Source organism: Gordonia metallireducens, from assembly GCF_021245825.1.
Classification (GTDB): Bacteria; Actinomycetota; Actinomycetes; order Mycobacteriales; family Mycobacteriaceae; genus Gordonia; species Gordonia namibiensis.
On sequence record NZ_JAJQJP010000034.1, the window covers coordinates 1 to 57,671 of the forward strand.

At 67.8% G+C, this 57,671-nt stretch carries 52 protein-coding genes, 1 tRNA gene and 1 riboswitch (1 of these 54 running past the window's edge); of the genes, 20 read left to right on the top strand and 33 right to left on the bottom strand.

What is annotated here, in order from left to right; all coding sequences use genetic code 11:
* From LQD00_RS13535 to LQD00_RS13545, 3 genes are all read left to right on the top strand, one after another.
* On the top strand, window positions 1-1,521 hold a 1,521-nt coding region (locus tag LQD00_RS13535; protein ID WP_232717714.1), incomplete at its 5' end, for an FAD-binding oxidoreductase.
* Between the two features lie 16 nt (window positions 1,522-1,537).
* Window positions 1,538-3,718 carry a phosphate acetyltransferase gene (gene pta / locus LQD00_RS13540; protein WP_232717715.1) on the top strand — a complete coding sequence of 727 codons (2,181 nt, stop codon included), beginning with the start codon at window positions 1,538-1,540 and terminating at the stop codon, window positions 3,716-3,718.
* Window positions 3,715-4,935 carry an acetate kinase gene (locus LQD00_RS13545; protein ID WP_232717716.1) on the top strand — a complete coding sequence of 407 codons (1,221 nt, stop codon included), beginning with the start codon at window positions 3,715-3,717 and terminating at the stop codon, window positions 4,933-4,935. The genes pta and LQD00_RS13545 overlap by 4 nt, the downstream gene beginning before the upstream one ends.
* A 142-nt stretch (window positions 4,936-5,077) precedes the next feature.
* On the opposite strand, the gene LQD00_RS13550 is transcribed toward LQD00_RS13545, so the two are convergent.
* The 4 genes from LQD00_RS13550 to def form a co-directional block, all read right to left on the bottom strand.
* Entirely contained in the window at window positions 5,078-7,774 is a 2,697-nt protein-coding gene (locus LQD00_RS13550) for a serine/threonine-protein kinase (RefSeq protein ID WP_232717717.1), read from the bottom strand.
* Window positions 7,774-8,790 carry a glutamate ABC transporter substrate-binding protein gene (locus LQD00_RS13555; RefSeq protein WP_232717718.1) on the bottom strand — a complete coding sequence of 339 codons (1,017 nt, stop codon included), beginning with the start codon at window positions 8,788-8,790 and terminating at the stop codon, window positions 7,774-7,776. Before LQD00_RS13555 ends, LQD00_RS13550 begins: the two co-directional genes overlap by 1 nt.
* On the bottom strand, window positions 8,787-10,232 hold the full coding sequence (locus LQD00_RS13560; RefSeq protein WP_232717719.1) for a hypothetical protein: 1,446 nt from the start codon (window positions 10,230-10,232) through the stop codon (window positions 8,787-8,789). Before LQD00_RS13560 ends, LQD00_RS13555 begins: the two co-directional genes overlap by 4 nt.
* A gap of 237 nt (window positions 10,233-10,469) precedes the next feature.
* The gene (def, locus tag LQD00_RS13565; protein ID WP_232717720.1) at window positions 10,470-11,036 is read right to left on the bottom strand and encodes a peptide deformylase; all 567 of its coding nucleotides are present in this window, start codon (window positions 11,034-11,036) and stop codon (window positions 10,470-10,472) included.
* A 145-nt stretch (window positions 11,037-11,181) separates the two neighbouring features.
* Here def and LQD00_RS13570 point away from each other — a divergent pair, with 145 nt between their 5' ends.
* A complete protein-coding gene (locus tag LQD00_RS13570; RefSeq protein ID WP_232717721.1) occupies window positions 11,182-11,664 on the top strand; it encodes an NUDIX hydrolase in 483 nt (160 codons plus the stop codon).
* On the opposite strand, the gene LQD00_RS13575 is transcribed toward LQD00_RS13570, so the two are convergent.
* Together LQD00_RS13575 and thiE are read right to left on the bottom strand one after the other, a co-directional pair.
* Window positions 11,661-12,029, bottom strand: a complete 369-nt coding sequence (locus LQD00_RS13575) for a hypothetical protein (RefSeq protein WP_232717722.1) — start codon at window positions 12,027-12,029, stop codon at window positions 11,661-11,663. The two genes, LQD00_RS13570 and LQD00_RS13575, sit on opposite strands and share 4 nt — an antisense overlap.
* A gap of 452 nt (window positions 12,030-12,481) precedes the next feature.
* Window positions 12,482-13,168 carry a thiamine phosphate synthase gene (thiE, locus tag LQD00_RS13580; protein WP_232717723.1) on the bottom strand — a complete coding sequence of 229 codons (687 nt, stop codon included), beginning with the start codon at window positions 13,166-13,168 and terminating at the stop codon, window positions 12,482-12,484.
* Between the two features lie 47 nt (window positions 13,169-13,215).
* A riboswitch (TPP riboswitch) is annotated at window positions 13,216-13,325 on the top strand.
* Here thiE and thiO point away from each other — a divergent pair.
* The 5 genes from thiO to LQD00_RS13605 all read left to right on the top strand — a co-directional run bounded on the left by thiO (window position 13,319) and on the right by LQD00_RS13605 (window position 17,564).
* Complete coding sequence (thiO, locus tag LQD00_RS13585; protein WP_232717724.1) at window positions 13,319-14,383, top strand: glycine oxidase ThiO; 1,065 nt, start codon at window positions 13,319-13,321, stop codon at window positions 14,381-14,383. It overlaps the preceding riboswitch by 7 nt.
* Window positions 14,380-14,580, top strand: coding sequence for a sulfur carrier protein ThiS (gene thiS, locus LQD00_RS13590; RefSeq protein WP_232717725.1), 201 nt, complete (start codon window positions 14,380-14,382; stop codon window positions 14,578-14,580). The genes thiO and thiS overlap by 4 nt, the downstream gene beginning before the upstream one ends.
* On the top strand, window positions 14,573-15,388 hold the full coding sequence (gene thiG / locus LQD00_RS13595) for a thiazole synthase (RefSeq protein ID WP_308195973.1): 816 nt from the start codon (window positions 14,573-14,575) through the stop codon (window positions 15,386-15,388). The genes thiS and thiG overlap by 8 nt, the downstream gene beginning before the upstream one ends.
* 425 nt (window positions 15,389-15,813) lie before the next feature.
* The gene (locus LQD00_RS13600; protein ID WP_232717726.1) at window positions 15,814-16,806 is read left to right on the top strand and encodes an ABC transporter ATP-binding protein; all 993 of its coding nucleotides are present in this window, start codon (window positions 15,814-15,816) and stop codon (window positions 16,804-16,806) included.
* Entirely contained in the window at window positions 16,806-17,564 is a 759-nt protein-coding gene (locus LQD00_RS13605) for an ABC transporter permease (protein ID WP_232717727.1), read from the top strand. The genes LQD00_RS13600 and LQD00_RS13605 overlap by 1 nt, the downstream gene beginning before the upstream one ends.
* Window positions 17,565-17,597: 33 nt before the next feature.
* Here LQD00_RS13605 and LQD00_RS13610 read toward each other — a convergent pair whose 3' ends face one another.
* The 4 genes from LQD00_RS13610 to LQD00_RS13625 form a co-directional block, all read right to left on the bottom strand.
* Window positions 17,598-18,266: a phosphoribosyltransferase gene (locus LQD00_RS13610; protein ID WP_232717728.1), complete on the bottom strand. Its 669-nt coding sequence runs from the start codon at window positions 18,264-18,266 to the stop codon at window positions 17,598-17,600.
* 10 nt (window positions 18,267-18,276) lie between these two features.
* Window positions 18,277-18,738 (bottom strand): nuclear transport factor 2 family protein, encoded by a 462-nt coding sequence (locus tag LQD00_RS13615; RefSeq protein WP_232717729.1) that lies wholly within the window; start codon window positions 18,736-18,738, stop codon window positions 18,277-18,279.
* Entirely contained in the window at window positions 18,735-19,601 is an 867-nt protein-coding gene (locus LQD00_RS13620) for an SCO6745 family protein (RefSeq protein ID WP_232717730.1), read from the bottom strand. Before LQD00_RS13620 ends, LQD00_RS13615 begins: the two co-directional genes overlap by 4 nt.
* Window positions 19,602-19,663: 62 nt before the next feature.
* Window positions 19,664-20,809, bottom strand: a complete 1,146-nt coding sequence (locus LQD00_RS13625; RefSeq protein WP_232717731.1) for a DMT family transporter — start codon at window positions 20,807-20,809, stop codon at window positions 19,664-19,666.
* Between the two features lie 232 nt (window positions 20,810-21,041).
* Here LQD00_RS13625 and LQD00_RS13630 point away from each other — a divergent pair, with 232 nt between their 5' ends.
* The 4 genes from LQD00_RS13630 (at window position 21,042) to LQD00_RS13645 (ending at window position 25,588) form a co-directional block, all read left to right on the top strand.
* On the top strand, window positions 21,042-22,226 hold the full coding sequence (locus tag LQD00_RS13630) for an ATP-grasp domain-containing protein (protein WP_232717732.1): 1,185 nt from the start codon (window positions 21,042-21,044) through the stop codon (window positions 22,224-22,226).
* Between the two features lie 155 nt (window positions 22,227-22,381).
* A complete protein-coding gene (locus tag LQD00_RS13635; RefSeq protein ID WP_232717733.1) occupies window positions 22,382-22,570 on the top strand; it encodes a hypothetical protein in 189 nt (62 codons plus the stop codon).
* A 111-nt stretch (window positions 22,571-22,681) separates the two neighbouring features.
* The gene (locus LQD00_RS13640; protein ID WP_232717734.1) at window positions 22,682-24,262 is read left to right on the top strand and encodes an MFS transporter; all 1,581 of its coding nucleotides are present in this window, start codon (window positions 22,682-22,684) and stop codon (window positions 24,260-24,262) included.
* 63 nt (window positions 24,263-24,325) lie between these two features.
* Window positions 24,326-25,588, top strand: coding sequence for an oxygenase MpaB family protein (locus tag LQD00_RS13645; RefSeq protein WP_232717735.1), 1,263 nt, complete (start codon window positions 24,326-24,328; stop codon window positions 25,586-25,588).
* Here the strand turns inward: LQD00_RS13645 and LQD00_RS13650 are convergent.
* The 13 genes from LQD00_RS13650 to LQD00_RS13710 all read right to left on the bottom strand — a co-directional run bounded on the left by LQD00_RS13650 (window position 25,540) and on the right by LQD00_RS13710 (window position 40,023).
* The gene (locus tag LQD00_RS13650) at window positions 25,540-26,187 is read right to left on the bottom strand and encodes a pyridine nucleotide-disulfide oxidoreductase (protein WP_232717736.1); all 648 of its coding nucleotides are present in this window, start codon (window positions 26,185-26,187) and stop codon (window positions 25,540-25,542) included. The two genes, LQD00_RS13645 and LQD00_RS13650, sit on opposite strands and share 49 nt — an antisense overlap.
* A gap of 203 nt (window positions 26,188-26,390) precedes the next feature.
* Window positions 26,391-27,125: a TetR/AcrR family transcriptional regulator gene (locus LQD00_RS13655; RefSeq protein ID WP_232717737.1), complete on the bottom strand. Its 735-nt coding sequence runs from the start codon at window positions 27,123-27,125 to the stop codon at window positions 26,391-26,393.
* A 44-nt stretch (window positions 27,126-27,169) separates the two neighbouring features.
* Window positions 27,170-27,916: an ABC transporter ATP-binding protein gene (locus LQD00_RS13660; protein ID WP_232717738.1), complete on the bottom strand. Its 747-nt coding sequence runs from the start codon at window positions 27,914-27,916 to the stop codon at window positions 27,170-27,172.
* The gene (locus LQD00_RS13665; protein WP_232717739.1) at window positions 27,913-28,782 is read right to left on the bottom strand and encodes an ABC transporter ATP-binding protein; all 870 of its coding nucleotides are present in this window, start codon (window positions 28,780-28,782) and stop codon (window positions 27,913-27,915) included. The genes LQD00_RS13660 and LQD00_RS13665 overlap by 4 nt, the downstream gene beginning before the upstream one ends.
* Window positions 28,775-30,784, bottom strand: a complete 2,010-nt coding sequence (locus LQD00_RS13670) for an ABC transporter permease (protein ID WP_232717740.1) — start codon at window positions 30,782-30,784, stop codon at window positions 28,775-28,777. Before LQD00_RS13670 ends, LQD00_RS13665 begins: the two co-directional genes overlap by 8 nt.
* Window positions 30,785-30,896: 112 nt before the next feature.
* On the bottom strand, window positions 30,897-32,165 hold the full coding sequence (locus LQD00_RS13675; protein ID WP_232717741.1) for an ABC transporter substrate-binding protein: 1,269 nt from the start codon (window positions 32,163-32,165) through the stop codon (window positions 30,897-30,899).
* A gap of 339 nt (window positions 32,166-32,504) precedes the next feature.
* Window positions 32,505-33,686 (bottom strand): phosphatase PAP2 family protein, encoded by a 1,182-nt coding sequence (locus tag LQD00_RS13680; protein ID WP_406567028.1) that lies wholly within the window; start codon window positions 33,684-33,686, stop codon window positions 32,505-32,507.
* Between the two features lie 176 nt (window positions 33,687-33,862).
* The gene (locus tag LQD00_RS13685; protein WP_232717742.1) at window positions 33,863-34,630 is read right to left on the bottom strand and encodes an enoyl-CoA hydratase/isomerase family protein; all 768 of its coding nucleotides are present in this window, start codon (window positions 34,628-34,630) and stop codon (window positions 33,863-33,865) included.
* Complete coding sequence (locus LQD00_RS13690) at window positions 34,627-35,844, bottom strand: LLM class flavin-dependent oxidoreductase (protein ID WP_232717743.1); 1,218 nt, start codon at window positions 35,842-35,844, stop codon at window positions 34,627-34,629. The genes LQD00_RS13685 and LQD00_RS13690 overlap by 4 nt, the downstream gene beginning before the upstream one ends.
* Window positions 35,841-37,223 (bottom strand): MFS transporter, encoded by a 1,383-nt coding sequence (locus tag LQD00_RS13695; RefSeq protein ID WP_232717744.1) that lies wholly within the window; start codon window positions 37,221-37,223, stop codon window positions 35,841-35,843. Before LQD00_RS13695 ends, LQD00_RS13690 begins: the two co-directional genes overlap by 4 nt.
* Window positions 37,220-38,167 (bottom strand): dihydrodipicolinate synthase family protein, encoded by a 948-nt coding sequence (locus LQD00_RS13700; protein ID WP_232717745.1) that lies wholly within the window; start codon window positions 38,165-38,167, stop codon window positions 37,220-37,222. The genes LQD00_RS13695 and LQD00_RS13700 overlap by 4 nt, the downstream gene beginning before the upstream one ends.
* Window positions 38,167-38,622: a GlcG/HbpS family heme-binding protein gene (locus tag LQD00_RS13705; protein ID WP_232717746.1), complete on the bottom strand. Its 456-nt coding sequence runs from the start codon at window positions 38,620-38,622 to the stop codon at window positions 38,167-38,169. Before LQD00_RS13705 ends, LQD00_RS13700 begins: the two co-directional genes overlap by 1 nt.
* 60 nt (window positions 38,623-38,682) lie before the next feature.
* Entirely contained in the window at window positions 38,683-40,023 is a 1,341-nt protein-coding gene (locus LQD00_RS13710) for an LLM class flavin-dependent oxidoreductase (RefSeq protein ID WP_232717747.1), read from the bottom strand.
* Window positions 40,024-40,305: 282 nt separating this feature from the next.
* Between LQD00_RS13710 and LQD00_RS13715 the strand changes: the two genes are divergently transcribed.
* Window positions 40,306-41,022 (top strand): GntR family transcriptional regulator, encoded by a 717-nt coding sequence (locus LQD00_RS13715; RefSeq protein ID WP_232717748.1) that lies wholly within the window; start codon window positions 40,306-40,308, stop codon window positions 41,020-41,022.
* Window positions 41,023-41,046: 24 nt separating this feature from the next.
* On the opposite strand, the gene LQD00_RS13720 is transcribed toward LQD00_RS13715, so the two are convergent.
* From LQD00_RS13720 to LQD00_RS13735, 4 genes are all read right to left on the bottom strand, one after another.
* On the bottom strand, window positions 41,047-42,330 hold the full coding sequence (locus tag LQD00_RS13720; RefSeq protein WP_232717749.1) for a hypothetical protein: 1,284 nt from the start codon (window positions 42,328-42,330) through the stop codon (window positions 41,047-41,049).
* A gap of 236 nt (window positions 42,331-42,566) precedes the next feature.
* Complete coding sequence (locus LQD00_RS13725; protein ID WP_232717750.1) at window positions 42,567-43,202, bottom strand: TetR family transcriptional regulator; 636 nt, start codon at window positions 43,200-43,202, stop codon at window positions 42,567-42,569.
* Between the two features lie 2 nt (window positions 43,203-43,204).
* The gene (locus LQD00_RS13730; RefSeq protein ID WP_232717751.1) at window positions 43,205-45,421 is read right to left on the bottom strand and encodes an MMPL family transporter; all 2,217 of its coding nucleotides are present in this window, start codon (window positions 45,419-45,421) and stop codon (window positions 43,205-43,207) included.
* Between the two features lie 291 nt (window positions 45,422-45,712).
* The gene (locus tag LQD00_RS13735; RefSeq protein WP_232717752.1) at window positions 45,713-47,632 is read right to left on the bottom strand and encodes a Vgb family protein; all 1,920 of its coding nucleotides are present in this window, start codon (window positions 47,630-47,632) and stop codon (window positions 45,713-45,715) included.
* A 294-nt stretch (window positions 47,633-47,926) separates the two neighbouring features.
* Between LQD00_RS13735 and LQD00_RS13740 the strand changes: the two genes are divergently transcribed.
* Window positions 47,927-48,373, top strand: a complete 447-nt coding sequence (locus LQD00_RS13740) for a hypothetical protein (protein ID WP_232717753.1) — start codon at window positions 47,927-47,929, stop codon at window positions 48,371-48,373.
* A gap of 26 nt (window positions 48,374-48,399) precedes the next feature.
* On the opposite strand, the gene LQD00_RS13745 is transcribed toward LQD00_RS13740, so the two are convergent.
* Window positions 48,400-48,786, bottom strand: coding sequence for a DUF5997 family protein (locus tag LQD00_RS13745; protein WP_006868883.1), 387 nt, complete (start codon window positions 48,784-48,786; stop codon window positions 48,400-48,402).
* A 41-nt stretch (window positions 48,787-48,827) separates the two neighbouring features.
* Between LQD00_RS13745 and LQD00_RS13750 the strand changes: the two genes are divergently transcribed.
* Both LQD00_RS13750 and LQD00_RS13755 read left to right on the top strand, forming a co-directional pair.
* On the top strand, window positions 48,828-49,607 hold the full coding sequence (locus LQD00_RS13750) for a LysR family transcriptional regulator substrate-binding protein (RefSeq protein ID WP_232717754.1): 780 nt from the start codon (window positions 48,828-48,830) through the stop codon (window positions 49,605-49,607).
* 233 nt (window positions 49,608-49,840) lie between these two features.
* Window positions 49,841-50,959 (top strand): serine hydrolase domain-containing protein, encoded by a 1,119-nt coding sequence (locus LQD00_RS13755; RefSeq protein WP_232717755.1) that lies wholly within the window; start codon window positions 49,841-49,843, stop codon window positions 50,957-50,959.
* A 9-nt stretch (window positions 50,960-50,968) separates the two neighbouring features.
* On the opposite strand, the gene LQD00_RS13760 is transcribed toward LQD00_RS13755, so the two are convergent.
* The 5 genes from LQD00_RS13760 to LQD00_RS13775 all read right to left on the bottom strand — a co-directional run bounded on the left by LQD00_RS13760 (window position 50,969) and on the right by LQD00_RS13775 (window position 55,079).
* Window positions 50,969-51,727, bottom strand: a complete 759-nt coding sequence (locus LQD00_RS13760; protein ID WP_269784993.1) for an NADPH-dependent F420 reductase — start codon at window positions 51,725-51,727, stop codon at window positions 50,969-50,971.
* Window positions 51,728-51,758: 31 nt separating this feature from the next.
* A complete protein-coding gene (locus tag LQD00_RS13765; protein ID WP_232717757.1) occupies window positions 51,759-52,880 on the bottom strand; it encodes a hypothetical protein in 1,122 nt (373 codons plus the stop codon).
* A gap of 90 nt (window positions 52,881-52,970) precedes the next feature.
* On the bottom strand, window positions 52,971-54,446 hold the full coding sequence (locus LQD00_RS13770; RefSeq protein WP_232717758.1) for a sodium:solute symporter family protein: 1,476 nt from the start codon (window positions 54,444-54,446) through the stop codon (window positions 52,971-52,973).
* The gene (locus LQD00_RS22755; RefSeq protein WP_255220633.1) at window positions 54,443-54,574 is read right to left on the bottom strand and encodes a hypothetical protein; all 132 of its coding nucleotides are present in this window, start codon (window positions 54,572-54,574) and stop codon (window positions 54,443-54,445) included. Before LQD00_RS22755 ends, LQD00_RS13770 begins: the two co-directional genes overlap by 4 nt.
* Before the next feature lie 431 nt (window positions 54,575-55,005).
* Window positions 55,006-55,079 (bottom strand) — tRNA-Gly (locus LQD00_RS13775).
* A 156-nt stretch (window positions 55,080-55,235) separates the two neighbouring features.
* On the opposite strand from LQD00_RS13775, the gene LQD00_RS13780 reads away from it, so the two are divergent.
* From LQD00_RS13780 to LQD00_RS13790, 3 genes are all read left to right on the top strand, one after another.
* On the top strand, window positions 55,236-56,735 hold the full coding sequence (locus LQD00_RS13780) for an HNH endonuclease signature motif containing protein (protein WP_232717759.1): 1,500 nt from the start codon (window positions 55,236-55,238) through the stop codon (window positions 56,733-56,735).
* A 20-nt stretch (window positions 56,736-56,755) separates the two neighbouring features.
* Entirely contained in the window at window positions 56,756-57,328 is a 573-nt protein-coding gene (gene dcd / locus LQD00_RS13785; RefSeq protein ID WP_232717760.1) for a dCTP deaminase, read from the top strand.
* A gap of 143 nt (window positions 57,329-57,471) precedes the next feature.
* Window positions 57,472-57,671, top strand: the 5' end (the start) of a protein-coding gene (locus tag LQD00_RS13790; protein WP_232717761.1) for a UDP-glucose dehydrogenase family protein. It continues 1,237 nt past the right edge of the window; only the first 200 of its 1,437 coding nucleotides appear in the window; it begins with the start codon at window positions 57,472-57,474; its stop codon lies off the right edge, out of view.

Below are 57,671 nucleotides of genomic sequence, written 5' to 3' on the forward strand. Positions count from 1 at the left end.
ACCGAGCTCCCCGCCGCCGCGGCCGCGTTGGCCGGCGACGCCACCGAGGATCGGGGTGTCGCGCCCGAGGCGGTCACCCCGCCCGCACCCACCGTGCCGTCGGCGGTGCGCGCCGACCTCGAGGCCCTCGTCGGCGCCGAACACGTCGTCGGCTCCGACACCGCGCGCATTCAGCACACCCGGGGCTATTCGACGCCCGACCTGTTGCGGTTGCGCGCCGGCGATGCCTCCGATGCCCCGGACGTGGTGATCTATCCCGGCGATCACGACGAGGTCGTGCGAATCCTGCAGATCTGCGCCGAGGCGAAGGTCGCGGTCGTGCCGTTCACCGGCGGGACCTCGGTCGTGGGCGGTCTCGCCCCCGAGCGCGCCGGGTTCGCCGGTGTCGTCAGCCTCGATCTCCGTCGTCTCGATCGTCTTGTCGAGATCGACGAGATCTCCCGCATCGCCACCCTCCAGGCCGGCCTTCGGGGGAGTGCCGCCGAAGCGCTTCTGCGCGAGCAGGGCTGGACGCTCGGCCACTTCCCGCAGTCCTACGAGGGTGCCGGGATCGGCGGTTACGCGGCGACCCGGTCGGCGGGCCAGTCGTCGGCGGGCTACGGGCGCTTCGACGAGATGGTCGAAGGACTCGTGCTCGCCACCCCGCGCGGCACCATCGAGGTCGGAACGGCACCCCGGTCCGCTGCCGGGCCCGACCTCCGTCAGCTGATCCTCGGCTCTGAGGGCGCCTTCGGCGTCATCACCAGCGTCCGCCTACGTGTTCATCCCGCCCCGACGACCCGACTCTTCGACGGCTGGCGGTTCGACTCCTTCGCCGACGGTGCGACCGCGCTCCGTCGACTCGCGCAGGACGGCCCGCTGCCCACCGTGATCCGCCTGTCCGACGAGGTCGAGACCGCGATCAACCTCGCCGATCCCGCACAGCTCGGCGGTGAGTCGACGGGGTGCCTCGTCGTCACCGGTTATGAGGGGGAGGAGCGCGAGGTGTCCCGTCGGCGTGACGCCGCGTCGGAGGTCCTCGTCGACGCGGGTGGAACGTCACTCGGGACCGAACCCGGAGAATCCTGGCGCACAGGACGTTTCGCCGGACCCTACCTGCGTGACCCGCTACTCGACGCCGGTGTGCTGGTGGAGACGCTGGAGACGGTCACCTACTGGTCGAAGCTGCACGAGCTGCGGGCCTCGGTCACCGCGGCGATCACCGACACCCTGACCGCGTCGGGCACACCGCCGCTGGTCATGTGCCACATCAGCCACGTCTACTCCTCTGGCGCCTCCCTGTACTTCACCGTGGCCGCACCGTTCGGCACCGACCCGATCGCCGAGTGGGCGGCGGCGAAAACCGCGGCCAACGAGGCGATCCGGGCCGCCGGCGCGAGCATCACCCACCATCACGCCATCGGCCGTGACCATCGCGACGCGTACCACGACGAGATCGGCCCACTGGCGCTCGAGGCCCTGCGTGCGGTGAAGGCGACCGTCGATCCCGACGGCATCTGCAATCCCGGCATCCTGATCTGAATCCCGAGGCGCCACTATGCTGGGGCGCATGGCCACCGACGCTGCCGTTACCGACCCCGCCGCTGGAGATCGAACCGCCGGGGAGGGAGGTGGTGCGGACGAGTCGACGATCAGCATCTACCTCGCGTCGGCCGAAGGGGAGACCGGGAAATCGGTCGTGGCGCTGGGCCTGTTGGCGCTGCTCGCGGCGACCGGCGGACGGGTCGGCGTCTTCCGCCCGATCATCCGTGCCGACGGCGACAAGCGGGACCCGCTGCTCGACCTCCTGATCGACTACGACTCGGTGGACGTGCCCTACGAGGACTGCCTGGGCGTGACCTACGAGCAGGTTCACGAGGACCCTGACGCCGCCATCGGCGAGATCGTCGCCCGATTCCATGCGCTGGCAACGCACTGCGACCGCGTGGTGATCGTCGGTTCGGACTACACCGACGTCGGCACCCCGTCGGAGCTGAGCTTCAACGCGCGCATCGCCGCCAACCTGTCGGCCCCGATGGTGATCGCGCTGAAGGCCAACGACCGGTCTCCCGACGAGATCGCCGATCTCGCCGCGGGGTTGGTGTCCGAGGTCGGCGCCGCCCACGCCACCCCGATCGCGATCGTGGCGAACCGGTGCGACCCGGACCGACGCGACGAGATCCGGACGACATTGCGCCGCATCGGCGTACCGAGTCTGTGCCTCCCCGAGGAGCCGATCCTGTTCGCTCCCACCATGGCCGAACTCAAGGAGGCGCTCGGCGCCACCATGTACAGCGGCGACGAGGAGTTGCTCGACCACGAGGCGTTGCGGGTGATGGTGGGCGGCATGACCGTCGAACACATCCTGGAACGCCTCACCGACGGCACGGTCGTGATCACCCCCGCCGACCGTTCCGACGTCCTCCTCGCGCTCGTGAATGCCAATACGGCGCACGGCTTCCCGCGACTGTCGGGCATCATCCTCAACGGCGGGCTCAAACCGCACCCGATGATCGAGGCGTTGGTGAGCGGACTCAAACCGACGCTGCCGATCATCAGCTGCCCACACGGCACCTACGACACCGCACGAACCGCGGCCCACACCCGTGGCCGGCTCAACGCCGGATCGGCTCGCAAGATCGAGGCGGCACTGTCGCTGATGGAGACCTACGTCGATCCCGAGGTCGTCATGCGCAACCTCAATGTCGACGTCCCGTCGGTCGTCACCCCGCAGATGTTCGAGTACCGCCTCATCTCCCGGGCACGTGCGCAGCGCAAACACATCGTGCTCCCCGAGGGCGGCGACGATCGCATCCTGCGGGCGGCGAGCAGACTCCTCCGCCGCGGCGTCGCCGATCTGACACTGCTCGGCGACCCGGACGCCGTGCAGGCGAGGGCGATCGAACTCGGCCTCGACCTCGCAGAGGCCACCGTCATCGACCCGGCCACCTCGGAGTATCTGGACGAGTTCGCCCGGATCTACACCGATCTGCGCAAGCACAAGGGCATGGATCTCGAACGCGCACAAGAGAAGATGCTCGACGTCTCCTACTTCGGCACCATGATGGTGCACACCGGGCGCGCCGACGGGATGGTGTCGGGTGCGGCCCACACGACCGCCCACACCATCCGGCCGGCCTTCGAGATCATCAAGACCAAGCCGGGGGTCTCCACGGTGTCGAGTGTGTTCTTCATGTGCCTGGCCGACACAGTTCTCGCCTATGGTGACTGCGCGATCGTGCCCGACCCCACCGACGAACAACTCGCCGACATCGCCATCTCGTCGGCCGAGACGTCGGCGGCCTTCGGCATCGAGCCGCGGGTGGCGATGCTGTCGTACTCCACCGGCACCTCCGGATCGGGCGCTGACGTCGAGAAGGTCAAGACCGCAACCGAACTCGTCCGGGAGCGCGCACCCGAGCTCCTCGTCGAAGGGCCCATCCAGTACGACGCGGCGGTCGAACCGTCGGTCGCGGCGACCAAGATGCCCGACTCCCAGGTCGCCGGCCGGGCAACCGTGCTGATCTTCCCCGATCTCAACACCGGCAACAACACCTACAAGGCCGTGCAGCGCAGCGCCGGTGCCGTCGCGATCGGGCCGGTCCTGCAGGGCCTCAACAAGCCGATCAACGACCTGAGCCGGGGCGCACTGGTGTCCGACATTGTCAACACGGTGGCCATCACCGCGATCCAGGCGCAGCAGGTCGATACCGACACCACCGCCGGAGACGTCCGTTGAGCGCCGACACCGCCGGGGCCGTCCTCGTCTTCAACGCCGGCTCCTCGTCGCTGAAATATCAACTTGTACAGCCTGATACCGGAGTGGTGATCGCGGACGGGATCGCCGAACGCATCGGCGACGCCGGGTCGTCGATGACGCACGAGCAGAACGGGGAGACGGTCACCGAGTCGGTGCCGCTGCCCGACCATCTCACGGCGGTCCGGCGAGCCGAACAGTTCTTCGCCGACAACGGCACCGACCTCGTACACGCCGGACTCGCGGCGGTCGGGCACCGGGTCGTGCACGGAGGCAGGTCCTTCTACGAGCCGACCCTCGTCGACGACTGGGTGATCTCGGAGATCAAGCGGATCTCCACCCTCGCGCCGCTGCACAATCCGGCCAACCTGGTGGGTATCGAGGCGGCCCGGACCCTGCTCCCCGATGTGCCTTCGGTCGCGGTGTTCGACACTGCCTTCTTCCACGGCTTGCCGTCGGCGGCCGCGACGTACGCCATCGACCGCGAGGTGGCGACCGAACATGCCATCCGACGGTACGGATTCCACGGCACCAGCCACGAATACGTGTCGGGCCGCGTTGCCGAATTCCTCGGGAAGGACCCCGCCGACCTCGACCAGATCGTGCTGCATCTCGGCAACGGCGCGTCGGCGTCGGCAATCTCGGGCGGACAACCCGTCGACACCAGTATGGGCATGACCCCGTTGGAGGGGCTGGTGATGGGAACCCGCAGCGGCGACATCGATCCCGGCCTGGTGCTGCACCTCCACCGCGTGGCCAAGCTGTCCGTCGACGAGATCGACACGCTGCTGAACCAGAAGTCGGGGCTGCGAGGTCTGTGCGGCGAGAACGACTTCCGTTCCATCACCGAACTGGTCGATGCCGGAGACAAGGACGCCCGCCGCGCCTACGACGTCTACATCCACCGGCTGCGGCACTACCTCGGCGCGTACACCTTCGGCCTCGACAAGCTCGACGCGATCACCTTCACCGCGGGCGTCGGCGAGAACTCGGCGCGTGTCCGGGCGGACGCGCTCGAAGGGCTGGAACGATTCGGGATCGTCCTCGACCCCGACCGCAACGCCGCAGCCGACCGGTCGGCGCGTCGGATCTCCGCCGACGACAGCGCCGTCGACGTGCTGGTGGTCCCGACCAACGAGGAACTCGCCATCGCCCGGCAGTCGGCGGCGCTCGTGGCGGAGAGTTCGTCGGCCGAGTAGTCGGTTTCGATACGGCTCGTCGCAAGCTCCTCGCCTACTCAACCAGCGATGACTCCGTTGGCCGAGTAGTTGGTTTCGATACGGCTCGTCGCAAGCTCCTCGCCTATTCGACCAGCGATGACTCCGCGGCCGAGTATCGAGGTCAGAACAGCGTGTTCGGCCGGACGTAGTTCGCGAGATCGACCAGCATGAACCGGTGTTCGCGGTTGTTGCGGGTCTGACGGGCGAGCTGGCGGAGGGATCTCTCGGTGCCGGTGCGGATTCCGTACTCGGTGAAGGGGAACCCCAGGAGGGTCGAGGGCTCCTTGTCCGAATCCTCTTCCTCGGGGTTGTCGTGAATCCAGCCGAGCGCGGTACCGAGCACGATCAGCAGCATCCGCGACTTACGGGGTTCGGTGTCGGGGATCTGCTCGAGTCGTCGCGCGGCCTCGACGATCTGGTTGCGGGTGACCTGCGAGGTGGGCCGGCCGTGTACCAGGGCGATGATCGCCGTTGCCCGGGCGGTGTTGAAATGCCTACTGGTGGCGGGCACTTCGTCGAGGGGGCGGATCGCGCCGTCGTAGTCCCCGGCCGCCACGGCGAGGCGGGCCAGTCCGAAGGCGGCGGTCACGATGCTGTGATCGGTGAGCCACAGATCGTGATAGTGGTGTTGCGCAACGTCGTAGAGCCGGGAGATCTTCTCGGCCGACTTCCCCGACCCGTTCTCGTCGGCGAGCCACCGCCCGATCAGTTCGGCGGTACCGGCGACGGCGAGTTTCGGAGCGACCTCGCCCGGCATCGCACCCAGCACCTCGTCGAAGCGTTCGTAGGCCAGTTCGGGTTCGTCGTTCATCAGTGCGCAGATGCCCATATACCACTCCACCCGCCACGAATCACCGTGGTGCTCACGGACATCGCGGAGCAGTGCGAGGGCGGTGTCGACGTCGTCGAGCTGCAGGTGGGCACGTGCCTCGGCGAGGTCGATCTCCAGCGACGGGTGGGCGTTCTTCACCGGTCGGCCGCCGAACAGCGACGCGAACCCTTCGGCGCGTGCGGTGTTGATCGAGTCGAGCGTCTGTCGCGGGTCGGACAGGGCCGCCGACGTCAGCAGACTCGCGGCGGGGTCCAGCGGATTCACCAGGGGCAGCGGGAGTGCGGTGGCGATGTCGACCGGATCGTAGAAGGCGGCCTGGTCGGGATCGAAGAAGCCATCGACCGGGGCGAGCATCAGATCGGTGCCGAACGTCGAGCGCTGCGGGGTGAACACGGTGGACAACGAGGGCCGGGGGACACCGGTGTGCACGGCGACCGTCTCGCGCAGCACGTTGAGCACCTGGGTGCTCATCTCCTCCGCCGAGGCGAACCGGTCGGCCGGATCGGGGGCCGTGGCACGTTGCAGCAGAAGGTAGAACGACGGGTTGTCGCGGAAGACGACGGTCTCGTCGGGGGTCGGGAGACCATCGACGTAGCGCCCGTTGCGCATCTCCATCGGCACGGTCAGCACCGCGAGGGTGCGCCCGACGCTGTAGATGTCGGTGGCGACCTGCGGTCCGGTCTTCACGATCTCCGGGGCCTGGAAACCCGGTGTGCCGTAGAGGTGTCCGTAGCCGTTGATCGGTGACACCGCCCCGAGGTCGATCAGCTTGACCTCGTCGCTGCCGACCATGATGTTCTCGGGTTTGACGTCGTTGTAGACCAGGCCCACCGAGTGGAGATAGCCGACGGCCAGCAACACCTCGAGGATGTAGGCGAGACCCTGTTCGACGGACAGCAGCGACTTCTCCGGGTCACCCGAGGTGATCTGCTTGAGCGTCTGACCGCCGATGTACTCCATGACGATGTAGCCGAAACGCTCACCGTCGTCGCTGATGTGCTCGACGAAGTTGTAGATCTTGACGATGCCGGGATGGTTCACCGACGCCAGGAACTGCCGCTCGGCCACCGCGACGCGCTGGGCCTCCGAATCCGAGGAGTTCAGAAGGCCTTTGAGAACCACGGGCCGGTCACTGACGTTGCGGTCGATGGCCAGGTAGATCCATCCGAGTCCGCCGTGGGCGATGGCGCCGGCGATCTCGTACTGGTCGGCGACCAGCGTCCCCTGGGCGAGGCCCGGCACGAACGAGTACCGAGCACCGCAGTTGGCGCAGTCGCCGGTGGGCGGGCCCTCGCCTTCGCCCTCGAGTCGTCCGACGGGTTTGCCGCAGCGCCAGCAGAACCGCTTGCTCTCGGCGATCACCGGATCGTCGATGACCGCATCCTCGGGTTCGATGTCGGTGATCTTCGGCATCTCGACCAGGCCGCTGCCGAGACGGCGCTCGTGGACCGGCGGGCGTCGCCGTGGGACGAGTCGCCGGCCGAGCGGGCCCGAATCCGGTTCCGGCGTCGCGCGCGTGCGGACGACCCGGTCGGTCCGGCCGTCGAAGCGATCCGGCGGCGCGATACCGACGGTGAACGCCGGTGTGGCCGCCTGTGTCCCGACATCGGGGTCGGCCACGGCGCGGGGCCTGGTGGTGTCGTCGTCGGCGGTGTCGTCGGCTCCTGCCATCAGGGAATCGAGATCCGCTTTCTGCGTGCCGACCTCGACGACCTGGTCGGTGGTGCCCTCCTCGGGGGAACGGACATCGGTCGTATGATCGTCGGTCGTGCTCTCGGCCGGGTTCTCGGCGTCGGGAGCATGGGCGTCGGTGGTGTGGGAGCCGGTGGTGTGCCGGTCGGTGTCGGTCTCGTCCTCGCCCATCAGGTCGGCGAGTGAGACGCGCTGGGTACCGACCTCCTCCGGGGTCTCGGGGGTGGGTGTCGCCTGACCCTCGGGGCCGTGAGGGTCTGCCTGGGATGGTTCGCCGGCGTAGTCCATGGGCATCAGTCCCGGTAGTACGGCTGCGGGGCGCCGAATCCACTGTCGAGGATGGTGAGCCAGCGGTCGCGGATCTGCTGCCAGCGGCCGGTCGCGCGGATGCGTTCGAGAACCCCGTTCACGAAGCGGATCATGTCGTCCTCGCCCTTCGGGATGCCCACGCCGTAGAACTCCTCACCGAGGCTCGGGCCGACCACCCGGACCCACGGGTCCTGTGCGGCGAGCCCGGCGAGGATGGCGTCGTCGCTGGTGACCGCGTCGACCTGGCCCTGCTGCATGAGCACGAGGCAGTCGGCCCAGGTGGTGGTGCTGACGATCCGCACCCGCGGCTGGATGGACTGCATCCGGCCGATCGAAGTGGTGCCGCGTGCGGCGCACACCCGCTTGTCGGCGAGCTGGGGGGGTCCGACGATGTTCGAGTTGCGGAACGACAGGATGCGTTGTGACGCCACGTAATACGGGGCCGAGAACGAGATGTCGCGGAGTCGGTCGCAGGTGATGCTCATCGTCTTGATGACGACGTCGACCGTCTTGTCGCGCAACGCGTCGATGCGCTGTGCGGAACTGAGCACCTGGAACTCGACGCGGTTCGGGTCGCCGAAGATCGCCGCCGCGATCTCGCGGGCGATGTCGACGTCGAAGCCCTGGATGTCGCCGGAGATGGGGTCGCGGAAGCTGAACAGGTTGGAACCGATGTCGAGTCCGACGATGAGCCGGCCGCGTTCGAAGATGCCGGCCATCGTCGAGTTCGGCGGCATGCGACCGGGAGTGGGCATCTCGGCGGGTGGCCGCAGGGTGAGGGTCGCGTTGCACGCCTCCGAGCTCGGCGGCGGTTCGATCGGTACGTCGGTCTGCACGCCGGGCAACACCAGCGGTCCGGCGGTCGCGGTCGGAGGCGGTGCCTCCGGGGCGGGGAACCGGACGCAGCCCGTGGCAACCAGGCCCACGAGCAGGAGGACCGCGACGATCAGCGGCCGCCGCGAGCGGGCGGGGCCGGGAAGGCGGAGTCGGGGGAGGGTCATCGGTACTCCCGTATTCGGGGGGTGAGCCCGCCGACGATCGCGACCGCGGCGACGGCCGACAGCAGCAGAATGCCGGTCCCGGTGAAGCCGAGCACGCGCTGGGCGGTGTTGATGTCGTCGCGGAACGACGTCCGCGCGGTGGTGATCGCGTCGACCAGGGCGGTGTCGACGGCCGTGTACGCGCGCGCCGAACTGTTGAGCCCGTCGCCGACCGTCAGCTGGCGGGCGCGGTCGAAGTCACCGGTCTGGATGTACCGGCGGACGGCGTCGTCGGTGCGTTTCCAGTCGGCCAGCGCCGTACTCACCGCGTCGAGTTGCTGATCCGACACCGATCCGGTCTCGTCGGAGCCGCGGACGTCGTCGACGATGCCGGCGATCTTGGCGGTCGTCGCGGCGAAGGTGCGTTCCAGCCCGCCCTGATCGCCGCGGCGGATGAGCGACAGGGTCTCGGCCGATCTCGCCTGCTGGGTCAGGATGCGCGCGGCGGTCAGCTCGCGCAGCGGGTCGGCGCCGTCGGTGCGGGCGTTGCTGGTGGCGGCGACCGACATCAGTCCCGCCGCCAGCAGCCATACCGTCCCCAGAGTCAGCGCGAAGATCGCGGCGACCATCCCGAGATTGAAACGACGCCGCGTCTTACGCGCGAGATACCGGGACGTCAACACCATGGCGGTGAGCAGCAGCAACAGCGGGATGTAGACCGTCCACGGCGGCCGGGTCAGCGAATGCTGCGGGTCGGCGATCGCCATCGACCGTCGTTCGTAGAGACGTTGGGCGGCCGGCAGGATCTTGTCCTGCATGAGCGACGACGCCTGGCCCAGGAAAGCCGAACCGACCGGATTGCCCAGCCGGTTGTTGGTGCGGGCCGTCTCGATGAGACCGCTGTAGACCGGGATCGACGTCGACAGGGTGTCGAGGTCCGCCGACAGGGCCCGCTCGGTCGCGTTCTCGGTCATCCCCGGTCCGGGTTCGCTCGAGGTCCCGGTCGCGAGGATCAACGACGACGAGGCGGTCGCGAGGGCGTCGGAGTAGCGTTCCCGCAGTTCCGGCGTCTCCAGACCGCCCGAGATGAACGCGGCGTTCGCGGATGCGTCGGCGATCGACAGCGAGCTGTACAGGACCTGCGCGGCCTCGGCGAGCGGCTCGGTCCGGTCGATCAGACGCTGCAGTGTCTGGGTGCGGTCCTCGAGCACGATCGAGGCGTACCAACCGGTCGTCAGGCAGCCGAGGACGAGGATGACGCAGATGATGATCAGCTTGCCCGGGGTGGTACCCGAGTAATGACGGAGAGTCTGGAACGGTGACTGCGCACGCTCGCGTGCGGTGGCGACGAGCTCTCGACGATCGGCGAGGACCTGGCGGATCGGCGGCGACGACTGGGCGGGACGGATCGTGCGACCGCCACGGGTGAGTGCCGTCCGCACGGAGGACGCATCGCCGGTCACCTAGCTGATCCCCTTCTCGAACGCTGGATCGTCTCCGGTGCGGCCGCTCGGTCGCCGGTCCCCGTGCCGACTCCCGCGACCTGAAAGAAGAAATGACTCATCAGTGTCATCGCTCACCGGGTCGTGCGTGTTTCAGCCTATGCCATCGAGGAGGGTTCCTCCGGGCATCGCGGTCGCCACGCCGACGGGTCCATCCTGAGTGGACGACACGTGTCGCCGCGGCGAAAGGGCTCAGGGTCAGCGGGCGGGCCAGTCGATGCCGTACCGCTCGGCGACCTCGTTGTGGTCGCGGTACAACCGCTTGCGCTCGCGGGTGGGCAACCGGTCGCCGAAGACGATCCCGTTCGTGTGGTCGGTCTCGTGCTGGAGACAGCGGCCCAGGGTGCCGCCCGCGGTGATCTCGATCGGTTCCCCGAATTGGTCCAACCCGCGGCAGGTGGCGGTGTCGGGACGAGCGACGTCGGTGTACGCGCCGGGCAACGACAGGCATCCCTCCCCGTAGGTGACGAGCCGTCGGTCGAGCCCTTCGGGCATTTCGAGAGACGGGTTGACGACGACGCCGGTGCGTCGGGCCCCGGTCTCGTCGGTGCAGTCGTAGACGAAGACCGCGAGGTCGACGTCGATCTGTTGTGCGGCGAGTCCGGCTCCGCGGGCCGCCGTGTTCGTTGCGAACATGTCCGCGAGGAGTTCTTGGAGGTCCGGCCCGAAATCGGTCACCTGTCGCGCCGGGTGGTGCAGGACGTGCCGGCCCCAGCGGACGATCGACCGGGCGGTGCCGAGGCGGAGGAGTTCAGAGACGGGCATGCCGTCCATGTTCCGTCGATGCGTGTCCCGAGGCAATGCCGGTGTACGTCTCACTGATTCGGCGCATCGCCCTGGCAGGTCGCGCGTGTCTCACTTACGGTGGAGGAAACCCGGCGACCGGCTCGCCGGGCTGCAAGGAGGCGTGGTGCGCGGAGACGGCGACGGCTGGGTGATCGATCCCGACGGTTCACGGTACTGGGGTGTCCACGGCGCGGCGGGTCTGCTGCTCCGGGCGCCGCTGGCCGACGGCACGACAGGCGTTCTGCTCCAGCATCGCGCCGCGTGGTCCCACCAGGGCGGAACCTGGGCCCTGCCCGGCGGTGCGCGGGACTCCCACGAGGGCGCCATCGACACCGCGATGCGCGAAGCCGAGGAAGAAGCCGGCATCGACAGCGCGGACCTGCGGGTCGTCGCCGCCGTCGTCACCCACGAGTCACCGGGCGGCTGGACCTACACGACGGTCATCGCCGAGACCGACGAGCCGGTGCGCACGGTCGCCAACTTCGAGTCGACGGAACTGCGGTGGGTCGAAGAACAGCACGTCGATCAGCTCCCGCTGCATCCGGCGTTCGGCCAGGCCTGGCCCACGCTGCGCGAGCGGATCGCCGCACTCGACCCGCAGGGCTAGGAGCCGAGCAGCCGGTTGGCTGCGCAGATCAGCGCGGCGATGTTCGCCTCGTCGCCGGTGCTGCCCTCGCCGAAGGCCCACGCCTGCCGGCCGTTGTTCTCACACAGTAGGAACGTCGCGATCGCTCCGTCGACCTCGCGCTGGTGCAGCCGCAGGATCTGAACGGGCGCACCGAGGTCGTACAGGATCGACGTCATCGCGCCGAGCGGTCCGGCGGCGACAGCGCTGCACGACATGATGCGGTCGGCGATCGCGATGGTCGCGCGGCATTCGACGAGGTCCTGCGGCGCCGGTGCGACCGACCACGAGCCGAGGCGGATGGCACCGCCGCATGCGTACTCGTCGGTGAAGTGTTGCCAGCTCATCCCGGTGGCCTCCTCGCGCATACCTGCAGGCAGCGGGCGGCCGAAGTGCTCGGTGACGGGATCCCCCGACGGCGCGGTCGCATGCCCGTGTCGTGAGAAGGATGGGTGAGGCAGATGAAGAAGATGCATCTCGAAAACCGATTTCGATCGAAGAACGGATGACCGACTGGAGCGCGCAACCGACCCGCAGCGGGGGGTCGGTCCGAATCAGACCCCGCTGCGGCGGGTTACGAGCACGCGCTTGATGCACATCATGATCCGTCCAGGCTAGACCGCGGTGTCGGGATCAGGCAAACGGATTTCGCCCCGGCAGGCTGCTCTGAAAGCCGCCCCTGAAAACCACCCCTGGGAACCGCCCTCGAGATGCGCCCTCCAGCGGGCCGCCGACGACGATATGTCCGCGGCCCGGCTGCAGAGGGCGGATGACGGGGGCGCTTTTCAGCAGGTCGGCGCTACAACCGCCCGAGGAGGTCCGCAGCCGCGGCGGCGGGATCGGCGGCGGCGGTGATCGCCCGCACGACGACGATCCGGCGGGCACCCGCGGCAGTCACCTCGGGCACCCGGGGGGCGTCGATCCCGCCGATGGCGAACCACGGCTTGCCGGGGGACGCCTCGGCCGTCGTCGACACCAGGTCGAGGCCCGCGGCGCTACGACCCGGCTTGGTGGGGGTGGTCCAGCACGGACCGACGCAGAAGTAGTCGACGTCGGGGTCAGCGGCGGCAGCGGCGGCCTGCTCGGGGTCGTGGGTCGACGCGCCGATGATCGTGTCGGGTCCGACGATCCGGCGCGCCACCTGCGGCGGGAGGTCACCCTGTCCGACGTGGAGGACGGCGGCACCCGAGAGCGCGGCGATGTCCGCACGGTCGTTGACCGCGAGCAGCGCACCGTGGGCGTCGACGACGTCCCGCAGCGCGGCGAGGATCTCGAGTTCCTCACGGGCCTCGAGCGTGCCGTACTTCTTCTCGCCCGCCGACCCCTTGTCGCGCAGCTGCACGATGCCGACGCCACCGGCGAGAGCGGCGCCGACGAACTCGAGCAGGTCACCGCGCTCACGTCGCCCGTCTGTGCACAGGTAGAGCCGGGCGGATTCCAGTCGGCGGCGCGATTCGGTGGCACGTGGGTCGGGGGTGATCGTCACGGCGACCAGGCTAGCCCCGCGCGGGCCGGCCGGGCGTAGGGTGGACCGCGAGAACACACGGGAGCCCGGGCAGGCGGGCTGAGAGTGCGGACCCCTCCGCAGACCGTCGAACCTGATCCGGGTCATTCCGGCGAAGGAAGGTGATCTGACTTGAGCGACACCCCAGCACGATTCGACCGTGCGCTCACCGTCGTCGGCGGTGGCGTCATCGGTCTGACCTGTGCACTCGCCGCCGCCGATGCGGGCTGGCGAGTCCAGGTCATCGACGCCGGTCACGACGAGCGGGCCTCGTGGGTGGCGGGCGGCATGCTCGGTTCGCTCGGCGAGGGTCATCCGGGTGAGGAGGCCGCGCTCGCGCTGTCGGTCGAATCGGTGCGGCGCTGGCCGACGCTGGTGAAGCGCCTCGACGACCCCGCGATCGTGACAGCCACCGACTCCCTGTTCGTCGCCGGTTCGGCGGCCGACGCCGAGTACCTGCGCCACCTCGCCGATTTCGTCTGGGCCAACCAGCCGCGCACCGACGCCACGCTCAGCACGGTGACGGGTCGTGAGATCCGTTCGCTGGAGCCGTCGTTGAGTTCGCGACTCATCGGCGGGTACCGGGCGGTCGGGGAGTGGTCCATCGACAACCGGCGACTGCTGGGGACCCTGCACAGCGTCGGGGCCGCGGCCGGGGTGCGGTTCACGGAGGTGCGGGTGGAAAGCCTCGCCGACGCACGCGAACTCGCCGGTCCACGAGATCAGATACTCCTCGCCGCCGGACTCGGCACCGCGGCATTGCTTCCCGATGTGCACCTCCACGCGGCGAAGGGCGAGATCCTCCGATTGCGCCGGACGCGATGGTCGGTCCCGCCGCCCGGACACGTGGTCCGTGCCCGACTCCACGGCCGGGCGGTGTACCTGGTCCCGCGTGAGGACGGGATTGTGGTCGGCGCAACGCAATACGAGGCCGGGGACTTTCATGATCGCGTCCCGCAGGCCGGCGGCGTGACCGATCTGCTCGCCGACGCGATCGAGGTCATGCCGGGGCTGCGTACCTATGAGCTGACCGAGGGGGGAGCCGGATTACGTCCGTGCACCGCCGACGGCCTACCCATTGTGGAGCGGATCGACGACCACACGGTGGTCGCGGCCGGTCACGGCCGCAACGGCATCGTTCTCGCACCGGGCACGGCGGACAAGGTGCTCGGGATTCTGGAAGGAGCATCAGCGTGACCATCACCGTGAACGGAGAGGATCTCGACGTCGGCGTCGACGAGTCGGTGACGGATGTCGTGAGCCGCCTCGGGTTGCCGGACCGCGGGATCGCGGTCGCCGTCGACGGCGCGGTGGTACCGCGCGGACGCTGGTCGTCGCACACGATGACCTCGGGTGCGGTCGTGGAGATCGTGACGGCGGTGCAAGGTGGTTGAGCCCGCCATCATCGACGGCGCAGTCGTTTCCGAGGCCGACCCGCTCCGGATCGCCGGGCGCGAGTTCTCCTCCCGCCTCATCACCGGAACCGGTGGCGCGACGAATCTCGCGTCTCTCGAGCGTGCACTCGTCGCCTCGGGTACCGAACTCACGACCGTCGCCGTGCGTCGCGTCGACGCCGCGTCCGGAACGGGTGTCTTCGACCTGTTGCGCCGCCTCGACATCGCGGTGCTGCCCAACACCGCCGGATGCCACACCACCGCCGAGGCGGTGCTCACCGCACAGTTGGCACGCGAGGCGTTCGAGACGAACTGGGTCAAACTCGAGGTGGTGGCCGACGAACGCACCCTGATGCCGGATGCCGTCGAACTCGTCGACGCCGCAGCCGCATTGGTGGCCGACGGATTCGTGGTGCTCGCCTACACCAACGACGACCCGGTCCTCGCCGCACGGCTCGCCGACCTCGGAGTCGCCGCGGTGATGCCGCTCGGCTCACCGATCGGGACCGGACTCGGAATCCTCAACCCGCACAACATCGAGATGATCGTCGACCACTGTTCCACGGCCTTCGACGATCCGCTCCCGGTGATCCTCGACGCCGGTATCGGCACCGCCAGCGACGCTGCCCGCGCGATGGAACTCGGCTGCGACGGAGTGCTTCTCGCGACCGCCGTCACCCGTGCGGAGAATCCGGAGCGGATGGCGTCGGCGATGCGGCATGCGGTGATCGCCGGGAGGCTCGCCGCACGGGCGGGTCGTATCCCGAAACGGTTCTGGGCGCAGGCGTCGTCGCCGGGTCGCGCCTGAGCCGCCCCTGTTGCCCGATCCGAAAGAACGCAACGCACCCAGGTCCGATGCCTGAGGTGCGAGGAGCGTAAGCCGCCGGGCTGAGTAGCGACGAAGGAGCGTATCGAAGTCGACGAGCCACGAAGGCCTGGTGAGACACCGTCACCCACCTGACTACCGGTCGACTTCAACCCGACCGGCAGACTTCGATCGACGTCTGCCGGTCGAGTTGAGGTTCGGCAGTCGGGATCTGGGCGCTTCTCAGGGCGCGGACCCTTTAAGACCCTCACGACCGCCGGTTCACCGGTCGCGGGTACTTCAGGTGTGAGGAGCGGAAGCCGCCGGGCTGAGTAGCGACGAAGGAGCGTATCGAAGTCGACGAGCCTCGAAGGCCTGGTGTGTCGCAACCACCCGGCGGAGCACCGCCCGGCCGCTATGGTCGAGTCGTGTTGCGGGTAACGAATCTGACGAAGGATTTCGGGAGTCAGCGCGCGGTCGACGACCTCACCTTCGAGGTGGGGCCGGGGCGGGTCACCGGCTTCCTGGGACCCAATGGCGCCGGTAAGTCGACGACGATGCGCATGATGCTCGGACTCGACCGCCCGACCTCGGGGACCGCGACGATCAACGGCGTGCCGTACCGCGAGCTCGACCATCCGCTGCGCCAGGTCGGCGCACTGCTCGATGCACACTGGGTCCACCCCAACCGCAGTGCGCGTTCGCATCTGCGGTGGCTGGCGGCGAGCAACCGGATTCCGAGGTCCCGGGTGGACGAGGTGCTCGAGATCGTCGGGTTGGCGTCGGTGGCCCGGAAGCGCGCCGGAGGGTTCTCGCTCGGTATGTCGCAGCGGCTCGGGCTCGCGGGTGCGCTGCTCGGCGATCCGCACACCCTGTTGTTCGACGAACCGGTCAACGGCCTCGATCCCGAGGGGATCGTGTGGATTCGGGGTTTCATGCGGCAGTTGGCCGCCGAGGGACGCACCGTACTCGTCTCCAGTCACCTGTTGACCGAGATGTCGCTCACCGCAGACCATCTCGTCGTCATCGGGCGCGGGCGTCTGATCGCCGACTGTTCGGTCGGTGAGTTCACCGGCCGGGCCCGACAGTCGGTGCGGGTGCGCGGGCCCGAACTCGAGAAGCTGCACACCGCACTGGAAGAGGCCGGCCTCGCACCGGCGCCCGGCGCACCCGATGCCGCGGGACGGCCGGTGATGCGGGTGCCCGACACCACGACCGACCGCGTCGGGGACATCGCCGCCGCGGCAGGCGTGACGCTGCACGAGCTCGCCGCCGAATCGGCCTCGCTGGAGGAGGTGTTCATGTCGATGACCGCACACGCCGTCGACTATCACGGGGGTGACGGCTTCCGGTCCGTGGAACCCGGGCCCGGCGGCCAGGGCGGTCACGGCGGTCGGGGCGCCCCGGGAGGGAGTCGGTGATGATCGGCCAGGCACTCGCGGCGGTCGACGCCGAACGCATCAAGCTGTCCAGCACCCGGGCCCCGTACTGGTGTCTGGCGATGGTGGTCGTGTTCGGCCTCGGTGTCGCGGTACTTCTCGGTTGGCTGTTGTCCGGCGGTTATGCCGACTCGACGTCGGTCGACACCCGCACCATCGACTACCTGGTGGGCGTCAACCAGTTCGGGGTCGCGGTTTTCGCGATCGTGGCGGTTCTCGGCGTCACCACCGAGTACCGGTTCGGCACCATCCGGCCCACCTTCGCCGCGGTACCCCGGCGGCCGCTCGTGATCCTCGCGAAGACAGTCGTGTTCGGCGGGCTCACCCTCGTGGTGGCCGCGATCGTGGGTCTGCTCGGGGTTGTCCTGGGGCAGGCGCTCACGGGTAACGGCATCGCGCTCGGTGGCCCGGACACGGTACGGCAACTGTGGGGCACTCCGGTTTTCGCGATGCTGTGCGCACTGATCGGGCTGTCGGTGGGTGCTCTCGTACGGCACTCCGCGGGCGCGGTGGCGATCGTGCTGGGATGGATGTTCGCGTTCGAACGCATCCTCTCGGTGCTCCCGCGCATCGGGGAGAACATCACGCCCTTCCTGCCGTTCCTCAACGGGTGGAACTTCCTGTCCGGCGGCGACAGCGCCTTCCACTGGAACGCGTACGGCTCGTTGGCGTACTTCGCGGCGGTCACCGTGGTCCTCCTGACGACCGCGATATTCGTGACCAGCGCGCGGGATGCGTGACACGCGAAGCAATAACCCTCTCGTGCAGCGTGTTCAACGCCCGCGATCAGGATTCAGACACTCGATGACCTCGTCGTCGTCGACCTGACCGAAGTCGTCGTAGGAGAGTCCGACCGCCTCGAACGGCTCCGGCATGGTCAGCACGATGACCTCGTCGACGCCCCGATCGATGAGCCGGCCCACCGAATCAGACGGTGCCGTGGGCACGGCCACGATCAATCGTGCCGCACCGGCCGCATCCATCGCGTCGACGGCCACCGCCATCGTCGAACCGGTGGCGAGACCGTCGTCGACCAGGACCACGACGCGGTCCTCGACATCGACCGGTGGCCGTCCGCCGCGGTAGAGCTCCTCCCGGTCGTGCAGGATGCGACGTTCCCGGTCGGCGACCGCGTCGAACTCGGCTCGCGAGACACCCAGCCGACGGGGCACGTCGTCGTTGACCACGAGATGGCCGGCGGTGAGAGCGCCCATCGCGAACTCCTCGTGCCCCGGTGCGCCGATCTTGCGCACGACGAGGGCATCGAGGTCGCCGCCTGTCGCTTTGGCCACCTCGCGGGCCACGGGGACCCCGCCGCGCGCCAGGCCGATGATCACCGGCCTGGCGCCGCGGGTGTCCTCCCGGGTCCGCAGGACCTCGGCGACCCGGGCGCCGAGAGCACGTCCGGCCGCGACTCGGTCGGAGAAGACGCGGCCGGACATGGTGGTGTCCTCAGATGTGCACGGCGGGACCGACCTCGAGCTTGAAGCTCGGCAGATCGGCCAGTCCGACGGTGGCCTCGTAGGTGCGGTCGTAACCGGTGGAGCTGATGCGCCAACCATTTTCGGTCCGCCGGTAGGTGTCCTCGTAGAAAGCGGCCCCGATAAGCATGAACGAGAACTCGGCGACGATCACACGGTCCTGCAGATACCAACGGCCGCGGGCGGTGTCGCCGGAGACCTCGATCTCGGGGTGGTTCACGCGGTGCTCAGTGATGACGGCGGGACCGACGTTGGCCTCCATGTATCCGACGAGCTCGTCCCGGTTGCCGAAAGACAGGCTCGCGCCGTAGTTTCCGGTCACGTCCTCGGTGAGTGTCGACGCGAACGTCGTCCAGTCCTTGGTGTCGAGTGCCCTCAGGTACCGGTACTTGAGGTTCTCGATCTCACGGAGGTCTTCGCTGTGGTTGTTCACTTGTTCCTCGTTCCGGGCAGAACGCCGGCATCGAGCACGGCCTTGACGATCGGGCGGGTTCGTTCGAGCAACTCGGAGTTGCCCGCCCACAAGGACTCTCCGGCGGCGTCGGTGGTCGCCTCGATGTCGTCGTAGACTGCGGCGCCCTGCGCCGTGAGTCGATGGCCGTCGTCGACCCGCTCGGCCAGGCCGGCCTCCACCAGTCGGTCGATGCTGTCCTCCCAGTCCTGTTCGGCGTAGCCGCGCGTGAGCAGCACGACGCGCTTGCCCATCACCCGGCGCTTCACCGACGGATCGGGCAGCTGCGCCTCGTGGAAGACCGCGGCGTCGAAGCCGTTGAGTCCGTGCAGGACGAGAGCGGCGATGTGGTTGTCGCCCCGCCACTCCCGGAGGACGGCGATCGCCTGCCACAGTCGCAGGCGAGGTGTGTCCGGCGTCGGCGCCGACGCCCACGCCGCAGCGAGGGGACGACCGCCGAGCGGTAGGTCGGTGGCGAGTCGGGTGTACTCAGCGGCGAGTTCGTCGAGGAGGGCGTCGTCGGCGGAGTCGCCGAGGATCTGCCGCAGGGAATCGTCGAGCATCGCGTGGCGGCGTTCGTGGACCCGGTCGAGGCCGGCGTCGACCGCGGAGTTCCACGACTTGGCGACCAGGTAGGGGTTGAAGTTGTAGAACGCGGCGGAGACGACCGGTGCGGCGCAGGGGCCGAGGGGAGCTCCGCGTGCGCCCACGTAGAAGGCGTGACCGTCGAGACCGGTGTCCTCTTGTGCGGAGCGGAGTCCCGGGTTGAAGTACGCAAGGATGTGGAACGGCTCGAGGGTCTCGTAGGCGAGGCGGGAGAGCGACTCTGTCGCTGTGGTCGTCATCACCCCACCTTCTCCACCGGCGGAACGGGTGTCAACCACTTCGCGACGATGGACGCCCGCGATCAGCTGTGGCGCGAGTCCCGGCTACCGACGGATCGATGGTCCGACTCGGGAGCTTCGGGACGCGGCCCGGACTCGTCGGCGCGAGCGCCGGGATCGTCCGGGTCGCTGCGGAACTCCGCTTCGAACTCGTCGCGGTCGAACTCCTCGGGGTCGAACTCCTCGGAACCCAGTTCTTCGGAAACCGACTCATCGGACTCGGAGCCCTCCGGCTCCTCACGCCCGCGACGCCAGCCTCCCTTCATCGGCGGTGCCTCGCCGAGATGATCGGGGTCGACCGAGCCGTACCAGGCCACCAGCACGGCGCCGATGACGGCGCCGACGAAGCCGAGGATGGCGAGCCAGCCGAGGCCGGGCTTGGCCGTGTCCTCGAGGAACACGACGCCGACCAGGCTCGGTCCGGCGGTCTCGCCGACCACCAGTACGGCGGTGACGCCGTTGACGGCACCGAGCTGGAGCGCAACGGTCTGGATGTAGAAGCCGACCGCGCCGGCCGCGGCGATGGTCCACGCCGCCGGGTCGGTCAGCAGGGCGACCGGATCGAACGGGTCGACCCCGTCGAGGATGCGGACCGCGATGGCGATGATGCCGAACAGCAGACCAGCGGCGGCGCCACCGACGATGGCGCCGGCGGCCGAACCCAGGTTGTAGACGGCGACGAGCGCGAAGGCGCACAGCGCGACGGTGGCGAGGAACAGACCCCAGTGGAAACCGACCTCTTCACCGCCGCCGGTGTGGTGCGACGAGGAGACACCGAGCAGGCACAGCGACATCACGACGAGCCAGATGGCGACCCATTCGCGGGTGTGCAGGGCGATGTTGAGGATGATCGTGCCGAGGAGGGCGGTGACGACGAGGTTCGCCGACACGATGGTCTGCGACAGGAAGAGCGGCAGGAAACGCGCGGCGAGTGCGCCGCCGGCGAAACCGAAGACGACCATCGTGGTGCCGAGGATGAAGGCGGGATCGACGAAGGTCGACATCGTCGAGGAGATGGTGGGTGCACCGTTCTCGTTGGTGATGCCCTTGCCCTCTTCGGCGGCGGCCGCGGCGACACGACGCGCGCCGAGCGCACGCAGTACCGTCGACATCCCGTAGGCGACAGCGGCAAGGCATGCCGCGATGACGCCGACCACGAACAGTTGCATGCCTCCTCCAACTCGGTCCGTCGACCCCGGTTCTCGAGGCCATCCGGGCCGTCGCCCGATCCGACTGCCTGCCACCACAGGCCCGACCGGCACAAAGGTGCGGTCGTGCGGAAACTAACAGGACGAACCGACAGACCGGTACCGAATATTCCCGCAGTGTCCGATTCCATTCAACAGGCGGAGGAGCCGACGTGGCGCGTCAGGGTCCGGGGCACCCCCTAGACTCGGTCGGGTGGACAGCGCCGGACGAGCTCATGTACTGATCACCTTCGGTCGGTCGTTCCTCTCACTGGAACTCGCACGACTCATGGCCGCGGGTGGTCATCGCGTGACGACCGTCGACTCGGTACCCGTCGCCATCAGCAGATTCTCCAACGCCGTGGGCGAATTCCACCGTGTTCCGCCGCCGAAGTTCGAGCCGCTCGAATACTGCCGTGCCCTCGCGCGGATCGTCGAGGAGAACGACGTCGACATGGTGATCCCGGTGCACGAGGAAACCGACATCATCGCGATGCTCGCCGAATTGTTCCCGCCGACGTGTCGGCTCTTCCTCTCCGATTTCGACATCGAGAACCGGCTGCACCACAAGTACGAATTCCAAGAACTTCTCGTCGAACTCGGAATCCCCACCCGCAAGTTCGCGCGGGTCGCCGGACCCGAGGACGCGGGTTCGCTCGACTTCGACAAGCCCTTCGCACTCAAGCGGTGTTACTCGCGCGGTTCGCAGAAGGTGCACAAGGTGCAGCCGGGGGATCCGCTCACCTGGCTCGAACACGACGAGCAGAACCCGTGGGTCGCGCAGGAGTGGGTGTCGGGCGACAAATACTGCACCTACTCGGTGTGCCACGAGGGCCGGATCTACGCGCACGCCACCTATCCGGTCGACTACGCCATCGACGGCAGCTCATGCCTGAACTTCCGGTCCGTCGACCATCCGCGTATCCAGGCGTGGGTCGCCGACATCGTCAAGCGCGTCAACTTCACCGGGCAGATCGGCTTCGACTTCATCGAGGACGGGCCGGACAAGGATCTGTTCTGCATCGAGTGCAATCCACGTGCGACGAGCGGCATCATGATGTTCTCCCCGGAGGACGGCGTGGATCGTGCCTTCCTCGGCACCTCGGACCCCGATGCCGAGATCATCACGCCCGCACCCGGTGTCGACAAGATGATCGGGCTCGGCATGATGCTCTACGGATGGCGCGCGCCGTCCCGCAAGGGTCGGTCGTTCCGACAGTTCGCGCGCGACTTCCGCGGCGCGTCGGACGTGATCACCCGGTCCGGAGACCAGAAGCCGGCGGTCCTGCTCCCGCTCGCCTACGCGGGCATCCTCCGCAGCTGCGTGAAGTACCGGGTCGGGCTCGCCGAGGGCTTCATGCACGACCACGAGTGGGACGGTCTGCGGATCAGCCTCTGAATCCGGTCATCGACGGCGGTTCCGCTCGATGTCCTCCAGATGTGCGACACGATCTCTTGACCTGGCGGCGTAGACTCGAAACCTAGCACCACCTGCGGCGATGGGTCACGTGAGCGGGGTTCGGTGTGGGGGAAACGTGCTCGAGGGGGCTCGCTATGTACACATCCAAGATCACTCGTCGTCTGACCGTCGGGATCACCACTGTCGCCGCGGCAGGGGCACTCGCATTCGCCGGTGCGCCGATGGCCGCAGCGGCGCCGGTGGAGGCGCAACCCGTCGTGGGCTCCGTGGCGCTCTGCTTCGGTGTCCCGTTGGGTTCGCTGTCGTTCAACATCTGCATCTGACGGCACGACGATCGCGTCCCGGGGGCCGATGGTCCCCGGGGCGTGGCAATTCCGTGCCGCTGACGTGCGGAAGTCCTGCTCGGGCAGTGATTCCGGACGTACGATTCACCGATGACGTCGACGACGCCCGAGGTTGACACCGGTACGGCACCGGCACGCGCGCGTGCCATCCTCGTCGCACTGATCCTCGTTGCGGGCGTGGCCAACATCAATCTCGCGGTGGCCAACGTCGCGTTGCCGGACATCGGCAAGGATCTCGACGCCAGTTCGACGCAACTCAACCTCATTGCGGTCGGGTATTCGCTGGGTCTCGCCGCGTCGGTGTTGTACTTCGGTGCGCTCGGAGATCGCCACGGCCGCAAGCGAATGCTCGTGTTCGGCATGGCGCTGTCGATTCCGTCGTCGCTGGTGGCCGGTTTCGCGCCGAACGTCGAGGTCCTGTTCGGTGCCCGTCTGGTCGGCGGTATCGCGGCCGGGTTGGCCTTCCCGACGACCCTCGCGGTGATCACCGCGCTGTGGTCGGGGCCGAAGCGCACCCGGGCGATCGCCGCCTGGTCGGCGTTCGGCGGCGCGATCTCCGCTCTCGGCCCGGTGATGTCGGGTGGTCTGCTGGAGGTGTTCGACTGGCATTCGGTGTTCCTGGTGACCCTGCCGCTGGCGGTCCTCGCGCTGGCGGCGGCGTGGTGGCTGGTGCCCGACGACACCGGTGACGAGGCAGCGGTCGTCGACAACCTCGGCGGCATCGTCTCGATCGTGATGGTCGGGGCGCTGGTCCTCGCGATCAACTTCGCGCCCAACAGCGATCAACGACTGCAGGTCTACATCCTCGCCGCGATCGCGGTCGTCGCCGGCGCCGGATTCGTGTGGCGCCAACTCCGCGTGCGTGTTCCGCTCTTCGATCTCCGCATCGCGTCCCGTCGGACCTTCTGGGTCGCGGCGCTCGGCGGACTCATCGTCTTCGGCACGCTCATGGGCGCGATGTTCATCGGCCAGCAGTACATGCAGAACGTGCTCGGTTACTCGACACTCGCCGCGGGTGCGACGATCCTGCCGGCCGCCGGAGCGATGGTCGTCGTCGCGCCGCGGTCAGCCGAACTGGTGCACAGCATGGGATCTCGGTTCACCCTGCTGTCCGGGTACGCCTTCATCGTGCTCGGGCTGGTGTTCGCCATGCTCACCTGGGACGAGCACGCCCACTTCTGGCACGTCGGGCTCGTCTACGTCCTCGTCGGCATCGGCGTGGGCCTGGCCGGCACTCCGGCGTCGCAGTCGCTCACCGGGTCGGTGCCCGTCCAACGCGCGGGCATGGCGTCGAGCATGTCGGACCTGCAACGCGACCTCGGCGGAGCGGTCCTGCAGTCGACGCTCGGCGCGATCCTGACGGCCGGTTACGCCAACCAGTTGCGGGAGACGATCGCGAACTCCCCGCAGGCGAGTCAGGTCACCGAACAGACCGAGGCGGCGCTGACCAAGTCCTTCTCCAGCGCAGAGATCCTCGCCGAGCGTTATCCGCAGTACGCCGATCAGATCATCGGCGCCGCCCGGGACGCCTTCGTGCACGGGGACAACCGCGCCTACGGCGCCGCCGCGGCGATTGTGCTGGTGGGCGCGGCCATCGTGTTCTTCTTCTACCCGGATCACGACGACGAGCGCGCGGCCATGGCCGAGTACGCGAAACAGCACAGCCTCTGAGGTGTTCCCGGCCGGTGCGGGAAATCGTAGGGAAAGTGAGCACGCCCGTGTTCTCATTGAGTCATGGAGCGGATACCGACTGATCTGGTGAATCCCGATCTGGCCGTGCAGCGATATGGGAAGGCCGGACGGGTCTGGCTCGACCAGATGTGGCTCGCCGACCCGCTCGCCGACGCGGTGGCGGCGGACTCGCATCCGGGCGGGTCGACGACCTCGGTGCTCCGACAGGCGCTCACCTCCGGGATCTCCTCGCTCGACGAGTCCACCGAGTCGATGCGGGCCCTGTTCGCCTTTCTCGACGACGAGCCGGCCTGGGTCGACCACGATCGGATGGCCCGGGCCGCGGATGCGCTCATCGTGAACACCGCACCGCTCGGCATCGTCCTGGGCGCGGCCTCACTGGTGCGCGGTGCGGGAAACACGATCGCCGCCAAACCCCTTGCGATCACCGGACGCTATGTGTCACAACCGGCGTTGCGGTCGGTGGAGGTCGGGGAGTGGCTGAGTCAGGTGATCACCCCGGGCGGGATGCGCCGCGACGGAGGCGGTTTCGCCTACACCGTGCGGGTCCGCATGATTCATGCGCACGTACGCCAGATGCTGTGGAAGCGCGGGGACTGGGACGAGAAATCCTGGGGTGTACCGATTCCGCAGCCGTACATGGCCTTCACGATCGCCGAGTTCGGCCATATCGCGATCGACGCGATGCACACCCTCGGAGTCCGGTTCACCGACCGCGAGCTCGACGACATCTACCATCTCTGGCGTTACGTCGGCCATGTCGTCGGCATGAGTCCCGAGCTCAATCCGCGGTGCGCGGCCGATCATGTCCGCATCGAGGAGCTGTACCGCCTGACGTCACCGGGACCGGGGCCCGACGATCACGACTTCGTGGTCGCGCTCACCGAGGACTACCTCGTCCCCGAGCTCGCCAACGTACTGCCCGGCCCGCGAATCCTGCGAGACCGGTTGGCCACCAACCTCATGTACGGGTTGCAGCGGGTGTTCATCGGCGACCACGACGCCGATGCCCTGGGCATCCCGGACGGGAAGGCCAAACACGTTCTCGGTCGGGTCGGCCCGGTTCTCGCGCTCGCCGGATCGGCGCAGCGAGTCGGTGGCGCTCGGCGCGCTCGTCGTCGGGTCGAGAAGGCCTACCGCGTGCGCGAGGCCGAGATGGCCCGGATGCGCGACGACTACCAGGTCACCCACGGCCTGGTCGATGCGGCCGCCGACTCCGCATCGTCGGGCCAGCCCCCGGCCGACGGTTCGACCGCTCAGCCGCCGAATGCGCCTGCCGCGGTGACGTCCTCGGTCAGGCAGTAACCGATCGAGGCGGGCTGCGCGAAGGTCCACTTCGTCTGATCATCCGGGCAGCTGATCGACCCGTCACCGCGGCTGACCGTCTTGGCGATGACCGTGTTCTCGACCGGGGAGGCGCCACATTCGACCTCGCGGTAGTCCGCGAGCTTCCCGCCGTTGATCGGGATCTGGTAGCAGGTGTCGGTCGCGAAATTCGGTGTCATGCACAGTTTCTGGTCGCCACCGGCAAAGGTGAGGGTCGAGGTGTAGTCGGCGGTGCATTCCGAGTCGGACGCCACCTTGTCGGCGGCGAAGAAGGTGAGGCCCTCGGTGCCCTCGCAGTCCTCCTTGGTGGCCTTCACCTTGCCCTCGCCGGCCTCCTCGCCGATCTGCAGGCACTCGCCGACGTCGATGTCGGAGGCTTCCTCGACGGTCTGGGAGCCGATGCTGAAGCTGCAGGCCGCGAGGGCGCTGAAGCCCAGACAGGCGACGATGACGGTGGCACGCCGGCCGATCTGCCACAGCGGGCGTCGGGGGCCGGGAATCGGACCGATCTGCGCGTGGTTCATCTGCGCGTTCTCGAGGTGGACGGTGTCGGGCTGGGTGTTCTGCGGGCGGGACATACGGTTTCCTCTCCTGGGCGGTCATCGTCCGGGATGCCGGAGGCGGTCGACCGCGGGGGTTCGTGTGACAGGAGAAAGAATCGCCCGGTCCGCTTGCGGGGAACTTGGGGTCGACTTGTCCGGGTCTTGGACCGTCTTGGACCGTCTTGGACCGGATTGGACCGTCACGGCCGGAGCCGCCGGGCAGAGTCTTCGTCGGCGTGTCAGCGCTGTTCGAGCGACGCGTCGAGTGCCTGGAGCTGTTCCGGCCGGACGTCGCGGAGCACGGCCATGGTGGCGGTGACGGCGAGGTCACAGGCCTCGTCGATGCCGGCGCCGTCGACGATGAGCGCACGATGCGCGACGTCGAGGCTCATGCCGAGCAGCAGCGACGCGAGGGTGTCCGCGCTGGCGGCGATCCCGGCGCCGCTCTCGGCGTAGTTCTTCCGCAGTCGTGCGGAGATCCTCGGTTCGAGTGCGGCGTACAGGCGCCGGTTGCCTTGGCCCTCGCTGTGCCCCATGAGGACCCGCAGGCCTGCGGGGTGGTTCCGGGCGTAGTCGAACAGGGATTGCACCGAGTAGCGGGCTCGCGCCCCGTACGGCATGTCCTCGCTCTCGTCGTAGACGCGGAACATGAACGAGGTGAAGGTGTCGAGCTCGCGGCTGATCACGCGGGCGACGAGCTCGTCGCGCGACCCGAAATGCGCGTAGAGCGTCACCCGGGTGGTGCCACCCCGTTCGGCGATCGCGGTCATCGTCGCGCTATCGGCGCCGACCTCGGCGATCACCTCGCAGGCCGCATCGAGCAGTTGATCGTCGGTCGGGCGATTCCGGGTGCTGCGCGCCCGGCGTTCGTGCCCGGCATGTCCTCCGGCGGACCGTCCGGTCCCCGGGACAGATCGGCCGTCAGCGTTCGGATCGGCGGCGTCCGGATCGTCAGCGTTCGGATCGGTGACCACGGCGTCCCCGGATTCGTCGGTGGTGGCGTTCGTCGTGTCCGGTCTCAGGAGGCCTGTTCCTCTATGGTGCGACCGAAGTACGCGGCCTCCACCTTGTCCCGTCGGCTACGAAGTTCGGTGGCACTCGCCGACAGGGCCACCCGGCCGTGATGGAGGACGATCGCCGAGTCCGCGATCCCGAGGGCGAGGTCGATGTGCTGCTCGACGAGGACCACGGCCATCTGGTGTTCGTCGGCGAACGAGCGGAGCCGCGGGAGCAGATCCTGCACGGCGACCGGAGACAGGCCGAGACTCATCTCGTCGATGAGCAGAACCCGCGGACGCGCGAGCAATGCCTTGGCCAGGGCGAGCATCTGTTGCTCACCGCCGGAGAGGTTGCCGCAATGGCGCGAGCGCATGGTCTTGAGCTTCGGGAAGTACCCGAAGACCGTATCGAGGTCGGTTCCGTTCTTGCGCTTGGCCAATCGCAGGTTGTCCGAGACCGACAGCTTGTGGAAGAGGCCGCGGGTGTCGGGGACCAGGGTCACGCCGCGGCGGGCGTTGCGTTCGATGTGATGGTCGATCGGCTCCCCGAGCGCGGTCACGGAGCCCGACATCAGCGGAAGGGCGCCGACGGTGGCGAGCAGGGTGGTCGTCTTGCCTGCGCCGTTCGGTCCGAGCAGGGCCAGGATCTCCCCGGCGCGGACCGAGGCACTCAGGCCGCGCACGGCCGGCACCCCGCCGTAACCGACGGTGATGTCGTCGAGTTCGAGGACGGGGGTGGCCGAGGAGGCGTCGGACGGCGTGCTCATCGGTTCTCCTCGGACGAGGTCGGTTCGGTTTCGGTTGCCAGATCTGTTGATTCGATGAATGTCCCGGACGCGTCGAGTTCGGCGACCGCATCCGGGTCCACCTCCGGGCTGCCCAGGTACGCGGAGATCACCGCCGGATCGTCCTGGATGGCCGCGGGTGTGCCACTGGCGATGACCTTCCCGAAGTCGAGCACGTAGAGGCGGTCGCAGACGTCGAGGACCAGCGACATGTCATGGTCGATGAGGAGGATGCCGATGCCGGTGGCGGCGATGCGACGCAGTTCGGCACCGAAGTCGCGGCTCTCGTGGGTGTCGAGGCCGGCCGCGGGCTCGTCGAGGAGGACGAGTCGGGTCCCGCCGACCAGGGCCCGGGCCACGCCCACCAGTTTCTGTTGTCCCAGGGTGAGTTCGCCGGGAAGCTGATCGGCGGCGTCGCGCAGACCGACGAGATCGAGTGCGTGGTCGATGGTCTCGGCAGGCGGCCGTGAGCCGTTGATCACGTCCGACAACATCGCGCGCAGGCCGACGGGTTGAACGGCGACGGCAAGGTTCTGGGAGACGGTGAGGTCGGTGAACAACTCGCCGGCCTGCCAGGTGCGTGCCATCCCCGCCCGCCGCCGACGGTGCGGGGAGGACTTCTCCAGGCGTTCACCGGCCAGCGACACGGCGCCCGTGGCCTTGGTGAATCCGGTGACGGCGTCGACGAAGGTGGTCTTGCCCGCACCGTTGGGACCGATCAGGCCGACGATCTCTCCGGCGCCGACCGTGATGTCGACGTCGGAGTTGGCGCTGACACCGCCGTAGCGGACGGAGAGTCCATCGGTTCGGAGCAGGGTGGTCCGTTCCAGGACGGTCGACTCAGACATGGGCACCTGCCTCTGCGCTCTGCGCCGCGCCGGGCGCCTCGGGTTGGGGCTCCGGTTCTCGGCGGTGCCGGAGGGTCCGGATGCGCTCACCGAGTTCCGACGCCGCGCCGGCCACGCCGACGGGGTTCATCACCGCCATCAGCAGGAGGCTGCCTGCGGCGATGAGTTCGTAGTACTCGCCGAAACTCAGTGTCTGGGTGAGGAACACATAGCCGACGCCGAGGGGGCCGATGATGCCCGCGATGACGGCACCGGCGAACGAGGTGATGCCGCCGACGTAGGTCATCGCCAGCAGGGTCAGGCCGATCATGACGGTGAACGAGCCGGCCGAGAGCTGGCCGCGGCTGTAACCGATGAGGCAACCACCGATGCCGGCGAGGAAGGCCGACAGAGCGAAACCGAGGAGTTTGGTTGCGGCGACGTTGATCCCGACCGATGCGGCCGCGCGCTCGTTGGAACGGACCGCCAGGAACGCGCGGCCGGTCGAGCCGCCCATGAACCGCAGGACCACGAGGGTGGCGATCGCGACGACGACGAGAACCATCAGCGCGAACCGCAGGGTGACGAGGTTGGTGCCGTCGCGAACACCGAGGTCGATGCCGAAGAGGGTCGGGTCGGCGATCATGTTGCCCTCGAACGCGGTGATGGCCGGGTTGTTGAACACGAAGCTCTGGATCGCCAGCGCCGCGGCCAGGGTCACCACCGCGAGCTGCGCGCCGCGGATGCGGAGCGCCGGGACGCCGACCAGCACGCCGAGGCCGGTCGCGATCAGCGCGGCGAACAGCATGCTGAACGGGAACGGCACATTCCAGTTGGTGGTCAGCTTCGACAGCGCGAAACCGGCGGCACCGGCAAATGCCATGGACGCCAACGATATCTGACCGAGGTAGCCGGTCAACAGGACCAGCGAGAGCGCGATGAGCGAGAGGATCACCGAGGTGACCACGCCGAACCGCCAGGTACCGGTGGTGAGCAGGATGGCGATGACGACGGCCGCGATGATCGCCACCGTCGGGACGACCCGGATACGGGGTATGCGCACCGCCGGCATGCGGACCTCGCCGAGCGAACCACGCGACGGGATACGTCCGCCGAGAAGGAACAGCGCGACCACCACGATGACGAAGGGCACGGCGTCGCCGAGGCCGGCCTGCGCCCACTCCGGCCACCAGGTCTTGGTGGCGAGCCACGAGATGACCGACTGGAAGGCGCCGAGTACAAGACCTGCCGCGCAGGCGATCCCGAAGGAGGTGAGCCGGCCGACGAGGGCGACGGCGAGCGCCGGGATGACGAAGAAGGTGTAGCTGGTGACGGTCAGGCCGATGGTGAACGAGGCCAGCACGACGATGAGGCCGGTGGCCGCGCCGGTGATGACCCACACGACGGCGGCGAGGCGGTCGGGGGAGTAACCCGACAGGCGGGCGGCCAGTTCGTCCTCGGAACCTGCGCGCGTCGCGACGCCGAGTGTGGTGAGACGGAAGTAGGCCCACAGCAGCAGGGATACCGCGATGGCGACGCCGGCGAGGATCAGGTCGGAGACGTTGACGACGGCACCGGCGATCTCCACGGTGTTCTCGGGCAGGATCGATTGCGCGAAAAGGTTTTCCGTGTCGAACCGCAGCTGGACGAGAGCCTGCAGGAACAGCATGAGCCCGACGGATGCGACAACCTGTGCCAGCACGGGCGCGTGTCGTAGGGGTCGGAAGACGAGAACGTGGGCGAGCAGCGCCCAGACCACCGCACTGACCACGCCGAGGACCAGCGCGAGTTCCATCGACGTGGGGTCGTCCTCACTGCCGAGACTCAGCGTGCCGATGGGCAGGACGAGGCTGCCGTCGGTGCGCAGCGCGGCGACGAGGTAGACCGAGTAGAGGCCGATGGCGCCCTGGGCGAAGTTGATGATGCCGGTGGCGGCGTAGATGCCGACCAGGGACGAGGCGAGTACCGAGTAGATGGCACCCGCGGCTAGCCCGAGGAAGGCGAACTGGAGGAATTGGCCCATGTGGCAACTCATTCGTTCGGCGCGTGCGCATTACACGCGGACGGATCGCGCGGACGGGTGGGTGGTGGGATGGGCCCCGGGGTGGGGCCCATCCCTACCGTGTCGTGCTCGCTTACGCGGCGCCCGGGATGAGCGCGAGCGCTGCCGGGAGCGGGGTGATGAATCCGCCGGTGGCGGGTTCGGTCTTCTTGTCGGCGACGACGTTGAACAGCAGCATCTCGGTGGTGCAGTTCGGGCTCGTCGGCTTACCGCAGTTGAGCTTCGGGCCGATGAAGGACTGGTAGTCCTTGACCGCCTTCAGCGCCCCGAGGATGCTCGGGCCGGTGTACTCGGTGAGCTCGGCATTGCCGACGGTGGTGGCGAAGTCGGCGAGGATCGAGAAGGTGCCGTAGGCGTAGAAGCCGGCGGTGCCGTTCTGGTCGTCGATGAACTTCTGTGCAATCTCCAGGTTGCCCTTGACCTCGGCCGGCGTGGAGTCGAGCGCGGGCGTCTGCCAGAACGGCGAGTACGTCTGCGCGCCGACGGCCTGCTGGCCGAGGGTGTCGATGAAGTCGGTGCAGGCGGCCAGGAAGATGGTGCCCTCGAACTTCACCGAGCGCAGCGACTGGGCGAGCTTGGTGCAGACGTTGTCGTTGGGGGCGGTCATGAGACCGGCCGCGTCGGGGCTACCCTCGGCGAGCTGGCTGGCCAGCTGCGTGAAGTTGGGCCCGGCGGGCGGGTAGTACACCGACTTGACCTCGATGCCGAGCTGCGCGCCGAGCGGCTTCATGAGGCCGTCGAAGACCTGATGTGCCTGCGGCAGATCGGCGTTCGCGAGAGTCAGTGAGCTCTTGCCGTCGGCCTTCAGCTGCTGCATGAAGCCGACGAGGAACGCGGCCGGCGGCGGTCCGAAGTACACGCGGTTGTCCGCCGAGGCGCCGGTGATGGTGCTGAACGGGATCTGGCCGACCAGCGGGATCTTCGCGGCGGTCAGGATCGGCACGGCGGCAGCCGATTCGGCGTTGAAACCGTCGATCGCGGCGACCACGCCGGCCTCGACGAACTGGTTGGCACACGACACCGTCGACTCGGGTGCGGTCTGGTCGATGCCGCAGTCGACGATCTCGATGGGACGGCCGTTGATGCCGCCGATCTGATTGTTGATGTAGTCCAGGGCCGCTTGCTTGCCGGTGGTGACACCGGGCTGGGTGGCCGGGCCCTTGGAGGGATTGAACAATCCGACCTTGATGGCTTCGCCGGAGGCCTTGGTGCCGCTGGAGTCCGCGGCGGAGCCGTCCGATCCGGCGTCGTCGCTGCTACACGACACGACGGAGAATATGCACGCGGCGGCCACGGCGACCGCCGCGAGCCGTCCGGCTCTTCGAGAGTTCGACAAACGCATGTTTCGACTGCCTTTCCCGATGGTCTCCGGGCACGACGAAGCAGCCCGGAAGCAGGCATGACGACATCGCCCCGGCGGGGCTTGAAGGTGAGTGAGTTCGTTAACCCAGTCGTCGGACTGGGTCCGAGAGTCGGCACCGTCCGCCCTGTTCACGGCGGTGAGTCCACTTCCGGTGTGATGTGGACCACCCGAAAATTAGCGACATTCTTACGCAGGTGTCAAGCTGTTCGGGCAAACTGGACACACTCTGATCCGGTTCGGCGCGACGAGATGTCTGCGTGGTGAGTTCGCAACGCGCAGTGGGACAAACGATTCAGTAAAGGAAAGAGGGACGCGTCGTCAGTGAACGGTGACGTGGCCGTCGGCGTCGACGGTCACCCGGGCTGTGTAAGCCCGGACGAGGTCGAGCCGCTGCCAGGAGGCGCGGCCCGGGCGCTGATCGTCGAGCGGGTAGCCGGCGGGATGTGCTGTCGCGACGAGGATCTGGCGACGCTGCGCATCGGACAGTGACGGGAAGGCGGGGGCGATCATGTCGACGGCCTGCTGCGGGACCACCATTCGATGTGTGGGAGAGGAGACCCGGTCGAAGCCGTAGGTGAGGCGCTCGGTGTAGATGCGCTTCGCCTCGTCGTCGGTGAGATACGGGGTGTCCTGCTCGATGCAGGCGGACAACGGGGCGCCGCAACGCCATTCGAGCTCACGACGGATCTCGGCGGCGGAAGCGCGGAGCAACCGGTTGAACTCCGGGTCGTTCCACCGGTCGGCGGCCGCCGCCTGACCGACCATCGCTCCGCCGATCACGTCGAGCGGGTAGTGCACGCCGAGCACCACGCGGTGATAACCGCCTTCGGAAGCGCGCGTGAGGAACTGAGGGGCGAACTCGGGGAGCATCAGGGCGAGAAGGGTTCCGCGCCAGAAGAACATGCCCGCGTGCCCGGACGGGAACGACGGGTTCATTCCGAGTGCGTCGTACTCGTTCGCGCCGGCGCGGGTGTACTTCCGGATTCGCTTGGGGGCGACGACGAACGGGCGGTCGTTGTCGAAGACGTACTTCTCGACCAGCGTCGTGTTGGCGATGCCGCCACCGCGGGCCAGGTAGTCGCTGAAGATCGACGTCGTCTTGGGCAGTCGGCCGGCGGCCAGGGCGTCGCGGAAGTGGCGGCCGAGTTTCTGTCCGAACGCGTCGGACATCGTCACGAGCGGATCGTCGTGGGCGTCGGTGAGTGCGCGTCGCTGCAGGGCGGGGTCATCGGCCGCGGCCTGGTTGATGGCCACGACCTTGTCGAGGTTCTGCGCCATGATCTCGGGGTGGTTCCGGCGTAGTGCACTGAACGTCTCGATGGGCTGCAGATAGATGCCGCCGGGGAACGAGGAGATGTCCGACGGGTAGAGCCGCGCGAGGTCGCCGATCGGGAACGGCGACGGAGCGGGCTTCGCGGGGGCGGCCTGCGTCGGGGCCACCAGTGCGGCGGTTGCTGCGACGGCGGCAGCGGTCGCGATGACGGGCGCGAACAGCCGCACGAGGGTCCGCCGGCGCGGGTGGGGTGCGGAGGTCGTGCGGGGCCGGGCGACGCTGTCCGAGGTCACCTCACGATCGTAGATGTTGTTTCGCCGGACGAACGGGGAGGGACGCGGCGGCGCCCCTCCCCGACTCTCGATGAGCGGCGAGGGGCGCCCGGTCCGACCATCGGGCTCGACTACCGGGCGGCGGGATTCTCCGGGACGTCCGGGAACTCGGGCCGGCCGGCCGACAGCCAGGCATCGAGCTCGGCGACGGCCGCGGCCTGCGGATCGGCGATGCTCCCGGCCCGCAGGCGGGCCGAGTAACTCTTCATCAGCCGGAGTGCGCCGGGTTCACCGGCCACCAGGGAGTCGCAGAGACCGCGGGCCTCGGTGTCCAGGTCGGCCTCCGGCACGACGCGGCTGACGAGACCGATTGCCAGGGCCTCCGAGGCCGAGACGTCCCGCCCCGTGTAGATGAGGTCCGCGGTGGCGCGAGGTCCGATGAGAGGTGGCAGGTACTCGGCGACGACCAGCGGGGCGAGACCGTGGCGCACCTCGTCGAACCCGAGGGTGGCCGTGTCGGCGGCGATGGACAGATCGGACTGCACCGAGATCCCGCTGCCGAACCCGAGGGCGCGGCCACGGATCACGGAGACGCTGACGCCGGGGAACCCGCGCAACAACGCGTTGGCCTCGAGGATCAGGCCCAGCGACTTCGCCTTGGTGACACCGGGAACCTTCTCCTGCTGATCGCGTCCGACGGTGAAGTCGTCACCCTCGGCCCGGATGACCAGCAGCAGCGACCGATTGCTGTGAGCAGCACGCAGCCCTTCGATGAACTGCTGCATCGCACCGTAGGTGAGCGCGTTGGCACGCTCCGGGTTGGCGAGTGTGACTGTCGTGACCGGGCCGTCGTGTTCGGCCCGGACCAGCACCGGTTCGGTGGACGAGACGGCGGTCATCGCGCGGCCACCGCCTCTCGCGGGTTGCTGACGATCGGGTCGGGGATACGCAGGCCTCGGGCCTCGAGGATCGGGAGCACGGCTTCGGCGAAGAAGTCGAGTTCCGGACCGTAGTCGTAGAAGCCCAGCTGCGCACCGTCGATGCCGGCCTCGTGCAACCCCTCGAGCTGGTCCGCCACATCGGTGGGACTGCCGATGATCTGGACGTGTCCACCCAGGACGCGATCGGACGGCACGTGTTTGGGCCATCCCTGCGCGTCACCCGCGCGGTGCCGCGCGTCGTAGTTGACGATCGACGCGGTGTCGGCGCGAGCCGTGATCGCATCGCGGTAGGCGTAGGCCTCTTCGCGGGTCTCCTTGCAGATGACCATCGGGAAGATGATCGTCTTGTGCTGCCTACCGGTCCGGTCGTAGGCCTCGTCGATCTCCTTGGTGATCGTCGGGATCGACTGCATCGCATCGGCATACGGCGCCCCCGACCGGCTCGAGGTGAAGACGATGTCGGAATGGTCGGCGGCGTAGGCGAAACCTGCCGCCGACGCGCTGGCCGACACCATGATCGGGCGTCCGTGGGCCGGACGCGGCGACACGTAGGCGCTCTCGAGGTCGTACCACCTGCCGTGGAAGGTCAGGTCCTCTTCGCCGGCCCACAGGTCTTCCATGATCGAGGCGAATTCGTCTGCGCGGGCATATCGTTCGTCGTGCTCGATGCGCTGCATGCCGAACATGAGCGGTTCGCGGGCGTCGTAACCGGTCACGATGTTGAGGCCGAACCGTCCCTGCGCGATGTGATCGGCGGTGGCGGCGAAACGGGCCAGGTACAGCGGATGCAGGGACCCGTACAGCACGTGGACCGTCGAGATCGTGACCAGTCGCGTCGTCAGCGGGGCGAGTGCGATGGTCGAGATGAACGGGTCCAGGAAGTTCTCCCGATAGTTCGTCTCTCCGCCGAATCCGCCCTTCTTCACCCACTGTTGGAGGCCGAAGGCGAAGTCGAGGCCGTGTGCTTCGGCTTTCAGCGTGAGTTCACGGTTGTAATCGAAATCCCAGCGGGTGTCGCGGGGGTATGTCGACTGGGAGAAAGCCCCGGTCTGCGTGGGGAGGAACAGTCCCAGCATCATCGGCTGTCGAGCGATCCGCGACAGCGGGCTCGTCGGGTCCTCCAGTGGTGACGGCGGCCGGTGCAGTGCCGCGGTGTCCGATGAACCCGTCATCGCTGGGCTCCTTCCTTGACGTCGCCTTCTTCGGTATCGGCGATGGCGACCGGTGCGGGCAGGCTGGTTCCACGGGTCTCCGGTCCCAGGAACAGGGCCACGATCACGCCGAGACCGTAACCAGCGCAGCCGATCACGATGGCTGCGTCGGAGATCGAGCCGAACGCGGTGATCAGCGACGCGCTGATGAGTGCCCCGATGGCCGCGGGGAAACGGGCCAGGTTGAACACCAGGGTCATACCGGTGGCGCGCACGTTGGTGGGGAACAGTTCGCTCGGGTACAGCGCCAGCCAGGTCATCTGGCCGAGGGTGAAGAAGCCGTTCACCGCGGCCCAGAAGATCAGCGTGCCCTTGCTGTCGGGGAGCAGGAACATGCACGGGGTCAGCGCGACGGACGCGACGAAGAAGGTGAAGATCACCGGCTTGCGACCGATCAGGTCGGCGAGCCATCCGTTGACGAGGTATCCCACGACGCCGGCCGCGTTGTAGGCGAGAACGACCAGGGTGACGGCGCTCGGAACGTCATCGGTGGTGCCGACGAGGATGCTGCGGGCGTAGGCGGGAATCCAGGTGGAGACGGCCCACCAGCCGATCATCGAGGCGAGGGCGCCGAGGGTGAGCATCAGAACCCGACGACGGTAGACGGGATGGGAGAACACCTGGCTGATGGACGGCTTCAGGAACTCGGCGGCCTTCGCGCTGCTGACGCTGCCCGAGGACACGGCCTCGGTCAGTGCCCGACGCTGCTGGTCGACCTTGACCCACAACGGGGAGTCGGAGGCGAGACGACGGATGTAGAGGACCAGGAGCGCGGGGAGGACGCCGAGGGCGTACATCCAGCGCCAGTCGCCGGGGTTGCCCTGGTTGACGAGCTGCCAGACGCCGGTGGCGATGAGGAAGCCGATGCCGAAGCCGCTCTGCAGGAATGCGAGTCGGAGGCCTCGACGGCGGGGAGGTGCGGTCTCGGCGACCAGTGAACTGCCGCCGCCCCACTCGGCGCCCATGCCGAGACCGGTGAGGAAGCGCAGCACCAGGAGGACGCCGTAGCTGGGTGCCAGTGCGGTGAGTCCGGCGCAGATCGCGTACCAGAGGATCGAGACGATCATGACCTTGCGACGACCGAAACGGTCGGCGAGCACGCCGGATGCGAGACCGCCGATCGCCCACGACAGCAGGGTGATCGCGAGGATGGCACCGACGTAGTACGGCGAGGCGTCCTTGCCGACGAGGTCGTTGACGACGAACGACGCCACGAGCACGGTCGCGAACGTCTCGTAACCGTCGAACATCCAGCCGAGGTACGCGCCGGCGAAAGCATGGCGCCTGCCGTTGCGCTGCTCCGGGGTTTCGGTGTTCGGGGGTGTGAGCGTGTGGGTCACGAGGACAGGCCTTTCGCGAGGGCACCGGTGGTAGCCGGCACCGCGAGTGGGGACGGGAGGTCGAACGAGTCGAGTTGTTGCGCGAGGAGTTCGATGTCCGCTTCGGGCATCGGGCCGAAAGGTGCTGCGGGGCCGCCCAGATCGTGGCCGAGGACGCCCATCGCGGCCTTCATGGTGGTGGTCAGTCCGTACTTGGCCCACCGGCTGGGGAACAGTCGGAAGTGGCGTTGCCACCGAGCAGCATGCTCGTGATCACCGTCGCGGAGCGCGCCGACGACCTGTGCGCCGATCAGCGTGCCGGGCGGCGGCATCATCGCTCCCGAACCGCCGAGCAGAAGCGTCGTCAGCAGCGGCTGCATCGTGGTGAAGTAGCGGGCGTGGCCGGCCGAGTCGATCTCGGCGCACAGCCGCCCGATCTTGGTCAGGTCGCGCGAGCTCTCCTTGAACCCGACCACGCCGTCGATCAGCGAGAGCTCGACCATGGTCGCGGCATCGGTGTCGGTACCCTGAGATGGGTTGTGGTAGGCCACGATCGGGAGCGGCGACGACGCCGCGATCCGTTCGAAGAAGGCCACCAGATCGCCCACCCGCGCCGGGTTGCCACCTGGGTGCCGGGGCATGAGGACCTGGATGAAGTCGGCGCCGGCGTCCGCCGCGGACTCGGCGAGCCGCAGGACCTCGGCGACATCGGGTGAGGAGGCGCCGGCCAGAACCGGAACACGTCCGTCGACGGTGTCGATGGCGGTCCGGAGCGTTGCGACCCGGTCGGCCTCGCCGAGGATCTGGTACTCGGACACCTCGGCACCCAGGAGCGACACCGCGTCGCAGTGCTCGACCATGAAGTCCAGCAGCGGATCGAGGCGCGCACGGTCGACGCGGTTGTCCTCGGTGAAGGGGGTCAGCGCGGCACCGATGACGCCGGTCGGGAGGGACTTCGACGCCATCAGTGTGCCCCGGCCGACACCGGCAGCTCGACGGGCTCACCGACGCCGGCCCGGTTGACCGCGTGGGCCGCGACGTCGTCGTCCTGGGCGGAGTTGCCACCGCTGATCCCGATGCCGCCGATCACGTTGCCGTCGACGATGATCGGGATGCCGCCGGCGATGACGTTGAAGTGGCCGCCGTTGGTCTGGTTGATGCCCCACGCCGGCCCGTCCGGCTGGGACACCTTGCCGTAGAACGACGTGTGGTTGCGGGCGCCGGCCGCGGTGAAGGCCTTGTCGATCGCGATGGAGACGCTGGTGATCTTCGCGGTGTCCATGCGGTCGAACGCGACCAGATAGCCGCTCTCGTCGACGACGGCGATGCACATCGGCACGCCGATCTCTCGTGAGCGTTCGGTGGCCGCGGCGATCAGCGACCTCGCCTCGGCGAGGTCGATACGGGAAATCTGCAGCACGGGTTCTCCTTCGGGTGTTGGGGGTCGGGGGTGGGGTTGTGCGGAATGAGCGGCGTCGTGTCAGGACACGGGCTGCACGGTCGGGCAGAGTCCGAGGTCCTCTCGGAACGTGGTGCCCTGGTATTCGGTTCGGAAGACGCCGCGATCCTGGAGGCGGGGGACCACGTGATCGACGAAGTCGTCGAGGCCGTCGGGCAGGACGTCGATCATGAGGTTGAAACCGTCGACGGCACCGTTGCGGTACCAGTCGGTGATCAGGTCGGCGACATCGTCGGGTGTCCCGACGACCTGGGCGTGCCCACCACCGTTGCGGTACAGCACCTCTCGGACGGTGAGGTTCTCCTCGACGGCCAGCCGGACGACGGCGTCGCGGAATCCGTGCGAGGCGTTGAACGAGGGGTTCGCGCGGATGAGGTCGACCGGAAGTGGTTTGTCGAGGGCCAGTGCGTCGACGGGCACTCCGACCCGGAGAGCGAGTTTGCGGAGCTCGGCGTCGGCGCTCAGCTCGTCGAGGGCGAGTTTGCGGTCGCGCGCGTCCTCCCGGGTTCGTCCGATGACGGGAACGAGACCCGGCAGGACCTTCACCGAGTCCGGATGACGGCCGAAACCCTCTGCTCGACGACGGATGTCGGCGCGGAATTCCGACGCCGACGATCGGGTGTTCTGGACGGTGAACACGGCGTCGGCGGTGCGCGCCGCCAGTCGCCGTCCGGTTTCGGACGCCCCGGCCTGGAACACCACCGGCCGGCCCTGCCGGGTCCGGGGGAGGGTGAGCGGTCCTCGGACCGTGAAGTGTTGTCCGACATGGTCGATGGGCTGAACCTGCTCCCGATCGGCGAACACCCCGGTGGTTTTGTCGCCGATCAGAGCATCCTCACCCCAGCTGTGCCACAGGGCGGTGATGACGTCCATCGCCTCCTCGGCCCGGGCGTACCTGTTGTCGTGCTGGGGCAGGTCGCTCGCGCCGAAGTTCGCGGCGACGTCGGGCACGAAGGTCGTGACGACGTTGAACCCGGCCCGGCCACCGCTGAGATGATCGAGAGCTGAGAACCTGCGAGCGAGATTGAACGGCTCGTTGAACGTGGTCGACGACGTAGCCACGAGTCCGAGGCGGGCGGTGACCGATGCCAGTGCGGAGAGGACCACGATGGGGTCGAGGGCGCCGAGGTTGGGCCGTTCGAGGTTCTCCTCCGACAGCGCGAGCGTGTCGGCGAGGAACAGTCCGTGCAGGACGCCGCGCTCCGCCGATCTGGCGATGTGTTGGTAGAAGTCGAGGTCGAGGTAGTCCGAGGCCTCGCCCGTCCGGTACCGCCAGGCACCGAGGTGCATCCCGACGCCCATCGCGGTGGTGATGAGGATCAGGGAGCTCTCGGGTGTGCGATGCTCACGCGGCGTGTTCACGTGGCTGTCTCCTCTGACATCGGGCGATTCGGCGGGCGGGGGTGGGAAGTGGCTGGTAGATCGCTCGTCAACATGTGTCTACGGATGTCGACAGCCGTATTCATACGGCGTTACCATCGCCTGCGACAAGACTTCCGCGCAGCGTGAGCTTTTGTCGGCCGGGAACTTCGTGAAGACGAGGTGCATCCGGTAGAAGCAGTGAACGACGAGGTCGACAGACCGCCCCGGCGGTGAGATGTCGCAGATGACACCATTGCCACGACCATCGCCATAGGAGGGCATGTGCCACGAGAAGTTCTCGAGCCGGCGCCGGGTTCGGCCGCCGGCGAGTCGAACGCCGATGCGGCGGGTGCGCGTGGTGCTCTGTATCAGGTGATCCGACAGGAGATCCTCGCCGGCAACCCGCCCCCGGGTGGCGCACTGCAGGAAGTCGCGCTCAGCAACCGGCACGGTGTCTCTCGCGCGCCGGTACGCGACGCCCTGTTGCGGCTCGAGGCGGAAGGTCTCGTCGAACGCGGCCCGCGCGGCGCGGTGGTCAGGGTTCGTACGCCCGAAGAGATCTATGACATCTACCAGGTGCGTATCGCCCTCGAGGCCGAGGCCGTGGAATCGGCGATCCGGCATGCGACCGAGCTCGACTTCGCGAGGCTGACGCTCGTCCACGAGAATGCCGTCGCCGAAGCCGACCACGACCGTGCACGGCAGCTGCACCGGCGTTGGCATCGCGTCCTCGCCGCCGCCTCACGCAACGACACCATCTGTGAGGTGTTGGAGCGCTTGACCTCTCAGCTCGCAACCTACGAGACCCAGTCGCTGGCCGAGACCGGGAACCTGTCCCACAGTCACGACGAGCATCTCCAGATCATCGACGCGATGCGGGCACGCGATGTCGCCGCGGCGCGCGATCTGATCACACGTCACCTGCAGCGGACGCGAGATGTTCGCGTCAAGGCCTTGCTGCACGTCGAGGACGAGTCCGAGGCCGCTTCGGCTGACTAGTGCGACTCGCCGGGGCCGCCGGGATCAGCAGGACGGGCTACCCGGGAACGCCGGCACGCCGAGACCGCAGCCGACCGCGGTCACCGCGCGGATTCGGGCCTCGGGATTGCGCCGCTCGAGCGCGGGAATCAGGCCGTTGGTAATCACCGTGGTCTTCGCTGCCGGGCTCGTGGCTGCCGGGTCCAGCACCCCGCGCTCACGGGCGAAGTTCACCAGCTCGTCGTAGACCATCGAGAGGGCTGCCTCGGTGGTGCGGTCCTCCGCAGCGAGATCGTGGAAGTCCACGCCGGTCTCGTATTCGTGGCGCACCGCGTGCGGTCCCTGATTGCAGGCGCGATCGACCAGGTCGATGTCGAAGGCGCGGTGGCGCGGCGTCGGTGGGGTCATCGTGGCCCGGTCGGTGCACGTATGGTGCGAGATCCGGTCGCCGAGTGCGTGGATGTAGATGCCGATACGCGCGTTGGCCGACTGCTTACCGACGTAGGAGTCGAATCGCTCCGAGGTCACCCCGTCGGTGATGACCTGGCGGCCGGTCACGTTCTGGAAGGGGAGCGTGACCGGATAGGCGACGCTGTACTGGCCGGTGATCTGGGCCGGGTTACGACCGCCGTAACACGTTGTTCCGGTGGAAAAGTCGCCGCGTGCGGTCCGGTCGGTGAAACCGCCTGTGCACAGGGGTGCATCGCTGCCGGGGCCTTCCATGGCCCAGCGCCGGATGTGGGTGAGCATCACTTCCTGCCGCGGATCGTTCACGTCGGGTCGCAACCCGTTCGGTACCGGCGATCGAGGATCACGCATCGTCGGCAGCACGTGGAAGAGGAACCCGCCGGTGTTGAAGTGAGTGCGCACGAGGCCGCTGATGTCCTTGGTGGTCAACGCGGCTGCGTTCGGGACCTTGTTGCTGCGCATGTCACGGGGCGCGAAGGTACCGAGGTCGGTGGCCTCGCTGTAGGCGGCGATCCAATAGGCGTCCTGCAGCGAGAAGCCCACCTTGCGCGCCATGATGTACGTCGAATCGGTATGCACCAGACTGCGTCCGCCGAGCGGTTGCTGCAGCGTGTAGCCGTAACGGATGGCGCCACGGATGCCGCACAACGGATCGTCGCCGTTGTTCGGCGGGCAGGCGAACGGCAACGGTGCGCAGTTGTGGGGTGGTGCCCCTGGCGTATAACAGATGTCCTCGGCGAAACCCCGGGCCGTCGGCGGTGAGGCCGCGATCAACGACGTCGCGGCGAGGGCGAGCGTCAGCGCCGCGACCGCGAGAGTGCGTGGCCAGAGCCTGATCTGGAGGCGTCGGGTGAGTCGCATGCTGATCCCTCCTGCACGGATCAGCTCATCGTAGGTCGGGTTATGCCCGTGCACTGCGGCTTTCGGAAAGTGCATCGAAAGGCGTCACGAAAATGCGCCCCTCAGAACCGCCCCCAAAATGCGCCCTCCACAGGTGGACCGGTGACATAGTGTCGTCGGAACCGCTCTGGAGGGTGCTTACCGGGGGCGCATTTCAGGGGCGCATTGCGGGGGCGCATTGCAGCTGCGGCCGGGGGTCAGTCGAGCGGAAGCCCCTGCTCGAGAAGGTCGATGGCGCGCAGGGTCGTCTCGATCTGCAGATCCACCGGGTTGTCGTCGCCTTCGGTCGCGAGCCGGAAGGTCACCCCGGCCACCGCGTCGAGGAACACCCCGAGGGCGAAGTCGTCGGCGTCGCGGCCGAGGTAGTCGGCGATGAGTTGCCGCATCCCGGTCATCATCCGCTCGGACTCGACCTGAAAGGTCTTCTGCAGCAGGGGTTCCGACCGGATCAGTTGCATCCGAAGCGGATTGCCGACCCACGGGTCGTCGACGGTGAGGCGGTGGAGTTCGGTGAACAGCCGCCGGATGAGGTCGAAGTGGCCGAGCCCGGGCGGCATCGATTCGACGATGGCGCGCGCCTCGGACTCGAAGTGTTCTCCACCGACCACCACCTGTTCCTTGGTGGGGAAGTAGCGGAAGAAGGTCGTGTGGGAGACGCCGGCGGTCTCGGCGATCTGCTCGACGGTCGTCTTCGCGTAGCCCTGTTCGGCGATGAGGTGCAGGGCTGCCTCGCGGATGGCGTTGCGGGTGCGCATCTTCTGTTGCTCGCGCAACCCGGGCCGACGCCCCGGGCGGTTGCCCGGGGCGTCGGTGGTGGGTGATGCCGTGGACACGGTCAGCTCGCCGGTACCGGCGTCTTCTTGTCGTCGGGGTCCGGGAGTCCGCGGTGGCGGACTGCTTCGCCCTCGATGTCGAAGTTGATGACGAGCTTGTCGAGCCAGCGCGGCAGGGTCCAGGCGCGGTCGCCGAGAAGTGCGATGACGGCCGGGACGACCAGCATGCGGATCACGAAGGCGTCGAACAGGACTGCCGAGGCGAGGGCGAAGCCCATCATCTTGGCCGTCGTCTCCGGCGACAACATGAACGCGGCGAAGACGCTGATCATGATGATCGCCGCGGAGGTCACCACGCGGGCGCCGTGCCGGTAACCCGCGACGATGGCCTCCTTGGCGGTCATGCCGTGGATGTACTCCTCGCGCATTCGGGTCACCAGGAACACCTGGTAGTCCATCGCCAGGCCGAAGACCACGCCGATCAGGAAGATCGGCAGGAACGAGATGATCGGCTGGGTGTTCGTGATGATCCCGAGCCAGCCCTCCTGGAAGATCGCGACGGTGATGCCGAAGGTCGCGAGCACGGAGAAGATGAAGCCGACCGTGCCGATCAGGGGCACCCACAGGGAGCGGAAGACGCCGATCATGATCAGGAACGCGAGTCCGACGACGACGATCAGGTAGGGGATCAGGGCGTCGTCGAGCTTCTGCGAGAGGTCCGACATGATCGCGGTCTGGCCGCCGACATGCAGTTCGGCGCCTTCCTTCTCGACGGTCGGCGAGTACGCGCGGATGTTCTCCATCAGCGTGTGCGTCGCCTCGGACGAGGGTGCGCTCTTCGGTGTCACGGTGATGAGCGCGGTGTCGCCGTTCTGTCCGCCCTCGTTACCGATCCAGGTGAGGGCCTCGGGGTTGACGACGTCCTTCAGGCCGGCGATGTGCTTGACGGCCTCGTTCGCGACGGGTGCGATCGGGGCGTCGTCGTCGTGCAGGACGACGAGCAGCGGGCCGTTGATGCCCTCACCGAATCCCTTGCTCAGCAACGCCAGTGCGGGTGCCTCGTCCTCGGTCGACAGCGACAGGCCCAGTTCCATCTTGGTGGCCGGGATGGCCGCCGCGGCGAGTGCGAGCAGGCCGATGATGATGAACGGGATCGGTGCCTTGACGACGGTGCGGCCCAGGCGAACACCCAGGGTGTCACCGTCCTCGGACTGCTCGGCGTGCTTGATCCACGGGATCCTCGGGCGGAAGGCGAAGCGGCCGAACGCACCGAGAAGGGCGGGGATGAGTGTCAGTGCGGCAGAGACTGCGATGAAGACCGCGACGGCGGCACCGGCGCCCATCTGGGTGATGATCGGGATGCCGATGACCACGAGGGCGACGACCGCGATGATGACCGTGAGGCCGGCGAACACGACCGCGGATCCGGCCGTGCCGACCGCGCGGCCGGCGGCATCGGCCGCATCACCACCCCGGTTCAGTTCGGCCCGGAACCGGGACACGATGAACAGCGCATAGTCGATGGACACCGCGATGCCGAGCATCGTCACGATGGCGGTCGCCGACTGGTTGATCGAGAGCAGTTCCGCCGACAGCGTCAGCAGCATGATGGTGATCGCGACGCCGACGATGGCGGTGACCAGCGGGATGAACGCGGCGATCAGGGCGCCGAAGGCGACGATCATGACCACGAAGGCGATGGCGAAGCCGATCAGCTCGGCGGCGCCGCCCTGATCCATCACCTGCATCAGGGCGCCGGTGGCTTCGACCTGCAGGCCGTTGCCGCGATTCTCGTCGAGGATCTTGACGAGCTCTTCCTTGTTCTCGGTCGTCAGGTCCATGACCGTGATGTTCTGTCGGACCTGGATGAGGCCGACGCGACCGTTGTCACCGAGGACCGACGGGGCGATCGCCGGGTCGACGGCAGCGGCCACGACCGGGTTCACCACGGTTTCCGGCGCGATGACGTCGGGCAGCGTGCGCAGATCCTCGGCCAGCTTGTTGATCTGGTCGGTGTGGTTCTGCAGGCCGTCGCTCGCGGCCACGAGGATGCTCGTGGAGGCGCGCTCCTGCTCCTTCATGACCTGCGGGAAGTACTCCTGGACCTGCTCGGTCGCGGTGCCGGAGTCGGTTCCGGGGAGGCTGAAGTCCTGGGCGAATTTCGGCTGGAGGACGCCGACGAGCGAGACGACCGCGATCATCGCGGCCAGCCAGGCCGCGATCACGGCCCATTTGTGCCGGAAGGAGAAACTCCCCAGCCTGAACAGAAGCGACGCCATGGCGTGTGAACCCTTTCGGTTTTACGAGCGCAGGGCCGGCGTCGGCGCCGACCGTTGGTGCGACATGCGACGGTCGCGCCACATGTGTTAGTGACTAACACTAGTTACTGAGTACCACTTTTGCACTGGCCCCCGATTCCGGCGCGATGACAAGCGTGACCTGCGCGCTTCCGTTAGTCACGCGAATCAGGGCGAATTCTGTGACGAACTTTCGCAAATCGGACACCGAAATGCGATGCCGGTCACAAGCGGGGTGTTCGTGTGAAGTGGTGGGTCGGCAGTGTGAACCGGTCAGCGCACCGGGACCGGGGTTGCCGCACCGACCAGGGCGACGATGTGGAGTCCGCCCGGGTTGGTCTGGAGCGGGACCTCTTTCCAGTTGTTCGTCGTCCAGACATTGCCCGCAGGGTCGACGATGATGCCGGTGCTGCGCGCCAGCCCGTCGAAGAAGTAGCCGGTCACGTCCGGGGAGATGGCGTCGCCGGTGCGCTTGCCGGGCGGGCAGGTGGCGGCGTTCGCGCCGCAGAACTTCGAGACGCGCTTGCCGGCGAAGTTGCCGACCCAGACGTTGCCGTCGCCGTCGGTGGTGATGCCCCACGGGATCGTGATGCCGCCACCGCGCAGCGGTCCGACGAGGGTCTTGCCCGTCGGGCCGAGAGCGGACACGGAACCGAATGATCCCGTACCGGTGGGACGGTCGGGGCACGGCAGGGTGATGACCCCGGAGTTCGCGATCCACACGTTGCCGCGGGCATCGGTGGCCAGGCCCAGCGGGTTGTCGACGTGGGGTCCGGTGATGGGGGTGCGCAGCGGTCGCCCGGAGCGATCCAGCATCGCGATCGAACTGCTCTGCAGGCCGCTGACGAACAGGGCCCGGCCGTTGTCGACGAGATGGAAGGGCTGCTTCACGTCGACCTTGATGTTGCGGGCGCGACTCGGGTCGCCGTCGGGGAAGACGGTCAATGAGTTGGTGGCGCAGTTGGTGGTCCACACCGATCCGGTGCGGTCGGTGGTCATGCCCTGCGGCCAGCTGATCGATCCCTGCGTGAATCCGGCTGGCGGCGAGAGGACTTCACCCTGTGCGCTGAACTTCGACATCGAGTTGTGCGGCGGCTGGCGGTCGGCGGGGCAGCCCGGTTCCGGTGCGGCGAAGCCGTAGTTGCTGACCCAGATGTCGCCGGAGTGGTCCCGGGTGATGCCGTAACCGGCGCCGCTGAGGCCGCCGCCGGTGATGGGGCGTCCGTCGACGAGTTTGCCGTCGGGCCCGAAGCGGAAGAGATACTTGCTGCCGCACACGGGGGTTCGCGGATCGGCGTTGTACTCGTAGTTCGCGTTCACCCAGATGTCGCCGCCCTCGCCGATGACGAAGTTGCCCGGGCCGGCGAGTAGTCCACCGCCGCCGTCGAATCGGAGCGCCAGTGTCCAGGCGGCGGGAGGGAGCGGAAGCGCGCCCGGTCGAGTGGGTCTGCGTAGCGCGACACCGAACAACCCGGCGGGGTTGTGCTCCGGGCTCTTCGCCATGTTGGCCATCGCCTCGACCATGTTCGACGGCCGGCCGCTCAGCGGGGTCGTCGTTGCGGATCGTAGGGCGGCGCATCCCTCGGCCGACGACGTGCAGGCGGCGAGCGCATTGGACAGCGTGAGGAAGGCGGCCTGGGTCGACGTCTGTGCGCCGTTCGGTGCGGAGGCGAGGGTGGAACCGATCCGGCCACTGGTCGGGTCGGCGAGATTGCCCGCCATCGACGCCGCATTACGCACCCCTGGTGCCCGTCCGCTGATGCGAGTGCCGTCGACGAACTGTGCCATCGCGTAACCCGTTGCGACGGTGGTCAGCTCGTTCACGGTCAGACGTGCGGGCATGGTCGGGGAGATCGTGGCGAGGGTCGTGAACGAATTCGGTTGCCCCGCCGGGGTGGCCGTCACGTAGAAGGCCTCGCCCGCGCCGGGCTGTGCGGTGGGTCGGAGAGTGAAGTGACCGGATCGGTCCGACCGCGCGACCCCCGCACTGCGCGCCGTCGACGAGTCGGTCCCGGTGATCCAGGCGCGCACATCCCATGCCCGTGCGGCACCGTCTGCGCCCACCGCGCCGGAGACCGACGGGGTCGGGGCCGCGGGTGTGGCACCGGCTCCGGAGAAACACAGGGGTCCGACGAGGCCGATGGCGGCGGCCGCTGCGATCGCCATCCGACGGTGGTGGTTTCGACGCTGCACCTCTGGCTCCTCACGCGGGATCACCCTGGGTGGGTTCGCTGGGAGGATAACGAAGAAGTGTCGGTGAAGTTCGCGAAACGGTCACACCGGGGATTCACGTCCATGGCGTCGGTGGAATTCCCGGCGCCGGTGGGCATTGCGGGGGCCGCGTTGGTGTGTGACGGTGGAACGCGGGATGACAACGGCGACCGAAAGATTCTCATGCGCTTGACCGCTCGCACGTCGATGATCACTGTTGTTGTGGCACTGATGCTTTCCGTGGGCGCTGTCGCCACTGCCTCGGCGGAACCTGCGGTGAGGCCTGCGGCCGCGCCGATGCTGAGCTTCGACATCCCGGCGCTCAACGGCCTGCAGTTGCCGCCGGACGTCGCCGGCGGAACCCTGTCACCGGTCCGGGTGGTCGCGAAACCTGCGCCGAGGACGCTGCAGTATCCGCCCCCGCCGGCCGCGGTCGAGTTCGCGGTGCCCGCTCCTGCGAAGTTCGACTATCCCTACGGGTACCGGTTCCTGTCGGTGTCGTGGCGAAACCTCGCCACGGGTAAGACCGGGGTCGTCCGGCTACGACACTGGCAGAAACCCGACTACCCGACGACGAGCGACTTCGCCCGGCTTCCGACGTCGGCGGTCGCCCCGACCGGGTCTGGCCCGGTGATCGCGACGGTCCGCATCATGCAGGACAGGGCGGCAGGTATCCAGGCGACCGAGGTCATCCCCGGCGTAAACGTGCTGTCGGTTCCCTGACCGGAGTGGGGCTGCCCTGGCCTCAATCAGGCCTCGGGGTTCTCGGCTTCCTCACGGTCCCGACGACGATCCTCGTGGAGGGACTTGACGCGTCGTTCCTCGCGGCGGACCTCCACCTGCGTGGCGCGCTCGGCGGCGAGCCACTCGGGCATCTCGGCGAGCAGGTCGTTGATCTGCGCGGTGGTCAGCGCCTCAGTGATCCCGTTGCGGACCAGCGCCGAGTTGGAGACACCGAGCTTGGCCGCGACCAGGTTCTTCGGATGCGGTCCCTCGGCGCGGAGGGTCTTCAGCCACTCCGGCGGATCGGCCTGCAGGGCGGCGAGCTCGGCGCGCGTGATCGAACCCTCGCGGAACTCCGCGGGGGTCGCCGGCAGGTACACGTCCAGCTTCTTGGCGGCGGTGGCCGGTTTCATCGACTGCGAACTCATTACCCCAGGGTATCGGGCGGTAGCCTTTGGTCGTGACCACACCCGACCGGGCAGGCGAATCCGGGGCTCCGACGTTCCGACTGGCATACGTCCCCGGCGTGACCCCCGGCAAATGGGTTCGCATCTGGTCGGAGCGGCAACCTGACATCCGGTTGGAGCTCGTCGCCCTCGAGGTCGCCGACTGCGCGGCCGCCGTCGCCCAGGGAAACGTTCAGATGGCGATCACGCGTCTGCCCGACGCTCTGCGGCACGGCGAGGCCGGTCCGCACCACACGATCGAACTGTACGAGGAGACCACCGTCGTCGTGGTCCCCAAGGATCACGTACTCACTGCGGGTGACGAGCTGACCCTCGCCGACCTCGCCGACGAGCAGTTCCTGTGGCCGCTCGACGAGCCGGTCGCCGGCTTCTTCGCTGCCGGCCGCCCCGGCACCGCCGTCGAGCACCGTCCGGAAACCACCGGCGACGCAATCGAACTCGTCGCCACCGGCATCGGGGTCCTTCTGGTGCCCCAGTCGCTGGCGCGGTTGCACCATCGCAAGGATCTCGTCTACCGCCCGGTCACCGACGCGCCGACCGGCACCGTCGGCCTGCTGTGGCCGGCCCCGACCACCGAACTCGCCGACGAGTTCATCGGGATCGTGCGCGGCCGCAAGGCGACATCGTCGAGGGGACAGTCCGAACCTGCGCCGAAACGGTCGGCCAAGGAGAAGGCCGCCGCGAAGCGTGCCGCGCGCGAAGCCGCGGGCAAGGTCCCGGGGAAGAGCGGTCGTAAGAAGCCCGGGGTGCGTCCGAAGCGGCGGTGACCGTTCCGGGCGTCTCCATGCGAGGAGTACGTCGTGGGTGCGGGACGCGTCGGCACCGCCGGTAGGGGGTCGCACATCGTGTCGGCCGGCGACACGGTTCGCGACCTCTGCGGCGAGAGAATCTCGGCTGTCGACGGGCGATTGGCGACTGACGGATCTCATACCAGGGATGGAGTACCCGCCCGTACTTTTGCGCGATGTGGCCGTCGGTCGCGCCCTCCTAGCGTTGGGGCATGCGCCTTCGCCCGGTTGTTCTGGTCCTCTGCGCCTTCGTGGTGTTCCTGTCCGGATGTCTGATCGCCTCATCGGGAACGGATGGGAGGGAACGGCGCCTGGACGCCGTCCGCGCCGACCTCGTCTCGCTGGTTGACACCGGGGCCGTCGGCGCGGTCGCCACACTCGGTGAGGACGGTGACGACGTCGTCGTGGCAGCGGGCTTCGTTGATCGCGATGAGGGAACGGCCATCCCCGACGACGAGCCGCAGCACGTTCGGGTGGGCAGCGTGACCAAGACCTTCACCGCGGCAATCGTGCTGCAGTTGGTCGGCGAGGGGCGGGTCGCCCTCGACCGGTCCATCGACACCTATCTGCCGGGGCTCATCGTCGGCGACGGTGTCGACGGCCGGGAGATCTCGGTGCGCCAGATTCTGGGACATCGCAGCGGTCTTCCCGAGATCACCGGCCGCCCAGGGGAGAACGAGCACACCGCGGCGCTCGAGGGTTACACCTACACGCCGACGCAGGAGATGGAGATCGCGCTTCGCGATCCGGCGCAGTTCCCGCCGGGCGCTCGATTCCAGTACACCAACACGAACTACCTGGTCGCGGGAATGCTGATCGAGGCCGTCACCGGACGCGAATACCGTGACGAGCTCGACGACCGGATTCTCGAACCGCTGGCGCTGCGGGACACCTACATGCCGAGGACCGGCGAAACCGGGCTTCGTGCACCGTATCTCGTCGGGTACGCGGCGGACGGTGGCGAGATCATCGACGTGACAGCGATGGAACCGTCGCTGCCATGGACGTCGGGCTCGCTGGTCAGCACGGGCGCGGACTTGAATCGATTCTATGCAGCGCTGGTCGCCGGAGAGGTGCTGCCCCTGGAACAGTTACGTCAGATGCTCGACGGCGTCGACATGGGGAACGACGACGGCATGTCCTACGGTCTCGGGGTCGGGTACACCGAGTTGCCCTGCGGCGCGCGGTTCGTCGGACACACCGGCAATGTGGTCGGCTTCACCACGATCACCGGTGCGACGTCCGACGGGCGCGCCGTGACCATCTCGCACACGGGTGAGTCAGCCGAACTCGAGATCGGTCCGGCGCTCACCCGTGCATTGTGCGATTGACCTACGTGCTCAGGCTGCGCGCCACTCCGGGGTGCGTTCCGGTGAGGCTTCCTTGAGCGCCGTGAGCGTGTCGTCGACGCCGAAGTCCTTGCCGTAGACGGGCGTTCCCGGCTGCTGACGCCACGACTCGGCGAGCGGTCCGGCGTCGACCGGGTCGAAACCGAGCTCGTCGACGATGGCGAACACGATCGTCTTGCCGTCCGGATCGTCGCCCGCGATCGGCAGTGCGATCCGACCCTCGGCGCCGTCCGGGAGACCCTTCTTGAGCAGGTGCTTCCAGTAGATCCCGTTGAACACCTTGTACACGGGCACACCGAGCTGCTCGGACACCCACACGCTCTCGGGAGTGCCGTTCTCGATGGCCTCGATCTTCCCGTCGCGCTGCTGCGGGTAGTAGTTGTTGGTCTCGATGACCGGTGCGCCCGGTTTGCGGGCGTCGAGGATGCCCGGGGCCAGGTCAGGTGTGTTCTTCTGCGGAATGGACACGATGACGAGATCGGCGTCCTCGGCTGCGTCCTTCGCCCACACGGCTGTAGCACCGGTTTCCTCGGCCAGGTCCGCAAGTGTCTCGGGCGCGCGCGAATTCGACACGCGGACCTCATGTCCCAGCTCGGTGAGTCGACGAGTCAGCGTTCCGCCGATGAATCCTGCTCCGATGATCCCGATCTTCATGCTGTACCTCTTCCGACGATGTCGTTGACTCTTCGCGCAACGGTCGCCGGGGTGGGTGCATTCCCCGGGCCGGGGTTTGTGTGATCCGGGGATCAACAGGGGTGACGCAGTGTGTACGCCGAACGGGTCAGCGTCGGAGGGCGTCGACCAGCCTGCGCCACCCTGGGCGTCGGCCGAACTCTGCGAGTAGTTCTTCGGCGATGTCCGGCAGAACCAGTTCGTCGGGGATCAGCAGCACGTCGGTCGCGGTGCGTGGTGACACCTGCAGCGCGGTGCCCACTCGTTTCACTCGGTGGATCGACGTCCGGTCGATGGTCCGGTCATACGCGCCGAGACGCAGACGAATCCTGTCGGGTCCGTACTCGGCGGAGATCGTCGTTCCCGGTGCCACCGTCCGACGAAACCACCACCGACCGGCGAACGGTGTGAAGAACAGAACCGCCAGCAACACCAGCGCCGCCGCCAGAATGACCGCCACGACGTAGGCGCCGAAGTAGAGCAGGGCGACCAGCGGTACCAGCACGGCGGCGAAGGTCGCGGGGACAACAGGCCCTCTGCGTAGAGACCGTTGCAACCGGTCGGGGAGTCCGTCGTCGGCGACGCAGCTGATGTGCACGGTGCCGCCGTCGCGAACCACTGTGCGGTGCGCCGAGTATGAGATCGAGGACGGCGGCGGGGCGGTCGTGCGACGTCGGCCGAGGAGCGGCGGCCGTGGATCGAATCGGGCGAGCAGATGGTCGCGGACCTCGAGCGGCACCAGTTCGTTCGGGATGATCAACGTGGTGCCCATCCCTGCGATAGTCGTTGTCGCGGTACGTGTTCGGTGCTTGACCCACCGGACGCCCGATGCCGGCAGGGTCGACCGCGCGCCGACCCATCCGAACGAGATCTCGTGCGGTCCGAACTCGGCGGACACCTGTGTCCCCTCGGGGATCTTGAGTGCCCATTCGCGAGGTCCCGTCTGGTAGAGCAGCACCCAGGTGAGCACCGCCAGCATGACGAGGCCACCGACCACTCCGAGTAGCACGTAGGCGAGGACGACGGTAGCCGGCTCGTCGATCTCGCCGACGACCAGCGAGACTCCCGGAACGATGCACAGCGCCGGGATCAGCACGACCCACACGAGCCGTTGGTTCAGGTAATGCGTGCGGCCGATCCGGTCGGTCATCGCGCGGTCGGCGACGGCTTCCGTCCGGATCGTCGAACCGTCCCGGGAGAAGCTGCCGTATGAGGATGTTCCGCTCGGCATCTCACGATTGTGGACGGCGGGGTGAGCACATGACACAGCCGGGCTGCCGTGTCGCATTCTCTGCGAGACGACAGCCCGGCCGCGGGTCGATCACACCGTCGGAACGGCGACCGGTTGTTCCACCTCATCGGACTCATCGGACTGCGGCGTCGTCGACTCCGCCCGTCGGCCGTCCCACCACGATCCGACGATCATCGCGATGATCGCGCACACCACCGTGGGAACGATGCCGTGGAGCTCGATGACGCCCTGCTTGCGCAGGACCTCGAACACGATCAGCACGATGACGCCGACAACCATCGACGCCACGGCGCCGGTCTTCGACGCCCCCGGCCAGAGCAGGCCGATGAACAGCGGGACGAACAGTCCGGCGGCGAGCAGCGAAACGGCGTAGGACGCAAATGTGAGGATCAGCGGTAGCGGACTGAACGACATGTAGGTGGCCGTCGCCACCGCGAGTGCGCCGATCACGCCGGTCGAGATCCGGGCGAGCTTCAGTGCTTTCGCGTCGTCGTCGATCTTCCGCAGGGTGCACAGGATGTCGCGTCCGAAGTACACGCCCATCACGTGGAGCAGCGAGTCGGTCGTCGACATCACCGCGGAGATCAGACCGGTGAGCGCCAGTGCGGCAATCAGTGTGCCGCCGTGCGTCAGCAGGAATGACGGCAGTGCCGAGTCGCCGGTCATGGTCGGGTCGATGATGGCGATACCGATGCCGATGACCAGGATGGGCGCGTTCACCAGCCAGAAGGAGATGGCCGAACCCCAGCCGAGCACGAGTCGAGTGGTTCGGACGTCCGGGCAGGACAGGATGCGCTGCAGGTAATTCGGCATGCAGGCGACTCCGAGTCCCCACGAGAGGCCCCAGCCGAAGGCGAGCATCGCGCTCGGCACCGGGCCGCCGAGGAACTGCGACAGGCCGGGCCCGTCGCTCCAGCTCAGTCCGTCGCTGCCGACCTTGGTGATGACCAGGACGAGGGCGAGCAGGACTGCCGCCACGAGCACCACCAGCTGGAAGGCGTCGGTACGGGCGACGGCCTGCATACCGCCGGTGAGGGTGTAGAGCACGAAGATGGTGCCGACCACCAGGATCACGGCCCAGACCTTGAAACCGATCGTCGTGGAGAGCAGGATGCCGACCGCGAAGAGCTGGGCGATCAGGTACACGAAATAGGCGATGACGATGGTGCCGGCCGAGGTGACGCGAACCGTCTTGTCCCCGTACCGCTTTCCCAGCAACTCGGGAACACTCTCCGACGTGCGACCGGCCCGGTGGACCCGACTGGACAGGAGCACGAGGAACAACAATCCGCAGCCGAGGCCGACGAACGTGTACGGGACCAACGCGAGTCCCATGCCATTCGCCGAGCCGACCAGACCGATCACGGTCAGGGCGGAGACGTAAGTGGCGGTGAAAGTCATCGTGCCCAGGACCGGACCCATGTTCCGGCCGGCGACGCTGTAGTCCGACGACGTGCTGATCTTCTTGTTGCTACGTATTCCGACGACGAGGATCAGGACGAAGTAGACCGCGATCAGAATGGTGAAGACTGTCTGCAAACTCACTGGTCGGCGCCTTTCGACTTGACCCGGTCACGCCAGTTGAGGATGAGCGCTGCCGCCAGGGGCGCACCGCCGCCGAGCACCATGACGGCGATCGAGGCGGCAACGGCAGGAACGGACACTGAATCCATCCGGTGGCCTTCTTCCTAGATATTGAGATGATTGTGTACACCGAGGGCTGGTTGTACGACGGTCTCCTGCGCTCGACGTTGAGCGGGGTGAACGCTAAGTCCCTGATGGAGAACCTGATTACGAGTTCGTGAGGGTATCTTCGTCATGTAACGGCCGTGTGACACGCAACACTCTCACGTCGAACACGCTAGCCGGTTGTATACATCTCCGCAACGGGTAGAGATCGATTCGCAGGGTTGTCCAGGGCCTACCAGGGGGAATCGTCGCCGGCGGACCGGCTTTGGCCCGCAGGATCTGCCGAGCCGGACGGGGAAGTGTCGAGTCTGCATGCAGGATGACGTCGGACACCGAAGGGGACCTGAAATGTCATGCGCGCCAGATTGGTTGCTCGCGATATGCGCGGCGCCGTCCGAAGGCGCACCGGTACGTGTGGAGCCGATGACGGGAATCGAACCCGCGTATTCAGCTTGGGAAGCTGATGTTCTGCCATTGAACTACATCGGCGTGCGAGCGCTGGGCTCGCGACCGAAAGCCTAGCAAACCGGGGTCGGGTCTTCGCGAGCGGCGCGAAAATTCTTCGCAGAACGGGTTGCGCACCTGCGGGGACGCACGTAGACTCGAACATAGTTTCGAGTTAGCCATGATGACGGGGGTTTGATCATGGCTTTCGGCGAGCCATCTGCACCACAACCACTTCTTCTCGACCAGTACGAGCGTCTGCACGCGCTGCTGGACGAGATCAGCGAGACGGCGTCCACCGCCTGTTCCGATACTGACCTGCTCAAGGTCGCGATCGAGCATGAGCGCGCCGAGCGTCGCATGCTGTCACTCTTCGCTGACCACATGGTCGCCATCGACGAGCGCTCCGCTTACCGCAAGGCGGGCTGTCAGACGGTCACCAACTTCGTCACAAGCGTGCTCAACCGCAGGGGCGAGGCCAACCGACTCCTCAACCGTGTGTGGGCGATCGGCAGGTTCCCCGACATGCAAGGTGAAGTTCTTGAGCCGAGGTTTCCGGAAACCGCGAAAGGCGTTGCCGACGGCGGTATCTCGGGCAGAAATGTCGATGTCATCGTCGAGGTGATGCGTAAGATCCCGGCCGGCGTCGACACTGCAGACCGCGAAGCCGCGGAGGCGACGCTCGCCCATTACGCCCGCGAGTACGACCCGGCCTCGCTCCGCGAACTCGGCGCACGCATCCTCGCCCACCTCGACCCGGACGGCACTCTCACCGACGACCGAGACCGTGCACGCATGAGGGGCATGCGGCTCGGGCCGCAGGACGCACAATTGATGTCCAAACTGACGGCGACGCTCGACCCCAAGACGCGGGCCATGCTCGACGTCGTGCTGGCGGTGTGGGCAGCGCCCGGCATGAACAACCCCGACGATCCGTCGTCACCCATCGGAGATCCGGCAGAGGCCGACCCCAAAGCCCTCGCGGCGGCGGCCGAGCGTGACGACCGCTCGACCGAGAAACGCAACCACGACGCGTTCAGCGCACTGCTGCGCTGCGTCCTCGACGGCGGCGCCCTCGGCGGTTCTCACCACGGACTGCCACCGCACGTCATCGTCACTATCACCGAGTCGGCGCTCCGAGAGCGTGCCGGAGCTCCCGCGCGCACCGCAACAGGCGCACTGCTCCCGATCAAAGACGCCGTCGAGCTCGCCGCCGAGGCGCAGCAGCACCTGGAGGTCTTTCGAGACCACACCGCCGAGGTCCTCTACCTCGGGCGCTCGAAGCGTCTGGCATCCCGACCGCAGCGGATCGCCGCAGTGGGCCGCGACGGCGGCTGCACGTGCCCACGCTGCACCCGTTCGTCCTTCGACTGCGAACTCCACCACGTCATCGAGTGGGCCGCCGAGAACGGCCCCACCGACATCGACAACCTGACCACCACATGCGGCGCGCACAACCGGGCGGTCGGCACACGCGAGGACCAGTGGGCGACCACGATCGTCGCGGACGGGGTCGACGCAGGTCGCGTCATCTGGCATCCACCGCGATCACACCCGGATCAGACGCCACGGGTGAACCGCGCCCACCGCACCGACGAGGTACTCAGCCGGATGCGGGCCGACGCTCACCGGCGCCGGTTCGGCACGCGGGTCGAGGCAGACAAGGCGGGGCCGACGGATACCGCCGCAGATCCACCCTGACCATTCGATAACCTCGACACGTGCTGCTTTCCGACCGCGACATCCGCTCCGAGATCGCTGACGGGCGCCTCGCCATCGATCCATTCGACCCTGCGCTCGTCCAGCCCTCCAGCGTCGACGTCCGGCTCGACAGTCTGTTCCGCGTGTTCAACAACACCCGGTACACCCACATCGACCCGGCCCAACGCCAAGACGAACTCACCACCCTCGTCGAACCGACAGCGGGTGAGCCGTTCGTGTTGCACCCGGGTGAGTTCGTGCTGGGTTCCACCCTCGAGGTGTGCACCCTGCCCCACGACCTCGCCGGACGCCTCGAAGGGAAGTCGTCACTCGGTCGCCTCGGCCTCCTGACCCACTCGACCGCCGGCTTCATCGACCCCGGCTTCTCCGGCCACATCACCCTGGAACTCTCCAACGTGGCCAACCTCCCGATCACGCTGTGGCCAGGCATGAAGATCGGGCAGCTCTGCCTCATCCGCCTCAGCAGCCCGGCCGAGCACCCCTACGGCAGCGAAAAGGTCGGGTCGAAATACCAGGGACAACGCGGCCCCACCCCGTCCAAGGCATACCTGAACTTCATCAAGAACGACTGACTGCGCGACAGGTTCCGATACGGCTCGTCGCAGGTTCCTCGCCTACTCAACCGGCGGCGGTCGACTGACGTTCACCCACCCGATCACCACCCGCCACGCCATGGTTGGTTGGCGGCAGGCCCACCTGGGTAATCGTTGCAACCATGAAGCTCACGGTGATCGGTTGCGGCTATCTCGGCGCGACGCACGCGGCCTGCATGGCCGAACTCGGACACGACGTCGTCGGAATCGACATCGACCCACAGAAGGTCGAACGCCTGCAGGCCGGTGACGTCCCGTTCTTCGAACCCGGGCTCGCCGACATCCTCCGCCGCAACCTCGACGCCGGCCGGTTGCGCTTCAC

What these genes read in the sequence shown, in the direction of transcription:
- pta (WP_232717715.1), top strand. Translation starts at nt 1,538, where the DNA reads ATGCTGGGGCGCATGGCCACCGACGCTGCCGTTACCGACCCCGCCGCT.
- LQD00_RS13550 (WP_232717717.1), bottom strand. Translation starts at nt 7,774, where the DNA reads ATGCCCATGGACTACGCCGGCGAACCATCCCAGGCAGACCCTCACGGC.
- LQD00_RS13555 (WP_232717718.1), bottom strand. Translation starts at nt 8,790, where the DNA reads ATGACCCTCCCCCGACTCCGCCTTCCCGGCCCCGCCCGCTCGCGGCGG.
- def (WP_232717720.1), bottom strand. Translation starts at nt 11,036, where the DNA reads ATGCCCGTCTCTGAACTCCTCCGCCTCGGCACCGCCCGGTCGATCGTC.
- LQD00_RS13575 (WP_232717722.1), bottom strand. Translation starts at nt 12,029, where the DNA reads ATGAGCTGGCAACACTTCACCGACGAGTACGCATGCGGCGGTGCCATC.
- LQD00_RS13605 (WP_232717727.1), top strand. Translation starts at nt 16,806, where the DNA reads ATGATCGGCCAGGCACTCGCGGCGGTCGACGCCGAACGCATCAAGCTG.
- LQD00_RS13610 (WP_232717728.1), bottom strand. Translation starts at nt 18,266, where the DNA reads ATGTCCGGCCGCGTCTTCTCCGACCGAGTCGCGGCCGGACGTGCTCTC.
- LQD00_RS13620 (WP_232717730.1), bottom strand. Translation starts at nt 19,601, where the DNA reads ATGACGACCACAGCGACAGAGTCGCTCTCCCGCCTCGCCTACGAGACC.
- LQD00_RS13625 (WP_232717731.1), bottom strand. Translation starts at nt 20,809, where the DNA reads ATGCAACTGTTCGTGGTCGGCGTCATCGCGGCATGCCTTGCCGCTGTC.
- LQD00_RS13635 (WP_232717733.1), top strand. Translation starts at nt 22,382, where the DNA reads ATGTACACATCCAAGATCACTCGTCGTCTGACCGTCGGGATCACCACT.
- LQD00_RS13640 (WP_232717734.1), top strand. Translation starts at nt 22,682, where the DNA reads ATGACGTCGACGACGCCCGAGGTTGACACCGGTACGGCACCGGCACGC.
- LQD00_RS13645 (WP_232717735.1), top strand. Translation starts at nt 24,326, where the DNA reads ATGGAGCGGATACCGACTGATCTGGTGAATCCCGATCTGGCCGTGCAG.
- LQD00_RS13650 (WP_232717736.1), bottom strand. Translation starts at nt 26,187, where the DNA reads ATGTCCCGCCCGCAGAACACCCAGCCCGACACCGTCCACCTCGAGAAC.
- LQD00_RS13660 (WP_232717738.1), bottom strand. Translation starts at nt 27,916, where the DNA reads ATGAGCACGCCGTCCGACGCCTCCTCGGCCACCCCCGTCCTCGAACTC.
- LQD00_RS13665 (WP_232717739.1), bottom strand. Translation starts at nt 28,782, where the DNA reads ATGTCTGAGTCGACCGTCCTGGAACGGACCACCCTGCTCCGAACCGAT.
- LQD00_RS13670 (WP_232717740.1), bottom strand. Translation starts at nt 30,784, where the DNA reads ATGGGCCAATTCCTCCAGTTCGCCTTCCTCGGGCTAGCCGCGGGTGCC.
- LQD00_RS13675 (WP_232717741.1), bottom strand. Translation starts at nt 32,165, where the DNA reads ATGCGTTTGTCGAACTCTCGAAGAGCCGGACGGCTCGCGGCGGTCGCC.
- LQD00_RS13685 (WP_232717742.1), bottom strand. Translation starts at nt 34,630, where the DNA reads ATGACCGCCGTCTCGTCCACCGAACCGGTGCTGGTCCGGGCCGAACAC.
- LQD00_RS13690 (WP_232717743.1), bottom strand. Translation starts at nt 35,844, where the DNA reads ATGACGGGTTCATCGGACACCGCGGCACTGCACCGGCCGCCGTCACCA.
- LQD00_RS13700 (WP_232717745.1), bottom strand. Translation starts at nt 38,167, where the DNA reads ATGGCGTCGAAGTCCCTCCCGACCGGCGTCATCGGTGCCGCGCTGACC.
- LQD00_RS13720 (WP_232717749.1), bottom strand. Translation starts at nt 42,330, where the DNA reads ATGCGACTCACCCGACGCCTCCAGATCAGGCTCTGGCCACGCACTCTC.
- LQD00_RS13730 (WP_232717751.1), bottom strand. Translation starts at nt 45,421, where the DNA reads ATGGCGTCGCTTCTGTTCAGGCTGGGGAGTTTCTCCTTCCGGCACAAA.
- LQD00_RS13745 (WP_006868883.1), bottom strand. Translation starts at nt 48,786, where the DNA reads ATGAAACCGGCCACCGCCGCCAAGAAGCTGGACGTGTACCTGCCGGCG.
- LQD00_RS13755 (WP_232717755.1), top strand. Translation starts at nt 49,841, where the DNA reads ATGCGCCTTCGCCCGGTTGTTCTGGTCCTCTGCGCCTTCGTGGTGTTC.
- LQD00_RS13765 (WP_232717757.1), bottom strand. Translation starts at nt 52,880, where the DNA reads ATGCCGAGCGGAACATCCTCATACGGCAGCTTCTCCCGGGACGGTTCG.
- LQD00_RS22755 (WP_255220633.1), bottom strand. Translation starts at nt 54,574, where the DNA reads ATGGATTCAGTGTCCGTTCCTGCCGTTGCCGCCTCGATCGCCGTCATG.
- LQD00_RS13780 (WP_232717759.1), top strand. Translation starts at nt 55,236, where the DNA reads ATGGCTTTCGGCGAGCCATCTGCACCACAACCACTTCTTCTCGACCAG.